The sequence below is a fragment of the Nocardia sp. SYP-A9097 genome (assembly GCF_009649815.1).
Lineage (GTDB): Bacteria > Actinomycetota > Actinomycetes > Mycobacteriales > Mycobacteriaceae > Nocardia.
Genome location: NZ_WJIC01000001.1, coordinates 519045 through 576502, shown reverse-complemented (window position 1 = coordinate 576502; position 57458 = coordinate 519045). Strand labels below are relative to the sequence as shown.

Genomic DNA, 57458 nt, shown 5'->3' with positions numbered 1-57458 from the left:
CGTAGGCGAGGATTTCGGCCACGTCGGCGACGGGGCGGACATCCAGGGCTGCCAGGACTTCGGCGGGGACTTCGTCGAGGTCGGGTTCGTTGCGGGCGGGAATGAAGACGGTCTTCAGGCCCGCTCGCTGGGCGGCGAGGAGTTTTTGCTTGACGCCACCGATCGGGAGGACTCGGCCGTTCAAAGTGACCTCGCCGGTCATACCGACATCCGCTCGGACCTGGCGGCCCAGGGCCAAGGACACCAGGGCGGTGACCATGGTGACGCCTGCCGACGGGCCGTCCTTGGGGACCGCGCCTGCCGGGAAGTGGATGTGGATATTGCGGTCCAGGACCTTCGGTTCGATACCGATTTCCTCCAGGTGGGAGCGGACGTAGGTGAGGGCGATCTGTGCCGACTCCTTCATCACGTCACCCAGTTGACCGGTGAGGGTCAGGGAGCGGTCGCCCTCGGCCGCGTTGGCCTCGATGTAGAGGACATCGCCACCGGCACCGGTCACGGCCAAACCCGTTGCCACACCGGGGACCGCGGTGCGTTCCACCCCGTCGGGGGTGAAGCGCGGACGGCCCAGGTAATCCTTCAGGTCGCCCAAGCCGATCACCAGACGGTCCGGGGCCGACACCTTCTCGTAGCCCAGCGCCTTTTCGTAGCCCGGCTCTGCCGGGGTGTCCGGCACGAACTCGCCCGAGGTGATGATGCTTTCGGCCGCGTTCACCACCGCCGACTCCGACAGTTTGGTGGCCGCCTTGCGCAGCGCCTTGGCGATCAGGCGCTCCATCTGGCGGACACCGGCCTCCCGGGTGTAGTTGGCGGCGACCTCGCGCAGCGCCTCGTCGGTGATCTGTACCTCGTCGGCGGTGAGCGCGTTGCGCTCGAGCTGCCGCGGGATCAGGAAGTCACGGGCGATGGCGACCTTGTCGTCCTCGGTGTAACCGTCGACGGTGATGATCTCCATGCGGTCCAGCAGCGGGCCGGGGATGGTGTCCATGACATTCGCGGTCGCGATGAACAGCACATCGGACAGGTCGAGGTCCAGGTCCAGGTAGTGGTCGCGGAAGGTGTGGTTCTGCGCGGGGTCCAGGACCTCGAGCAGCGCCGCCGCCGGATCACCACGGAAATCGGAGCCGACCTTGTCGATCTCGTCCAACAGGACAACGGGATTCATCGAACCCGCCTCCTTCATGGCGCGCACGATCCGACCGGGCAGTGCGCCCACGTAGGTGCGGCGGTGACCACGGATCTCGGCCTCGTCGCGCACACCACCCAGGGCGACGCGAACGAACTTGCGGCCCAGTGCCCGTGCCACGGACTCACCGAGCGAGGTCTTACCCACACCGGGCGGACCGACCAGCACCAGCACCGCGCCGGAGCCACGACCACCGACGACCTCCAGGCCACGCGCGGCCCGGCGGGCACGCACCGCGAGGTACTCGACCATGCGGTCCTTCACCTCGTCCAGGCCGTGGTGATCGGCGTCCAGCACCGCGCGAGCGGCCGAAACATCGCTGCTGTCAGCGGTTTTCACACTGAACGGCAACTCCAGGACGGTATCCAGCCAGGTGCGGATCCACCCCGACTCCGGGCTCTGATCGCTGGAACGCTCCAGGCGATCCACCTCGCGCAGCGCGGCCTCGCGAATATTGTCCGGCAGATCGGCGGTCTCGACGCGGGTGCGGTAATCGTCCGCACCGTCGGGTTCGCCCTCGCCCAGCTCCTTGCGAATCGCGTTGAGCTGCTGGCGCAGCAGGAATTCGCGCTGCGACTTCTCGACGCCCTCGCGAACCTCCTCGCTGATCTTCTCGTTGACCTCGGTCTCGGCGATGTGCTGCTTGGTCCACTCGATCAACTTGGTCAACCGGGTTGCGGCGTCCAGGGTTTCGAGCAGTTCCCGCTTCTGGTCATGGCTCAGGTAGGGAGCCCAACCGGCGGCATCCGCGATGGCGGACGGATCGTTCAGCTGATTGACGGCGTCGATGACCTGCCACGCCTCACGACGCTGCAGTACTGCCACGACGAGCTTCTTGTATTCGGCGGCAAGGTCTTTGGTGCGGCCGTCGGACTCGGGGACCTCGACCGGTTCGGCCTCGACCCAGAGCGCCGCGCCCGGACCGGTCACGCCGTGTCCGATCTTCGCTCGGCCCTCGGCCTTGAGCACCGCCGCGGGGGCGCCGCCGCGCATGCGTCCGACCTGCTCGATGGTAGCGACCACGCCGTAGGTGGCGTAGCCCTCGTCGAGGCGAGGCGCGACCAACACCTGGTTGACCTTGCCCGCCTGTGCGGCATCGATTGCGGCCTGTGCGGACTCGTCCAGCTCGATCGGCACGATCATGCCGGGCAGCACGATCGGATCGGTCAGGAATAGGACCGGCAGGTTCTGTGGGTTGGTCACGTCTACCTCTTCCAAGATTGAGCGTCTGCTACTCAACTCAGGTTGAGCGTTACCCAGTCAACTGCCCACCCCGCCGACTAATTCCGTATATGTTGTTCGCCCCCGGCGAACGGGCTTATTCGGCCGTATCAGTCCAGGTCACGAGCAATTCGTGGACGCCGTAGATGTTCATGTCGGTCCGCAGCGGAACCTCGGAAGCCGGGACGGCGAGCTCGAGCGTCGGGAACCGGCGCAGCAGTCCGGCGAACCCGGCCCGCATCTCCAGGCGACCCAATTGCTGCCCCAGGCAGAGGTGGACGCCGTGGCCGAAGGCCAGGTGACCGCGCGCCTGACGGAAGACATCCAGGGTGTCCGGATTCTCGAAGCGCTGCGGATCGCGATTGGCGGCCAGCAGCGAGACCACGACGGTCGCGCCCTTGGGAATGATCTCCCCGCCGAGCTCGATGTCCTCGGTGGCGTAGCGGTAGAAGATATCGGCCACCGACAGATAGCGCAGCAGCTCATCGACGGCATCGTGGAACAGGTCCGGGTCGGCGCGCAGTGCGGCCGCCTGGTCCGGATGCTCCAGCAGCGCGAAAGTGCCCAGTGACAGCATGTTCGCGGTGGTCTCGTGCCCCGCGAGCAGCAGCAGGAAGGCGATACCGGTCAGCTCTTCGATGCTCAGGTCGTCATCGCGGGCCAGGTCGGACAGGATGTCCTCATCGGGTGCCGCGCGCTTGTCGGTGACCAGATCACCCAGGTAGGTGGTGAGTGCGACGTACGCGCCGATCTTCTGCTCGAGGGGCTGCTCCTTGACCATGAACTGGGCCGAATTGGCTTGGAAGCTCGCGCGATCCGAGTAGGGGACGCCGAGCAGCTCGCAGATCACCAGCGAGGGCACCGGCAGCGCGAACTCCTTGACCAGATCGACCGGTGGGGTCAGCGCCGCCATCGCATCCAGCTGCCGCTCGACCACATCGGTGATGTGGTCCTGCAACTCCTTCATGCGCCGAACCGTGAACGCGCCGGTGAGCTTGCGGCGCAGCCGGGTGTGGTCCGGCGGGTCCATGGCGATGAACATGCCCGGAATCTGCGGGGACGGTTCGGTGGCGGCGGGCATGCCGGGGATCTCGTACGGCACGTGGATGACATCGAGATCCAGGCGCGAGCTGAACCTGTTGTCGGCCAGCAGCTTTCGGGCCGCGTCATAGCCGGTGACGAGCCAGCCCTCGTGACCATCGGGGAAGGCCATCGGACTGACCGGGCGAACCGAACGCAACTCGGTGATCTCGCGCGGCGGATCGAAGGGGCCCGCATTGCGCTCCATGGGCAGACCCTGCGGGATGGAAGCCGTTTCAGTGTTCATGAGAAGCACTGTCGCCGCCCCGGCTGATATCGACCTGACACCGACCTGACACGTCAATTCGTGCACGGCACAATGGGCCGGGTGCAGATCGGGATGCTTGGACCACTCGAAATCCGTGGAGCGAACGGCGGATCCATCGAGATACCCGGCGCGCGGCTGCGAGCGCTGCTGGTCGCCCTCGCCCTCGAACCCGGACGCGTGGTCCCGAAAACGGCACTGGTCGACTGGATTTGGGGTGAGCAGCTGCCCGCCGATGCGGCGAACTCCCTGCAGGCGCTGGTCTCCCGGTTGCGCAGGCTGCTGCCGGACGGGTCACTGGACGCGCAGGCGGGTGGCTACCGGCTGACGGTGGAACCGCGCGCCGTCGACGCCGTGCGCTTCGAACAGCTCCTCGACCAGGCCCGCGGCGGTGACGACGCCCACCAGGCCCCGCTGCTGCGCGAAGCGCTCGAGCTGTGGCGTGGTAACCCCATGCAGGACATCGGAATTCAGGACAGCGAGACCTTCGAAGCGGTCGTCACCCGCCTGGACGGACTACGCCTGGCTGCCCTGGAGGATCGCTACGAAGCCGAGGTCCGGCTCGGCCGGGGCACAGAACTGATCACCGAGCTGACCGAACTGGTATCCCGTAATCCCTTGCGGGAGCGGCTGGTCGCGGCGCTGATGCGCGCACTCGGCGGCGCCGGCCGCAGCAACGAGGCGCTGACCGTGTACCAGCAGGCCCGCGAGGCGCTCGCCGACGAACTGGGCGCGGATCCCTCGCCGGAGCTGTCCGCGGTGCACGTGGCACTGCTGCGCGGCGAATTCGGGGTACAGACGCAGGACCGCAAGACCAACCTGCGCGCCGAATTGACCAGCTACGTGGGCAAATACGGTGATATCGCGGTCGTGCGCGAACTCATCGCCGAGCATCGGCTCACCACCCTCACCGGTCCCGGCGGCTCCGGCAAAACCCGCCTCGCCCTGGAGACCGCGCGGACCCTCCTCGACGATCTGCCCGAAGGGGCCTGGCTGGTGGAGTTGGCGTCCGTCGGCGCGGACGGTGATATCGCCCGATCGGCGCTCGCCGCACTCGGACTACGCGACGCGCTGCTCGGCGGCGCGTCGGACGCGGAACCGATGGACCGGTTGATCGCGGCGCTCCGCGAACGCGAAACCCTGTTGATCCTGGACAACTGCGAACACGTCATCGAGGCCGCGGCGACCTTCGCCCACCGACTGCTCGGCGAATGCCGGAAACTGCGCATCCTGGCCACCAGCCGGGAACCGCTCGGCATTACGGGTGAGGCGCTCTGGCAGGTGGTGCCGCTGACCCTGCCCGCCGCGGACGCGACCCCCGACCGGATCGAATCCTCCCCGGCCGTGCGACTGCTGCGGGACCGGGCCGGTGCGGTGCGCAAGGATCTCGCGACCGACGCCGGCCTGCTGCCGACCATGGCGCGCGTCTGCCGGGCGCTCGACGGCATACCGCTGGCCATCGAATTGGCCGCGGCCCGATTGCGCACCATGTCCCTCGATCAGCTCGCCGATCGCCTCGACGATCGGTTCCGCCTGCTCACCGGCGGCAGCCGGACCGCGATACCGCAGCATCGGACCCTGCGCGCGGTGGTCGACTGGAGTTGGGAGCTGCTCACCGACGCCGAACGAACGGTATTGCGCAGGCTCGCGGTGTTCTCCGGCGGCGCGAGTCTGGAAGCGGCCGAACAGGTTTGCGTCGGCGAGGCGGTCGAACAGTGGGAGGTGCTCGAACTGCTGACCGCGCTGACCGAGAAGTCGCTGCTGCTCACCACCGGGGACAGCGGACCGCGCTACCGGATGCTGACCACCATCAAGCAGTACGCGGGGGACCGGCTCGCGGAATCGGGGGAATCGGATACCGCGCGCCGCGCGCATCTCGGGTACTTCACCGAACTCGCCGACACCGCCGAACCGCACCTGCGCCGAGCCGACCAATTGAAGTGGCTGGCCATCCTCGAGGCCGAGCACGACAATATCGCCGTCGCGATGCGTGGCGCGCTCACCTCCCAAGACGCAACGGGGGCAATGGAACTCGCCGCCGCCGCGGGCTGGTACTGGTGGCTCGGCGGGCACAAGGCCGAGGGCACGGAGCTGGTCATCGCGGCCGCCGATCTGCCCGGCGAGGTGGACGACGAGATCCGGGCCAGGGTGTACGCGATGGTCGTGCACTTCCTGTCCTCCGGGCGCAATGACGAACGCCAGATGGAGGATTGGATCCGCAAGGCGGCGCGATTCAGTCGCAGCAGTGGGGCCCACTACCCGCTGCTGGGATTCATCGGCGCGCTCGAACGCCTGCTGGAGGGGCCGGACGCCCTGCTGACCGCGTTCGAACCGCTACTCGCCGATGACGATCCCTGGGTGCGGGCGCTGGCCCGGCTACAACTGGGCAAGATGCGGATCATGCTCGGCCGGCCGGCGCGGGAGGCGGACGAATATCTCGAGACCGCGCTCGCCGAATTCCGGGCGATCGGGGAGCGGTGGGGCATATCGTTCGCGCTGACCGAACTGGCGGATCGAATCGCCATGCGCGGCGAATTCGCCAGTGCCTGTGCACATCTCGATCAGGCGATCGCGGTGGTCACCGAGGTCGGCGCGATCGAGGATCTGGTCCGGATGCGATCGCGGCAGGCGCAGCTGTATCGGCTGCTCGACGATGCGCGGGCAAGCGCGGCCGCCATGGCCGAGGCACAGCGGTACGCCGACCTGGCCGGGTGGCCGAGCGCACTGGCCGAACTGGCCCTGGCGAAGGCGGCGCTGGCCCGCTGGAACGGCGATACCGAACAGGCCCACCGCCAAATCGAGCTCGCTACAACGGCTTTGGGTAGCGACGCGGAACAGCCACAGATCGGCGCGATGGTGCACGATCTGCTCGGCTATCTCGCGGACGACCTCGACGCAGCCCGCGAACAGCACGCCGCGGCCTTCCAGGCGGCATCCGCCACCGGATACGCGCCGCTCATCGCCCAGATCCTGGTCGGGGTCGCGGACCTGGCATTGCGCGGGGACCAGCACGAACAGGCCGCGCGACTGCTCGCGGCGAGCGCCGCGGTGCGCGGACTGCCCGATCTCTCCCAACCGGACGCGATCAGAATCGAACTGGCGGTACGGGATCGCCTCGGCGAAGCGAACTTCACCGAGGCGACAAGGCAAGGGGCGGAAGCGAACTGGCATGAACTGGTGACCACTACGCTGACGCGCTGACCACCCCGGCACTGCGAACGATGATGTTGCCGCAGGTGTTTCGCGCGTAAACCTGCACGGTTTCCACCATGCCGTGCGGCCCGGCGACCGGAGGCAGCTGGTTCCGCACGACACCCTTCTGGGTATTGGACTCCACTCGGGCCGCGCTGCCCGGGTGGATACCGACCTCGAGCTCGCCCATGCAGGTCTCCAGGTCCAGTACGCCGCGGACGGCCGCGCCGATGCGGATATCGCCCTTGGCGGTTTTCGCGGTCACCGAATCGTTCACGTGCTCGACGGTGATATCGCCGCAGGAGATCTCCAGATCGCATCGTCCGAGTTCACCGAAGCCGAGCAGTCGGCCCACCCCGGAGGTGGCCTTCAACCGGGAACCGGTGGGGACCTCGATGGTCACCTCGATCGACGGGTTGCCGCCGAAGGGGGTGTAGGTCCGCCACTGCTTCGGCGTCTGCACCGTCAAAACGCCTGCGGTGAAATCGATCTGGGTCCGGTCGGCGGCGCGGACGTCGCCCTTCTTAGTGGCATCGGCCGGGCTGACCGTGACGACGGTGTCGGTGCGGTCGGAGGCGATGACCTTGATCTCGGCGCTGAGCACGTCGACGGTGATGGCGATCGGGGCGGGGGTCTGGAATGCGTTGTTCATGTGGAGTACTTTCACCAACCCCGCTGATACCGACCTGACGCGGAGCTGACATGCCCGCTGATGCGTTCGGGAATATAGTTTCCATGGACATAGTTTCCATGTACTGTACGTATTAGGACGCACAGTCGTCGCAGATCAGGAGTTCGCCATGACCACCGAACCGACACTCACCGGCCGCGATATCGCCGAGGCGGAAGGGGCGGCCACCGCCCTGCTCGAGGCCACCCTCATCGCACAGGGATTCACCACCACCGGCAATGAATACGCGGTCCTGCGGGCACTGACCGCGCGCGGACCGATCGCCGTGCCCACCGATTTCCATCGGTATCTGGCCGGACAGCGTCAGCTCGGGGTCGATGCGGCGGGCGCTGCCGCACTACTCGGCGGGATGGCGGACAAGGGGTTCATCACCGGGTCCGAGGTCGATGGGCCGGGACCACTGGCAATGACCGCCGCGGGGTCCGCCGAGTTGAAGCTGCTGATGGAGACCACCACACCGCTGACCCGGCCCATCTTCGACGGGTCCACTCCGGAGGAGTTGGCCATCGCGCATCGGGTGCTGGCCTCGGTCATCGAGCGTGCGGGGAAGCTCCGGACAGACCTTGTGAAAACGCCTTAGCGACAGCACTATTCGGCAATATCGGGCGCATCGAGGAGTTCGCGCAGCATGGCCGCCAACTCCGCGGTGCGCTCGCTGTCGTTTCCGCCCAGGGGAGCGGTGAGCTGATCGCGCATCTCGTGCACGAGTTGGATTGTGCGCCGGGCAGTTTCAACCCCCCGCGGAGTGAGCGAGAGCTCCACCGCGCGCGGGTCGGAGGTACTCGCGGCGCGAATCACCAAGCCCTGCTTCTCGAGTGCGCGCACCAGCTTGGAGATGTAGACGGCGTCGAGACCGGTGAGGTCGGCCAGTCGGCGCTGACTCGGGCGCGCGCCGTCGCGGGTCAGACCGTAGAGCGGGGCGAGCACCGAGTACTGGGCCTGCGTGAGCCCGTGCGCGGAGAGGGCGCGATCCAGCACGGCCCGCCAGCGGGTGGAGAGCCGCCAGACCAGGTAGCCGACGTTCGCGTTCACATCACTCTCGGCATCCGCCACCTGCATAGATTACATGGAAACTGTTTGGCGGGAATTCAGGGGTTGACGGGCTTGGCTAAAGAGATTAGCTTTATGGCTATCGCAGTTAGCTTTCCTGAGGGAGTGAACGACATGACCGATTACCTGGACATCGACGGTGGCCGGATCGCCTACGACTCGATCGGCGAAGGCCCCCTGGTAGTGCTCTCGCACGGCATCGGCGACCGTCGCCAGGCCTACCGCTTCCTGGCTCCGATGATCGCCGCCGCCGGCTACCGGGTCGTCAACGCCGACCTGCGCGGACACGGCGACTCCAGCATGAACTGGGTATCCGCGACCGGTAAGGAGGCCATCAGCCGCACCGATGTTGCCAATGACCTACTCGCCGTCATCGCCGAGCTGAACGCCGGACCCGCGATCATCGTGGGGCACTCCATCTCCGGTGGCGCGGCCACCATCGCCGCCGCCAAGTCGCCCGAACTGGTGCGCGGCATTGTGGAGATCAACCCCTTCACGCTCACCCAAACCCCTTCCGTCGGTGCAGTTTTCACCGTGTCCCGCTACCGGCGCGGCATGTTCGCGCTCATGGGCACCATGATGTTCAAGAGCCTGGGCCAGTGGCAGAAATACCTGAACATCGCCTACCCGACCAAGCCCGCCGACTACGACGAGTACATCGCCGCCAATACCGCCAAGCTGAGCGAACCCGGTCGCCTCGCCGAATTCATGAAGACCGGCAAGTCGACTCCCGCCGACGCGCAGGCCCAGCTGCCGAACGTCACCCAGCCCGCGCTCATCATCATGGGCACCGCCGATCCGGACTTCCCGAACCCCGAGGCCGAGGGCAAGGCCGTCATTGCCGCGCTCCCCGCCGGACTGGGCAGCCTGGGCCTGGTCGAGGGCGCCGGCCACTACCCGCACGCGCAGTCGCCGGAGCAGACCGCCGACCTCATCCTGCCGTTCCTGAAGGAGCACGCACATGCCTAGGGCCGGACTCAGCAAGACCGAGGTGGTCGCGGCGGGCGCACAACTCGCCGACGAGCTCGGTTACCCGAACCTGGCGATGAGCCCGCTCGCCCAAAGGCTCGGCGTGCGAACGCCTTCGCTGTACAAACACATCGCCAGCCTGGCCGATCTGCAGCACGGTATCGCCGCCCTCGCCATGGCCGAACTGGACCGAACCCTGCGCGACGCCATGCACGGCCGCTCCGGCAGTGCCGCGCTCGCGGCCTTCGCGAATGCCTTCCGGAAATATGTGGTCGAGCATCCCGGCCGCTACACCGCCACCGTCGGGGCGACCTTCGCCGGACCCGAAGATCCACTGCTGCAATCGAGTTCACGGGTGATGGACTCCATGCGGGCGGTGCTGCAGGGCTACGGCATCCCCGAAACCCAGATGGTGCATGCCATCCGCACCCTGCGCTGCACCTTCCACGGCTACGCGACGCTGCAGGCATCGGACGGATTCCAGTGGAGCGACGATGCCGAGGACAGCTTCGACTGGATGATCAGCTTCCTGGATCGCGGCCTCACCGAGATCGCACACACCTGACACGCCGAATCCAGGAAACGGGTTCAGCCCCCGGCCCTGCGGGAGGACCATGGGAGAACCACCGGCAATGAAGCCACCTGGAGCGCCATGCAAACCTTCGCGTACGACGGCACCCGCTTGACCTATATGCAGCGAGGAGACAGCGGTCCACCGGTGGTGATGCTGCACAATGCGGGCTCCTCACACGTGATCTGGACACCCCAGATCACCGCGCTCGCACGGCAATACCGGGTGTACGCGCTGGATCTGCCCGGTTACGGCTCCGCCGATCAACCCGAAAGTGGTTACACCCTCGACCGATACGCCGCACTGGTGCGGCGATTCCTGCTCGACCGGGAATTGACCGAGGTCGCGATGGTCGGCAATTGCCTCGGCTCGGCCATCAGCCTGACCCTGGCCCGCAGGTATCCGGAGCTGATCCGCGCGGTGGTGGCGATCAATCCACTCACCGAATCCACCGCCATGCACGGTGATCTGCGCGTTCCCGCCCGCATTACCCGTGGCCTACCGGATTCCGCCGCCCGTGCCGTATTCGACTGGCACACCCCGAAGTGGTTCGCGCGCGGCACTATTCGCTCCTGGTTCTCCAGCGGTCGCGCCTATCGCGAATGCCCCTACGTGCAGCCGCTTTCGGCGGGCTTCCCGGCGCGCGCGCTGGTCGGCCTGGTTCGCGATCTGTCTTCCTTTGCCGCCCTTGATGATTGGCCGGATCGCGAGCACCTGCCCCCGATCTGCACCATCTGGGGCACCGAGAACCGCGTCCTGTCCGCCGCCGCGGGGCGCACACTCAACGCGCAGTTGCGGCCGGACCGCGCCGAATGGCTCAACCGCTGCGGTCACGTCCCGATGTTGGAGCGCGCGCCCGAAGTGACCGCCATAATCACCGATTTCCTGGCAACAACCGGCGCGGTGGCCGGTGACTTCAGCCGCGAGATCCCGGCCAAAAGCACGCCGGGATGACGAGGGGGTTCGCCCGCCACACAGACAACGGGGCCGCTCTCCACCCAGACAAAGGAGCCGGCGTCCACGCAGACAAGGGTTCGCTGCCCACGCGGACAGAGGGTTCGCCGCCCACGCGGACAGAGGGGTCACCCTCAGCGCATCTGGGCATCGCGGTAGCGGGCGAATCGGGCATGGTTTCGGCGGGCTCGACCTAGCATGGCTGGCGGAGCCGATGCCGGACCTAACGCCATAGGAGTCGATGAACATGCTGGCTGCACGACTACACCTGGGACCGAATCGCAGGCTGGAGCTCGAAGAGGTGCCGGTGCCCGAACCCGGACCGGACCATGTGCTGGTGAAGGTCGAAGCCGCCGGGGTCTGCCTGTCGGATGTGCACCTCATCGACGGGACGCTGACGCCGCTGTTCCTGAAGGGCGATGTGGTGACCCTCGGGCACGAGGTCGCTGGAACCGTGCATGAACTCGGCCCCGGCGTCACCGCCGCCAAGGTCGGGGATCGGGTGCTGTTGCAGGCCGGGGAACTGCGCGGCGCGGCGACCTTCACGCGCGGCGTGGACTACGACGGCGGCTGGGCCGAGTACACCCTCGCCAGGATCGACACGCTCGTACCGATTCCCGATGAACTGCCGTTCGAGCAGGCGTGTTTCATTCCCGACGCCGTCTCCACGCCTTGGGCCGCGGTTACCGCCACCGGCGAGGTGAAAGCCGGTGAGGCGGTGGGGGTCTGGGGTGTCGGCGGGCTCGGCGCCCACGCGGTGCAATTGCTGCGCCTGGTCGGTGCCGCCCCGATTATCGCGGTGGATCCACTGCCCGCCGCGCGTGAGCGCGCCCTGGAATTCGGCGCGGATCTCGCCTTCGATCCGGCCGATCCGGACCTGCGGCAGAAGATCTTCCAGGCCACCGGCACCGGTCTGGCGGCGGCCTTCGACTTCGCGGGTGTGGCGGCGGTGCGGGAACAGGCCGTCGTCTGCCTGGCTCCGAAGGGCCGGCTGGTGCTGGTCGGGCTGACCAACAAGCCCATAACCATTACCGGCGGAACGGCTTTCAGCTTCTTCCAGCAGCAGTTGCGCGGGCACTACGGCTCCGAGCCCGAGCATGTGACCCAGCTGGTGAAGTTGCAGGGGTTGAATCGGGTCGACTTCTCCCGGTCCGTCAGCGCGGTGGTGCCGCTCGCCGATGCCGCCAAGGCCGTGCACGCCCTGGATGCCAAGGAAGGCAACCCGATTCGGATCGTGCTGAAGCCCTAACCCAGGCGGCGCTGGAAAGCGTTGGTGGACTGACCGTTCGAGGGATCGACGGTGTGAACGGTCAGGTCCGCGGTGGACGGGGTCAGCTCCAGCACCATGAAGCCGAGGTCGGTGTAGTTCTCGAACAGCACCGGATTGACGGTGCGGCCATCCTTGGCGTGCGCGCCCGAGCTGGTCTTGGCGGCCGCGCCGGAGACGATCTGCCGGGTGCCCTTGCAGGCGGTATTCGTCTCCAGCACCTGCAGGCAGTGGTCATGACCCGAGAGCAGGAACTGGGCGCGCCCCAGCACGTGCGCCTCGAAGAACTCCTTCACATGAATGCCGTTGATGGGCGCGATATTCAACCCCTCGTATTCACCGGCATTTCCGTGACCGCCATTGCTCAGATACGGGTGATGCGTGCACACGATCTTCCATTTGGCGGTGGAGGCGTCCAGCGCGCGGTCCAGCCAGGCGGCCTGCTCGGTCATGAATTGCCCGTCCGCCGCCCAGTACGGTGCGAACAGCGGCGGCAGATAGGCCGCGATGGGATTCAGGTCCAGTACGAAGAATTCGACCAGCGACCCGATCGGCACGGAGTAGTAGCGCGCCGGCATCCACCAGCGTTCGGATCGCGCGTGATACGCGACCTCGTGGTCACCGCGCAGCAGCCAGCCGCCGTCGCCGGGCATGACCGAACTGTTGTCGTGATTGCCCTGCACCATGATCCAGGGGAAGTCGAGCCCGCGATTGGGGTCCTCGAATTTGGCGGTGAACTGGGCGTCGTCATCGGCCCACGGACCCTGTTCGTACACATTGTCGCCGAGGCCGAGCGCGAAGGAGAAGGGCTGCCGGGCGTGCAGGGCGCGGGCGGCGTCGGCCACCGCCCACTGCGGCCGCGCACCGGTTCCGGCGTCACCGGTGACCAGGATGCGCAGCGAATCACTCTCGGGGAAAGGGAGTTTCGTGACGGTGGGCGCGGGTGCGGGCTGGGCTCCGGCGGTTCCGGCGGTCACCAGGCCCGCGGCGGTGGCGAGTCCGGCGGCGGTGGCCGCACCGGTCAGAAAGCCACGGCGGTCCACATTCATCGATCGCTCCTTTTTCGTTGTCGTCCCACCCTATTGTTCTGGTCGACCGACCAGTATTCCCGGTCCCGGGAATCCACGCACAATATGACACGTTCTCCGAGGCCATCGACCTTTTGACAGCACCCTTCACCGATGAGAGTGTTGGTTGTCCGTTTTCTCGGCAACGGCTCGGCCAACAGGGGGACGCAAGCATGACGACACTGGCCTCGGGCGCTTTCATCGACTGGGAGCAGCTGACCGGCCAGCCCAAACTCGTCGTCGACCTGATCAGTTTCCCGATCTTCAGCGCCATCGCCGGCTGGCTGACCAACTGGACCGGCGTACTGATGTTGTTCTGGCCGCTCTATTTTCGCGGTTTCCGCATTCCGGGCCTGGACATCCTCTACCCGTATCTGCCGCGCCGCGTCCAGGTGCTGCCCACCTTCTCCGGCGATGGAAGACAACTCGGCTTCCAGGGCTTCATTCCCGCCCGCGCCGAGAAAATGGCGAGCATCTGCGTGGACGTCGCCATTATGCGCATCGGCAGCCCCCGCGATTTCATCCACGAACTCGACCTGGACGGTATTGCCGACTACATCGCCGATGTGGGCCGCAAACAGGTGCCGTCCATGGTGAACGAGATTATGAAACGGGAGAACCCGGACCTGTGGGGCGCGGTGCCGCGAGCCGCCCGCAATGTGCTCTACCAGCGGGTGGAGCGCGAACTGCCGACCCTGGCCCGGACCGCCTTCGAACAACTCGGCGACAATGTCGATCAACTCATCGATGTGAAGAGCTTCGTCATCCGGTACCTGCGGGAGAATCCGCACATCCTGAAGGACCTCACCACCACCATCGCCGCGCCCGAACTCAAATTCATGGTGCGCATCGGCCTGCTCGGCGCGCCGTTCGGTCTGCTGCTGGCGCTGTATATGCATGTGCACCAGGACATTCCGATTATCGGCTGGATACCGAACTGGGCGGTCATCCTGACCGCGACCGCCGCCATCGGTGTGCTCGTCAATGTGATCGCCGTGAAAATGGTGTTCGAACCGGGCGATCCGCAACCCCGCTACAAGTACCTGTGGAAGCAGGCGCTGCTGGCCAAACGCCAGCCCGAGGCCGCCTCCGACCTCGCGCACATCCTGGCCTACCAGGTGCTCACCCTGCCCAACCTGGCCAAGGAACTCCTGGACGGCACCAATGGCGACAAGACTCGGCAAATCCTGGAACGCCTCATCGCCGTGGAGATCCACCGGCAACTCGGTCCCACACACACTTTCGTGCGCACCGTCTTCGGCGCACGGCAATTCGACAATCTGAAGGTGGGTGCGGCCGTCGCGGCGGCCGGACTCACGCCGAGTCTGGTGGAGGACGAGGAGTTCGCGGCCGCGCAGGCCAAGAAGATCGACGAATTCGCCGCGCGGAAATTACAACAGCTCACCCCCGGCGAGTTCATGGAGATGTTCTACGCCTCGGTCGAACAGGACGCCTGGCTGCTGTATCTGCACGGCGCGGCCCTCGGTCTGGCCGTCGGTGCCGTGCACCTGATCCTTTTCGGCTGGTAGCCGGCCCGTTCAGAAAAATACAAGCACGCGTGCTTGCATTCCCGCGCACGCGCTGCGATGCTGGCCGACGGAAGGCACGCACAATGACGTGCGTGCCGACCCTGTGTCCATCTCGGCGCAGCAGGGTTGAGCGACAAGGACTTTCGATGGCAGATCTCGAGGCGCTACTCGCCGACCTCACCGCCGAGTGCGAAGACCTGGACCGGCTCATCGCCGACCTCGACCCGGCCGAGTGGCGGCGCGAAACCCCCGCGCCCGGCTGGACCATCGCCCATCAGATCGGCCATCTGACCTGGACCGATCGCGTCGCCGTCCTGGCCGCGACCGATGCCGATGCCTTCAACGAGCAGGTACAGGCCGCGCTGCCGAAGATGCTCACCTTCGTGGACGAGGCCGCCGAGGAAGAATCCCGGACCCCCGCGCCGGAGCTGCTCGCCGCCTGGCGGAGTGATCGCGGCGCCCTGGTCGAGGCGCTGCGCAAGGTGCCCGCCGGCACCAAGCTGCCGTGGTTCGGCCCGCCCATGAGCGCGGCGTCCATGGTGACCGCGCGACTCATGGAGACCTGGGCGCACGGGCAGGATGTGGCGGACGCGCTGGGCGTGACCCGCGAACCGACCGCCCGGTTGAAGAATGTCGCGCACCTCGGCGTGCGCACGCGCAACTTCGCATACGTGACACACGGGCGCACCGCGCCCAGCGCGGAGTTCCGCATCGAATTGACCGCGCCCGACGGTGAACTCTGGACCTGGGGCCCCGCCGACGCACCGCAGCGAATCACCGGACCCGCCTTGGATTTCTGCCTCGCCGTCACCCAGCGCCGGCACCTCGGCGATCTCGCGCTGCGGGTCGAGGGTGCCGAGGCGCTCGAATGGCTGGGCCTGGCACAGGCTTTCGCCGGTCCGCCCGGAACAGGCCGGACGGCGGGTCAGTTCGACTGATCCGCCGGTCCGGCCGGATACCCCCAATTCCCAGGGAGTAGAGCGAACGAGCGCCACCGATGGGTGCGCCGTGCCTGGTGCCGACCGGACGACATTGGCCGGAAGTCCTCGATGGCAGTCGAGTTGGCGCTCGCCGCTCTCAGGTATTTACCCACCCTTCCGACATCGGAAACATGCGGATGGGTAATCCCCGTCGAACTGCGCATTCCGGGCCGTGCAATCTCATTTGCAGGTACAGTTCGCTGTGATCCTGGTCTCGTGAGACGCGGGTGCCGCCGTGCGCCGCCGTAACCTGGACGAGCGTACGACTTTCAATGGTGCGGGTCGTGGGCGTCGAAAGACGCAGGGGGACCAGGGGAGAGGGAAAGGACCGCACCAGTCATGTCGCATCAACTCGCGACGCAGGCCGCAGGATCATCGCGGCGTGCGGCACAGGTGCTCCGCTACAGCGCCATCGTCACCGCCGCAATGGCGAGCATCGGTCTCACCGTCGCCGCCGGCTCCTACATCGCGAATGAGATGGCCGGAACGCAGAAGTCCGGGACCATCATCGCCGCACCCGCCCGGTCGCACGACCCGGCCGCGGCATCGGGGATTACCGATCCGCTACCCGCGGACAGCACGGCGATCTCCGACAATATCGGGCTGGCAGCGTTTTTCACGCCGCACACCATCGAAACCGCGGGGCCACAATCGGTTCCGATCCCCGCGGCGGGATACAGCGGCGAGGTCACCGGCGCGGCCCGGCCCAGTGCGATAGCCGGACAGTTGCGACTCGGCAGTACCTATGTCGGCGCGGTAATCGTTCCGGCCCAGCGCAATTCGGTCTCGGTCACGGTCGACACCAATGTGTTCGCCACCGTGGCGGATCTGGTGCAGCACACACCACTCGGGGAGAACCTCGGCCTCGCCGCCGATCCCGCGACCAATACCCAGCTGCGCACCGATGTCGACACCCGCAGTGGCGAGGTCACCTTCACACTCTCCGATCCGACGCTCGGCCGCTACGGCGTACAGCTGGTCCGGCACAACACACCGGCCACCCAGGACATCTCGATCGGCCATGCGACCGAACTCGGTCGCGCGGGCGGCTCCGGACTCATCACTGTGTGAGACTTTCCGGTGTGTACGACTATTGCGTGATCGGCGGCGGCATCGTCGGAGTGGCCACCGCGCACCGCATTCTCGATCGGCATCCGGGCGCGAGCCTGCTGCTGGTCGAGAAGGCGGACGCGCTGGCCGTGCACCAGACCGGGCACAACAGCGGAGTCATCCACTCCGGCATCTACTACGAACCCGGCAGCCTCAAGGCGCGGCTGTGCCGGGCCGGGGCCGAACAGACCAAGGAATTCGCTGCCGCACACGGCATTCCGTTCCGGGTGTGCGGAAAACTGCTGGTGGCCACCGATTCCGCCGAACACGCGCGCATGCTGGCGCTGTACGAGCGGTCGGTGACCAATGGCGTCGAAGTGGAGTTGCTCGACGCCGCCGAACTGGTACGCCGCGAACCACGGGTCACGGGAGTGGGCGCGCTCTTCGTACCGAGCACCGGGATCATCGACTACACCCGGGTCACCACCGCGCTCGCCGATACGGTGCGCGCGGCCGGTGCCGAGATCGTGCTCGGCGCGGAGATCACCGCCATTGCCGAAACCTCGGACGCGGTAACGGTTTCCGGGCCCGCCGGGAGCTGGCGGGCGGCCCGGCTGGTGGTGTGCGGTGGTTTGCAGGCCGATCGGCTGGCCCGGCTCGCCGGAGTACGGTCCGACCTGCGCATAGTGCCGTTCCGCGGCGAGTACTACCAATTGCCGCCGCACCGCCGGGAGCTGGTGCGCACCCTCATCTACCCGATTCCGGATCCCGAATTGCCGTTCCTGGGCGTGCATTTGAGCCCGACCATCGACGGTGACCTGACCGTCGGCCCCAATGCGGTGCTCGGGCTGGCGCGCGAGGGCTATCGCAAGGGCAGCGTGAATCTGCGCGACGCCCGGGAGATCCTGGGATTCCGGGGTTTTCACCGGGTGGCGGCGGCCAATGTGCGGACCGGGCTGCGTGAGATGCGCAATTCGATATTCCGGCGCGGATATCTGGCCGAGTGCCGCCGATACTGCCCGGAGTTGACGGTCGCTGATCTGTTGCCACGGGAGGCGGGCATTCGCGCGCAGGCGGTGCGCGCCGACGGGACGCTGGTGCACGATTTCCTCATCGAGCGGACCCCGAGGTCGGTGCATGTCTTGAACGCGCCATCCCCGGCGGCCACCTCCGCGCTGCCGATCGCGGCACATATCGCGGCACAATTGGACGAGTGACCGGTTCAGCTTCCGGACAGCAAATCCCGGTTCCCATTCAATAAATAGGATTCCTGTAGTACTTTTGTGGCAGCCGTGGGACAGGGAGCAGCCTATGGGCCACATGAAATACGCGAGCGACGTCGGGGCACCGGTGGAGGTCGCGTTCACGTACACGGACAACCATCAGTTCGTACCCGACTGGGCCTTCGCGGTCGCCGCCTTCGAACCACTCGGAGACAGCGACCACGGCTCCGGAGCCATCTTCGGAGCGACCCTGCGGGTCGGTTTCTGGCACCCGACCATCGAGTGCGAGATCACCGACTACCGCCGCAACGCGGTCATCGAATACACCCTGCGCAGGCGGAGGACGGGGAAGTCATCGCCTGCGCAGGGTCACGGCGGCAACTCGCCGTGCACCGCGCCACTGGCCGTCCTCACGCTGCGCTTCGATCCGCTGGGCTACGGTCGAGCGGTGCTGACCTCGGAAACCGAGTACTGGGCCCCCGAAGGGCTCACCGGCCGCCTGCTCTCCCGAATGCTGGCAGCCGCCGTACAATCGGCCGTGCGACGCACCGAATCGCAATTGCGAAGGGAGATAGAGGAATTCCACGGAACGGATCTTGTCGGCCGGATTGCGTAGGGTTGCGAGCATGATCATCGTGAGCACCGACGGATCGTGCCTGCGTAACCCGGGCGGAGCCATCGGCTGGGCGTGGGTCAATCACGCCGGCGGATCGGCCAGCGGTGGTGCGCCTTCGGGCACCAATCAGATCGCGGAGCTACGCGCGCTATTGGAGGCCATACGCGCACATCCGAGCTCGGAACCGCTGTTCATCGAATCCGATTCGCTCTACGCCATCAAATGCGCCTCCGAATGGATCAACGGTTGGCGGCGGAACGGATGGAAGACCTCCACCGGGGGCCCGGTGAAGAACCTCGAACTCATCCAGCAGATCGACCAGGCCATCAACACCCGCCCCGGCCCCGTGCGCTTCCGCTGGGTGCGCGGCCACGTCGGCAACTACTTCAACGAGCAGGCCGACACCCTGTGCGGGCAGGCGGCACGCGCCATCGCCTCCGGTGCCCTCGACCCCGCACCCGACCTCACGCCGAGTGAGCCTGCCACCGAGCCCATCCCGCTCGAACCCACCACCGAACCGATTCCGGTGATCACCCCCGCGGAAAGCGTCGCGGCAACCACCGAAAAGGTAGTGGCGCAAGCCCACACCGCTGCTGCCACCCCGCGCCGTCGCGTGGCAGCAACGAAGACTCCAGCGCCGGACGCGCTGACGCTGTTCTGAGAACAGAAGATTGATATGGGGGCTCCGCCCCCAAACCCTCGTAGAAGAAGGGGACGCTGACGCTGGGTCTTGGGGGCTTCGCCCCCAAACCCCCTGGCACAGGCCGGACCCGGTCCGTCGACCCCTGACCCACGCGCGGCGGGCCGCTCGGCCGACCGTAGTCGCTGCTGCCGCTCGCCGCCGACTTCAGCCTCTGCCGCTCGGCGGTGGGATGCGGAAAGGCCGGGCCGATGAGTGTTCAGCGGGCCGGGCCTCTGTTGTTGTTGTCTCGGTTCGGTTCTCAGTTGCCGGGGGTGGGGGCTGGGGTGGTGGGGGCGGGCTGGGTGCTGTTGGGGGTGCCGCCGCTGGGGAAGAGGCCGTTATTGCCGTTGTCGGCGATGGGCTCGAATTTGGAGACCAGCCACTTGCCGTCCTTCTTGTCGAGTTCGGCGAAGGTGGGCAGGGTCAGGACCAGGGGCTGGGCGCGCATGGTGTTGCTGGAGGTCTGGGTGAGGCTGACCAGGACGGTGGCCTTGGAGTCGTCGCCGGATTCCCAGGCGCAGCGAACCGTATTCAGTTTGGACTGGGCGTGCACGCTGGTGAGCACGCTCTTGAGGTCGCCGGACATGGTGTCGAACATCTGGCGGAACTCACCGGTGGTCGATGCCTGCACGCGCTCGACGTAATCGCCGAGGCTCTTCTCGTCGTAGACCGAGACGGTCTTGACGAAATCGCAGGCGGCCTTGGTGGCGTCGTCGCGGTCGGCGAGCTCGTTCTCGCGGTTGTCGGACTGCAACCAGAAGAAGACGACCGCGCCGATGGCGGCGACCAGCAGTACGCCCGCCGCGAAGGCGGCGATCAGCGGCAGCGAGGCGGACTTCAGCGACGAGTTGCCGCCGGCGACAACGGGCTTCGGCTCAGCGGCGTGAGGCTGTGGCGCGGCCGGAGCGGGCTTCGGCTCGGGGGGCACGGGCACGGCGTCGGCGGCAGCCGGGGCCGGCGCGTCGGTTTCCTTTGCCAGATCCGGCTTCTCGATGGCGACCGTGGCATCGGCCTCCGGTTCGGCCGGCTCCGCCGCGGCGGGAGGCGTTATGTCGGCGCTGCCCTGTACATCGGCCTCGGCGATCGAGTCGTCTTCGGTTTTCTTGTCCTGGGCAGCGTCATCCGACATGTATCGATCACTTTCCCGGTGCGCCGCGGGCGCACCGTACTGGGGTCTTCGTCCGCGAGTATGCCTGCTTCACTTCACCGGTGGCAGGGTCCGCTCGTTCGGATCGGCGTCCGCGGGCGGGTACGCGCCGTTGTTCGGCACGTCCGGCCGGGGAGCATTGGCCGAACCGCGAATCTGCTGATCCGCCTGTCCGTTGGTGCAGTAGCTGCCCCACTTCGAGAGGGTGGCCTCGGTGGCGGCTTCGGGGCGGATCTTCTTCGTCACGTAGTCGCAGAAGGGCCGCGGCCAGATATCGACGATGGTGTAGAACTCGCCGTCGTGCGCGGGCACACCCATGGCCGAGGTGCCGACCACCAGCGCCGGGAACAGTGCGCGCAGAGCGGGTGCGCGCAGCTGTGCGGCCTTGGTGATGGCCGCGAAGTTGGTGGCCAGGCTGGTCATCGGGTCGGCGGTCTTGTCGAGCACCGCGCCGAGTGCCTGCAATTGTGCGGGCGCCTGTTCCAGGATCTTCTGGAGTTCGGCATTGGCATCGTTGAACTGCTGGAACAACACACTCGAATTACGTGTCAGGGTAGCCAGATCCGGCTGCGCCAACGAGGTGGTGGCATTGATCGTCTGCAGGTTCTTGATCAGATTCGTGGTCTGCGGCAGCAGATTGTCCAGGCCGGTGGTGGCCTCACTGATGCCGTTGATGAGCGATCGTAGCTGATCCGGTCCGCCGGACAGCGCGGTGTCGAGTTCGGTGAGAATGCTGGAGAATTTGTCCGGATCGATCTGCGAGATCAATTCACTGGAGTTGTCCAGCACCGACCATACGGGGGTCGGCGTCTTCACCTTGTCCTTGTCGAACTGCACGATCGAGCCATTGCCGAGGTACGGCGCCCGGTCGGTATTGGGCCGGAAATCCAGGAACTGCTCGCCGGCACCGGAGAGCGCGCCCACCGAAACGATTGTGTCGCTCGGGATCTGGTACTTCTTGTCGATTTCGACCGTCGCCGCGATGGCGGTGCCACCACTGGCGAGCTCGATCTCGGTGACCTTGCCGATGCGATACCCGCGCAGGGTGACGTCATTACCGGCCTGCAAACCGCCGGAGCGATCGAGATCGACCGTCACCTTGTAGGTTTCGCGCAGCGGATTGACCCGCATGACGCTGATGGCCAAATAGGCCGCGCCGACGAGCAGGATCAGCACCAGCGCCGAATTCGACACCAGGTTCTTGTGGTTCTTCACCCAGTTCATCGCTGGCCCCCCGTGACCCGGCCGTAGATGATCTGCAGCACCTGAATGAGGCTGCCGCCGAAGTCGTTGAGGTCGCGCAGATCCGGGAATTTGCTGTTCGCCGGATCGGTGAGCAGCCCGATATCGAGCATGCTCAGGGTGGCGGCGACCGCGAGGGTATTGCCCTTGAAGGAGGCGTCCACCTTCGGCCGGATGTCGTGCAGGGCGTCGAGCATGGGCCCGAAGTCAGGTTCGGTGCGGGCGAGCGCGTTCATCAGCTGCTGCACATTGTCGAGCAGGCTGGCCAGGTCCGCCGAGGTGGTGTTGGCGTAATCACCCAGGGCCGCACTGGTTGTGGAGATCTTGGTGAGCAGATCGCCGAGCGCCTGATTGTTCTCGGCGATGGCCCCGATCATGCCGGGCAGGCTGTCCGCGACCTGGCCGAGCTGATCGTGATTGGCCTGGATGGTGTCGGCCAGCGCGCTGAATCCGGCGAGCACGCTGTCCACCCGCTGGCTGTTGTTGTTGAGACTGCCTACGACACCGGTCATTTCGGTGATCAGGTGCGCGAGAGTCTGGCCCTTGCCTCCGACAATGGAGTCCATCTCGGCGGTGAGCTTGGACAGCGCCGCGATGCCGCCGCCGTTGAACAGCATGGAGATCGAGAGCAGCAACTCTTCGACGGTCGCGCCCGCCGAGGTGTTCTTCAGCGTGTCACCGTTTTTCAGCAGCTGCGCGCCCTGATCGGTCTTGGGCTTGGAGACCGCGACGAAGACGTCACCGAGCGGGGTGGCCTGGCGCAGTTCGGCCGTACTGTCCTTGGGCAATTCGATATCGGTGCGGATGGCCAGGTCGACATCGGCCTTGAAATCCTTGGTGCTGATCTTGGTGACGACGCCGACGTCGGAGCCGCCGATCTTGACCTTGGCCTGGTCGGGTAGGTTCAGCGCATTGTCGAAGACCGCGTGGATCGTATAGGTCTTTTCGCCCGCACCGGGTTTGGGCAGCGGCAGGCTTTCCACGGTCAGGCCGCAGCCGGAGACCGCGAGGGTCGAGGCCGCCACCGCCAGCGCGACGGCGCTGCGCCGGGTTCGCTTGGTCATTTCGTCATTCCCAACATCGCCGCCATCAGTCCGAGATCGGGGCCGAGGTCCTCCACCTTGCCGGTGCGGCAGCCGTCGGCCTTCATCTGGATGCGTTCGCAGAACAGGCTGATGATCTCGCCGGAGAGTGCGGAGCCGAGCACGGCGTGCAGGCGGATGAAATTGCCCTGCCGGTTGACCGAGCGATCCAGGTTCTGCATGAGCAGCGGTGCGGTGTCCACGACTTCGACCACGCCCGCGGCATTGGCGCGCAGCTGGTTGGTCACATTGGTGAGCCCGGTGAGCGTGCCGTTGAGCTGATCGGAGTACTGCGAGAACGCGCCGGAGGTGTTGGCCAGGAAGGCATTGAGCTGTTCGAGGGTGGCCTGCAGGCCGGGGGCCTGGTCGGCGAGCAGCCCGGACATCTGGGTCATCCGATTGCTGAAATCCCGGACCGACTGGTCGTTGTCGGCCAGCATGGTGGTCAACTCGTTCAGCTTGATGATGATGGTGGAGACGGCGTCCTTATTGTCCACACCGACTTTCAGCGCACCCGAGAGCGAGTTGAGCACATCGCGCATCTTCTCGCCATTGCCGTTCATCATCGGATACAGCACGCGCCCGGACAGCGGACCCAGACCCTCCGACCCGTCCGTCGGCTTGAGCGCCGCCGCGAAGGTGTCGATGGTCTTGATCATGGTGTCCAGTTCGACCGGGGTCTTGGTCTGCTGGGTGGTCAGGTGTGAGCCGTCCTTCAGCTTGTCCCCGCCGGTGTAGCGCGGGGTCAGCTCGATATGCCGGTCGGTCACGATGGACGGCGAAATCAGCGCAGCCTGCACGTTTTTCGGAATGTCCACGCCGGCGTCGACCGTCATGTGCACCTCGACGTACTGCCCCTTGGGCACGATCTTGTCGACCTTGCCGACATCGAGTCCGAGCACGGTGATCGGATTGCCCTCGAACATGCCCGCGATATTGAGGAAGTCGGCGGTGAAGTGCTGGGTCTGCCCGACCGCGTCCTTCACCCCGAGCGGCACCATGGAGCAGCTGCCGACGGCCAGCGCGACGGCTCCGATCATGGCCGCCTTGGCGATTCGCGTGTACTCGGCCGATTTCATCCGTGGCACCCCTCGATGACTTGGGCGAAGCACAACCAGTTGTCCGGGAACAGCCACGGCAGGGCGACCTCGCCGTAATTGCCATTACCGAAGGCGTTGTTGAACGTTCGCACGGACACCGGCATGATCGACAGCAGCCGGTCCAGGTTGTCCTTGTTCTTCTGCAGGCCCTCGGCCATGGTGTTGAGCTGGATCAGGGTGGGGCCGAACTGGTTGTCGTTCTGCGCGCCGATCTGCTGCAACTGACTGCTCAGGGTGGCGATATTGTCCAGCAGCGAACGCAGCAGGGTCTGCCGCTCCATCACCCGATTGGCGATGGCCTCGCCCTGGGTGATGACCAGCAGCACGCTGTTGCGATTGTCGCCGAGGATCCGGGTGACCCGGTCCATATCCTTGAGCAGCTGGTCGACCTCGTCCTTGCGGTCGTTCATGGTCTTGGCCAGCGCGCCGACCGAATCCAGCGCCTGCACGGTGAGCTGCGGGGTGTCACCCATCTGCTGATTGATCAGATTGAGCGAATCCGCGAGCTTCTTGGTGTCGAGCTCCTCGAACTTCGGCGTACCCTCCTGCACCACATCGGCCAGGTTGTAGGGAACGGCGGTGTTGGACTTGGGAATTCGATTGCTCTTCAGACCGGAGCCGTCGCCGGGAATCAGATCGACATAGCGGGCGCCGAGCAGCGTCGCCATCTTGATCGACGCCTTGGCGTCCGGACCGAGCTTGACGTCATTGCTCACCGAGAGCGAGACCATCACATGGTCGCCCTCGAGTTCGGCGCCGGAGACCCGGCCGACCGCGACACCCGACACCGAGACCTTGTCACCGGTCCTGATGCCCGCGGTCTGCACGAATTCGGCCTTGATGGTCTTCTCGCCGATACCGATCTGCCGGTACAGCGTGGACCCGGCCAGCAGGCCGACGATGAGCAGCACGCCGAGCACGCCGAGCCACAGATTGCGATTGGAACCGAAGCGGGACTTGAGTTTCGCCATCATGGCCGGCACACCGCCGAGTGGGAGTTGCCGCCGATCTGCGAGAACAGACCGCGCGGGAAGAGGATGCCGTACAGCGAGACGTCCAGGCTGCACACGTAGGCGTTGGCGTACGCGCCGTTCTGGGTGAACTTGCCGACATCGGAGAGGATGCCAGGCAGATCCACCGCGGCCTGATCGAGCTTGTCGCCATTGGCCAGCAGCAGCGCCAGCGCGTCATGCGTGGAGTTCTGTGCCAGTACGAGTTTCGGCTGAATCTGGCCGATCATATTCACCAGCGCCGAGGTGGCGTCGGCGATCTGCACGGTCGAGGACTGCAGCGACTGGCCCTGGGCGTAGAGCCCGCCGATGAGCGCGCGGGTCTGGGTCACCAGCGTCTCCAGCTCGTCGCCGCGCTTGGCCAGCCCGGACATGACACCGGAGAGATTGGTGATCACATCCGAGAGGATGGCGTCGCGGCGCTGGAAATCCGTGGCCAGGGTCGCGGCCTGAGTGATGAAGGCGCTCAACGAGACTCCGTCACCCTGCAGCGCCTGGATGAAGGTATTGGAGAGGTTGTTGACCTGCTCCGGCTGCAGCACTTGGAACAGCGGCTGGAAACCATTGAGCAGACCCGAGACGTCGAAGGACGGCTCGGTGCGCTCGACCGGAATACCCCCGTTGTTCTTCAGCACCGTGTGGGTGCCGGAGACCGGCTTGCCCGGAACCGGTTCCGCCAGAGCGATATAGCGCTGGCCGATCAGGTTCTGGTAGCGGACCAGCGCCTTGGTGTCGCCGTACAGCGTTTGATCGCGCTGCACGATGAAGGTCACCAGGGCCTTGTTGCCCTTGTCCAGTTCGATGGTCTCGACCTTGCCGACCCGCACGCCCGCCATCCGGACGTCATCGCCCTTGCGCAGGCCGAGTACATCGGTGAAGGTCGCGGTGTAGCGGTTGGTGGATCCATCCACGGTGCGCGCCAGCGTGTTCCAGATGACCGCGGTCACCAGGATGGACACGATCGCGAAGATGCCGAAGCCGATCAGCGGTTTGCGAATGCTCATCGACCGGCCCCGCTTTCGGTCACTTGCAAGGTTCCATCCCTCAGAATCGGGCTCAGCAGCAGGTATTCGGCGGCCGTCGGGCGGCGGCCCAGCAGCGCGGTAATGGCGGAGTCACCGGGGTAGGAGATCGTCCCACCCGAGGGCAGCGTCTGCTGTGCGGCCGGGGCGGCGGGCGGATTGCCCGGGGTCACCGGTGCCGGATTCGGGAAGAGTCCCTGCAGCGGGGTGCCAGCGAAGGGATTGGCCGGGGTGGTGCTGTCCGAAGGCGTCGGCTCCACGACGGTCAGGCCCGGAATCAGCGGGAAGCCCGCGGGCGGCGGCAGTTTCGGCAGTCCGGCGGCGGCGTCGAGTGCCTTGGGCCGCATCGACTCCGGCAGCGTGCCGGGATCGGAGATGAGCGGCGCGGTGGCGCAACTCGGCGCGGCCAGTTCGCCGTAGCGCGGGCAGTCGTCCCGGGTGTACGGCTTGTAGGGCGTGAAGGTCAGGCCCATATTCCAGATCATCTGGTGCTGCGGGCCCCAGTGGAAGGTGCCGGCCAGCTTGCGCACCGAGGCGTTCAGGTTGGCGATGGCCAGCGGAATGGCATTCGGATCATCCGAAATCGCGCCGAACATGGCGCTGGTGCCGGTCGTAACGTCCTTGCCCACATTGGGATTGCGGGCGAACAGGGCATTGACCTTGTCCACGGTGACCGCGGTGCCGGAGATCAGCGAGGTGAGTTCGGTGCGGCGATCGGCAATGGTCTGCGCGGTCTTCACCGATTCGCTGAGCACGCCCATCAACTCCGGCGCGGACTGATTCAGCGCACGGAAGGAGTTGGAGAAGTCGCCCAGCATGACCCCGAGATCCGGGATCGAATCGTCCACCGACTGCAACCAGCGATCCACTCGCTCGATGCTCGAACCGGGCATCCGACCGGAACCGTCGAGCGCGTACGACAGCGTCCCCAGTACTCGGCCGAACTGGATCGGGTCGATCTTGCCGAGGATATTGCGGACCGTGGTGAGCGTGTCCTGCAGTGCGATGGTGCCTTTGGAGCGATCCTCGGAAATCTGCGAACCCTCTTGCAGGTGCGCGACATCGGTGCCGTTGTAGACCAGCTCCACCGAGGTGACGGCGAACAGGTTCGAGGGCACCACGCGGGCAGTGACATTCGCGGGGATGCCGTCGGTGTACTCCGGCTTCATCTCGATATGTACCTGCTGCAGTTCACCTTTGGCGGCGACCGACACATCCTTGACCGCGCCGACCAGCACGCCGCGGAACTTCACATCGGCGTTATCGGGCAGCCCGTCACCGGTGGTGGTGAGATTCGCGGTGACATTGACCTTTTCGATGAAATAGCCCTTGTACCGCGCCATCAGGAAACCCAGGATGAGCGCGAAGACACAGAGCCCGGCGACACCCGCGATGAGCAGTTGGCGCATGGTCGGGCCGCGCCCGCTCGGATCGATGATCATGCTGTGCGCCCCCTATCCCGAGATCCGGATGCCGGGGTTGACACCCCAGATGGCCAAGGTGATGAACAGGTCCGCGAAAACCACGGCGATAATGCAGTACTTGATCGCCCGACCGGCCGCCACACCCACGCCCTCCGGGCCGCCGGAGGCGAAAAACCCGTAGTAGCACTGGATGAACGTGGTGATCGCGACGAAGATGATCGCCTTCAGCAGTGAGTACAGCACATCGTGCGGTATCAGGAACTGATAGAAGTAGTGCTGGAATGTCCCCGACGCGGTGCCGCCGATCAACTGCACGGTGAGCGCGCAGGAGATGTACGCGAACGGCAGGGCCAGGCAGTACAGCGGCACGATGGCGACCATGGCCGCGATCATGCGGGTACTCACCAGGTACGGAAGTGGCCGGATGGCAACCGATTCCAGTGCGTCGATCTCCTCGGAGATGCGCATGGCGCCGAGCTGCGCGGTGAAGCGGCAACCCGCCTGCGCCGCGAAAGCCAGTGTTGCCAGCATCGGCCCGAGCTCGCGAGTGGTCGCGAAGGCGGAGATCGCACCCGTCAATGGGCTGAGCCCCAACAGGTTCAGCGAGGTGTAGCCCTGAATGGCAACGGTCATACCGCCGAACGCGGACAGGATGAGTACCACGCCGATGGTCCCGCCACCGACAATGAGATTGCCGTTGCCCCAGGTGACGTCGGACAGCAGCCGCCACACCTCTTTGGGGTAGTGCTTGAACGCCATCGGCATGGAACCGAGCGAGCGCAGGAAGAAGAAGACCTGGTGGCCGATGCGCGCGACGAAGTCACGCGGCGAGGAAGCCACACCCTTGATTCGCTGGAGCGGCCGCAGCAGCGGCGGAACATACGTTGCTGACACGACTTCAGACCATCTGTGGTGGGAACAGGGAGTTGTAGACCTGAGTGAGAATCAGGTTCACACCGAAGAGCATCACCGCGGACATGACCACCGCGGTATTCACCGAGTTGGCGACACCGCCCGGGCCGCCGCGGGCATTCAGCCCGGAATCGCAGGCGATGATCGCCGCGAGCAGACCGAAGATGAGTGACTTCAGCAGCGCCACGAACAGATCGGTGGTGATGGCGAACGAAGCGAAAGTTCCTACGTAGGAGCCGGGGGTACCGCCCTGCGCGAAGATATTGAAGACGTAGCCGGTCAGGAAGCCGACGAAAACCACGAAGCCGCACAGTAATACGGAGACCAGCATGGCCGCGCCGAGCCGGGGGGCGACCAGGCGGCGCATGGGGTCAACGCCCATCACCCGCATGGCGTCGATCTCCTCGCGGATGGTGCGCGAGCCGAGATCGGCGGTGATGGCGGAGCCGACCGCGCCCGCGATCATCAGCGAGGTGACCAGTGGCGCGCCCTGCTGAATGATGCCGAGGCCGTTGGCGGCGCCGATGAACGAGGTCGCGCCGACCTGTCCGGCGACCGAGCCGACCTGAATGGAGACGATGACACCGATGGGGATGGCCACCAGCAGGGTGGGCGCCGCGGCGACATTCGCCATGAACGCGCACTGCCGGACGAACTCCGCGAAGGGGAAGCGCTTGCGGAAGATCGCGATGAACAGTTCGGCGACCGCCGACACGCCCATGGCCATCATCCGGCCGCCGGTCTCGAGCGACCGCTTGGGATGATCTCGCCAGTACCCCTTGGCCCAGTCCACGGCTGCGTTCATCCGTGACTCCGTCGGGCCCCCCTGCCCACCCAGACTTTTGGTCAACTGCACTGACTACCCCTCTCGACGCCGGGTTTACCCGCTCCCGGCGACTGTTTGCTTGACGCACCTTACTACGGAGTTAGAAAAAACACACCAGTCGTTGTGGTTCCGGTCATAGAGGCGGATCACGTTCTATGAACGGGGGTGAACAGGCAGATCAAGGCAGGTTTTCGAGCTGAAGAACCAGGCAGACATCTAGAACTTGTTCTACTTTCCAACTTAAGTTGAAGTCATTTCATTAGAAGTGACGCCCTAACAGGTAAGAATTAATCGGAGAGAATTTATCGGAAATCGAAGTGAGTTATGCATTAAGCCCATAACTCGCATCCAACTCGGTATCGCGCCCGAAGACGAGCAGGACACGGCTCGGCAACATGTGGCAGTACAAGCAGCCTCCGGGCGCGAATACTGACAGGATGAGTTCCGCAGCTTGATTCGAGCGGCTTCCGACATCTGGAGGGACATGTTCAGGAAACTCGCCGGTGTGGCCGGCGCCTTCGCTGTAGCCCTGAGCACCGCGCTGCTCGGCGCCGGGGCCGCGAATGCCGACCCCGCACCGGCAGTCATCGGTGGTGGCTCCGGCATCATCATCGACGACATGTTCGAGTGCACCGTCACCACCATCGGACACGACAGTGCCGGGCGACTGGTCGGCCTCACCGCGGGACACTGCGGCGACCCCGGTGCGAAGGTCTGGGCCGAGAAGGACAGGGGCGCAGGACAGATCGGCAAGTTCGTCTACTCGAACCACGATCTGGACTACGCGGTCATCGAGTTCTACGGCGACCGTGTCATACCGGTCAACCGGATCGGCAATGTCACCATCACCGGGCTCGGCGGACCGCCGAACTTCCCGATGATCGTCTGCAAGGAAGGCCGCACCACCGGCAATACCTGCGGACTCTCCTGGGGTGACGTGTTCTCCAGCAATATCGAGACCTGGAGCCAGATGTGCGTGGTGGAGGGCGATTCCGGCGCTCCCGTCGTCGTCGGCACCACGCTGGTCGGCATGGTCAACGCGTACCTGGCCATCGCCTGCTTCGGGCCCGAGGTCGGGACGAATATGTCCTCGATCATGGCGGACCTGAACGCGCGCGGCGGAACCGGTGCGGGGTACTACCCGATCTGAGCACCAAAAGTATCGAGCGGGGCGGTGATCCGATGGATCACCGCCCCGCTCTGTATTACCCCGCGCCGAATCGCCCTGCGCTACAGCGTATTGACGCAGATGACGATCTTGCGCTCGTCGTAGACATAGCCCGAGTCGCCGTCGGCGCACTCGTCGACGCTGGTGCTGTTCTTCATGATCGCGAGCACCTTCACGCCATTGGCCGCGCCGCGGGTGGAGCAGTCGATGCGCTTGGGATCGCTGCCGCTGCCCTTGGTCCCCAGATCCAGGCAATCGTTGACGACCCAGTCGATATCGAGGCAGATGGCGCCGGTCTCGATGCCCGCCATGGTCTCGTAGTAGGCCTGATCCACATCGGTGGGGCACTGGGAGTTGGTGCGCGCCTTGGCGACTACCTTGTAATTGGAGTCCTTGCTCCCGCAGGTGGCCTTGTGGATGCTGGCGTTGTCGGTGGTGCCGCCGAGCTTCACGCAATCGCCGATGCTGGCCTGGAAGTCGGTATCGCCACCCTTGTCGGCGGGAGTGGTGGTCGTTGTCGGGCGACCGGGGCTCGGCTTACCCGAGGGCTTGGCACTCGTGGTGGAGACCGCGGAGTCCAGGCCGGGCGGGGCGGCCACCGGGTTACCGGAGATGGTGGAGCCACAGCCCGCGAGCAGCAGGGCGGCGGCGGAGACGGCCGGGGCGGCAATCCGGGCGGAGATCTGCTGACGCAACACGCAACTATCCTAAATTTGAGAAACATCAAGCTTTGAGTTCAATGCCCATGCATACACGACATATACGACAACAGTCGACTCATGGGGCCACTCACCAACCCGAGCTCGAACCGGAGGCGGTAGTGAACACGTATAGGAAGGCATGAGTACCGCGGCGCGATCGGACGGCCCCGGGACGCCACTGCGCGAACCCCGGCTGGTACCGCTGCACGCGCTCGCCGCCGGAGCCGACCTGGAGCGCTACTTCGGCTGGCGGCGCGAACGGGACGGCGATCCCTTCCTCATGCGCTTCCCGGCCTTCGGCTCGGCGGTCTTCACCGGGACACCGGCGGGCGCACGCGAGATATTCCGGGCGCCGGTGGAATTACTGGAACCACCGCTGCCGAATCCCATCGAGCCGATGGTCGGTCCGGCCTCGCTGATCCTCGCGCGCGGGGAGCGACACAGGAAGGAGCGCGCGGTCATGGCTCCGGCCTTGCACCGGAGTCGAATCAGCGCCTACGGCAAGATCATTCGCGATGCGGCGCGGGACGAGCTCGATGGCGGCCGCACCGGGCGGGCCTGGCGACCCGGAACCCGGGTCGACGCACGAGAAGCGGCGCGCGCCATGACATTACGGGTGATCCTGGCGGCGGTGTTCGGAATCGAGGAACCCCGGCTGCTGGCCGAATACACCTCCGCCACAACGGAATTCCTCACCTCCTTCGGCGGTCCGCTGTTCCTGGTTCCGGCCTTGCGGCGCAATATGTTCGGCTTGTCGGGCTGGGAGCGATTCACGGCGGCGCGAGATCGACTGGACGCGCTCATCGATACCGAGATCGACCGGCGGCGCACCGGCGGCGGTCATGACGGCGCGGACATGCTCGCCATGCTGTTGGAGACCAGATACGCGGACGGCAGCGCCATGAACGATGTCGACCTGCGCGAACAATTGCGCACCCTGCTGGTCGCGGGACACGAGACCACCGCGACGGTCCTGGTGTGGGCGCTGTACCGGCTGCACCGCGAGCCTTCGGCGCTCGCCCGGTTGCGACACGAACTCGCCTCCGCCGGAACGGATCTCGATCCCATCGAACTCGCCGAACTGCCCTACCTGGACGCGGTCTGCCAGGAGACGCTGCGGCTGCATCCGCCGGTGCCGATCGTATTGCGCAGGCTCACCGGTGATTTCGAGCTCCGCGGTACACCCATGGTGGCGGGGGACACCATGGGGCTCTCGGTTCACCTGTTGCACTCGGACCCCGAAGTGTGGACCGAGCCACACCGCTTCCGGCCCGAGCGGTTTCTCGAACGCCGGTACAGCCCATTCGAATTCGCGCCGTTCGGTGGTGGGCACCGGCGCTGTATAGGTGCGGCGCTTGCCGACTACGAGTTGCGAATCGTGCTTGCCACCCTGCTGGGCGCGGTGCGTTTACGGTTGTCACCGCGGTTCGCGCGCGGGCGCACGCCATGGACGGTGCCACACAATATTGCGACCGGTCCGCATGCCGCCATCACCTTCGATATCCTCGAAGCCTGACGCGACTCGAGTGACTTCCCTCACAACCAGGTTTGACAGCACCCGTACAGTGGTTAAGACGGAGCATCTGGTCCGATTCGGGAATCGCCGACGCGAACGGCGATAACACCCGACAATTCGGCATCTCACGCATATGTGACCTGAACCACACTTACTGGGTCGTATGCATAACTCCCACAAGCCGATTGGCAGGCCCGCGATCGCAGGGTAGGAATGAACCTGGGGTTGGGGCCTAACGCGGGTGAAGTCTGCCCGCGATCTGCGTATGAACAAGGATCGGAAGGACACCTAGCTGTGCGCATCACCCGGTATGGACTGATTTCCCTCGCCGTCATCGCGGCGACCGGAGCCGTGGTGGCCGCGCCCGCCTCAGCAGCCCCGCTATGGCCGGGCGGCCCGGAAGTGCCGAGTGTGCCCTCCGCCGTCATGCCGCAGCCCAAGCCCGGCGACCTGCCGACCGCGGCGGGCGCGAACTCGCCGCTGCCGCCTGCCAGCTTCACCGCCCCGAACGTCACCCCCGGTGACGGCGACGTGGTGGGTGTGGCGCAGCCGATCATCATCAACTTCAAGGAGCCGGTGGGCGATCACGCCGCCGCCGAGAAGTCCATTCGCATCACCTCCACCAACAAGGTGGACGGCCACTTCTACTGGCGCGGTGACAGCCAGGTGCGCTGGCGGCCCGAGGAGTTCTGGCCGTCCGGCTCCAAGGTCACCGTCGAGGCGGGCGGCACCAAGTCCGCCTACGAGATCGGCGACGAGTTCGTCGCCACCGCCGACGACACCACCCACGAGATCGTGGTCACCCGCAATGGTGAGGTGGTGCGGACCATGCCCACCTCCATGGGCAAGACCGGGCACGAGACCCCGAACGGCACGTACATCGTCAGCGAGCGCAATCGCAAGATGATCATGGACTCCTCCACCTACGGCGTGCCCACCACCGCGCCCGAGGGGTACAAGCTCGAGGTCGAGTACGCCACCCGCATGTCCAACAGCGGCATCTTCGTGCACGCCGCGCCGTGGAGCGTCGCGCAGCAGGGCAAGTCGAACAGCTCGCACGGTTGCTTGAACGTCTCGACCGAAGACGCCAAGTGGTACATGGACAATGTGAAGAAGGGTGACCCGGTGGTTGTGAAGAACACCGCCGGCGGCACCCTCAGCACCAGCGACGGCTGGGGCGACTGGAACTAGCGGTTCCGCCTCAGGCAGACAAGAATTTTCGTACGCCCCGCCCGATACGGGCGGGGCGTACGTGCGTTCCGGGGAGGGATGAGCGCGCGGGCTCGTTCACTTTGTTGGAAATTGGAGATTCGGTATTCGGTCTTGAAAGAGACTGGCCGCCCGTACTATTCGCGGCATGTCCGCGCCACCAGCGGGTGCGTCCGGTGAACGTTCGGTTGCGCCAGCACGCCGACTATTCAACCAGGCGGCATCCAGTCGTTACCGGCTAGTCGCAAGCAACCGTCACGCTGCGCGGGTGAGATCGAGTCCCGAACGAGTACTTCCGCAACCTCCGGGACGTGGTTGGCGTGGTAGACCTTGGCAGGACTATGCGCTGTTCGTGGTGCTCGTCGCACCAAACCTGGTGCTGCTCTCGGTCTTTGTGTACCGGCCGCTGATCGACAATATTCGGCTGTCGTTCTTCGACTTCAATATCTCGGACACCTCCGCCACCTTCATCGGCGTCGAGAACTACCGGGAGTGGTGGGGCCGCCACGACTCGTGGCAAATCGTAAGCAACACAGTCGTATTCACCATCGCGGCGGTTGTGGGCAGTATGGTGCTGGGTTTGGCCCTCGCCCTGCTGCTGGATCGGAAACTGTTCGGGCGCAATGTGGTCCGCTCCGCGATCTTCGCGCCATTCGTCATCTCCGGCGCGGCCATCGGCGTGGCCTTCCAGTTCATCTTCGATCCGGGCTTCGGCCTGGTGCAGGATGTGCTGCACAAACTCGGCGTCGACAAGGCACCCGACTTCTATCAGAACCCGCACTGGGCGCTGTTCATGATCACGGTGACCTACATCTGGAAGAACCTCGGCTACACCTTCGTCATCTATCTCGCTGCGCTGCAGGGCACTCGGGCCGATCTGATGGAGGCCGCCGAGATCGACGGCGCGAGCAGCTGGACCACCTTCACCCGGGTATTGCTGCCGCAGCTGCGGCCCACCACGTTCTTCCTGTCCATCACCGTGCTGCTGAATTCGCTGCAGGTCTTCGACATCATCAATGTGATGACGCGCGGCGGACCGCTCGGCACCGGCACCACCACCATGGTGTTCCAGGTCTACGAGGAGTCCTTCCGGAACTTCCGGGCGGGCTACGGCGCGACGGTCGCCACCATCATGTTCCTGGTGCTGCTGACCGTGACCCTCGTGCAGGTGCGCATCATGGATCGGAATGAACAGTGAGCCTGTTGAAGCGTCTCGACAATGCCCGCTGGGCAACGATTTTCGGCTACCTGGCCATGGTGTGCGTCCTGATCATCGTCGGTGTGCCGCTGTTCTGGATCGTCATCACCTCGTTCAAGGAACGCGGTGACATCTACACCCAGCCCGCCGTGTACTGGCCGCACTCCTGGCATCCGGAGAACTACAGCGAGGCCACCACCGCGCTGCCGTTCTGGAGCTTCCTGCGGAACTCGATCATCATCACCGGGATCATCTCGGCGGTGAAGTTCGTGCTCGGCGTGCTCAGCGCGTACGGCCTTGTCTTCCTGCGGTTTCCGGGTAAGACGGTGCTGTTCCTGGTGATCATCGCCGCGCTCATGGTGCCGAATCAGATCACCGTCATCTCCAATTACGCGCTGGTCGCGCAGTTGGGTTGGCGAAATACGTTCCAGGGCATCATCGTTCCGCTGTGCGGGGTCGCCTTCGGCACGTTCCTGATGCGCAATCACTTCCTGTCGCTGCCCGCCGAGGTCATCGAGGCGGCGCGGATGGACGGTGCGGGCTGGTGGCGGCTGCTCACCCGGGTGGTGCTGCCCATGTCGGGGCCGACCATGGTGGCGTTCGCGGTGGTCACGCTCGTCAACGAATGGAACGAATACCTGTGGCCGTTCTTGATGGCCGATGACGCGCGCGTCGCCACGCTGCCGGTCGGTCTGACCCTGCTGCAGAACACCGAGAACCCGAGCGTCACCAACTGGGGTCCGGTCATGGCCGGAACCCTGCTCACCATGCTGCCCATTCTCATCGTCTTCCTCGCATTACAGCGTCACATGATCAAGGGCCTCACCTCCGGTGCGGTCAAGGGTTAAGTCCCAGAAGGAGATTCCTGTGTCCGAAGCACGTTTCCCCGCACTGTCTCGACGCGGGTTCATCGGGCTGGCCGGAGCCACCGCGGCCGGGCTGGCGCTGACCGCCTGCGCCGGATCCGGTGGCGGCAGCAAGCAGGGTGGTGACTCGAACACCATCACCTTCTGGTCCAACCACCCCGGCACCTCCAAGGACCTGGAGAACGAGCTCATCAACCGGTTCCAGGCCAAGTACCCGGATCTGAAGGTCAACCTGGTCGACGCGGGCAAGAACTACGAGGAGGTGTCGCAGAAGTTCAACGCGGCGCTCTCCGGCGGCGAACTGCCCGATGTCGTTGTGCTGTCCGATGTCTGGTGGTTCAACTACGCGCTGAACGGCACCATCGAACCCCTCGACTCGCACTTCGGCTCCGCCGGAGTGAAACTCGACGACTACGTGGACTCGCTGGCCAACGACTACAAGTTCAACAACAAGCATTACGCGCTGCCGTACGCGCGCTCGACGCAGGTCTTCTACTACAACAAGGATGTCTGGTCCAAGGCCGGACTCCCGGACCGCGGCCCCAGCACCTGGCAGGAATTCGACGAGTGGGGCCCCAAGATCCAGGGCGTCATGGGCGGCGACAAGTGGGCGCACGGCTGGGGCGACGCCAAGAACTACCTGGGCTGGACCTTCCAGGGGCCGATGTGGACCTTCGGCGGCGGCTACTCCGACGACTGGAAGCTGAAGTTCAGCGACCCGAAATCCATTGCGGCGGGCCAGTTCTTCAGCGACATGATCAATGTGAAGAAGTACGCGGCCATCCGCCCGCAGATCGCCACCGAATTCGGCACCGGCATTCTGGGCTCCACCATCGCCTCCACCGGCGACCTCAAGGGCATCATGAAGAACGCCGAGGGCAAGCTGACCGTCGGCACCGCCTTCCTGCCGCATCCGTCCGGCGCGGGCGCCACCACCGGTGGTGCGGGCCTGGCGATTCCGTCACGCATCTCGGACGGGCGTAAGGCGAACGCGCTCAAATTCATCGAGTTCATCACCAATGCGGCCAATACCGCGTACTTCTCGCAGGGCACCGGATACATGCCGGTCCGCAAGTCGGCGCTGAGCGATCCGAGCGAGCAGGACTTCCTGGCCAAGAACCCGAACTCCAAGACCGCCATCGATCAGCTCGCGGTCACCAAGTCGCAGGACTTCGCACGCGTCTTCGTGCCCGGCGGCGACCAGATCATCGGCACCGGTATGGAGCAGATCGGCCTGCAAAACCGCGATGTGACAGGCGCTTTCGCCGATATCAGCAGCCAGCTGCAGACGATCATCGACCGGCAGATCACCCCCAAGCTGCCCAAGTAATCACAAGCCCTCGCGCCGGCGTCAGGGGCCGGAGGCGGCAGCCCGCGTAACCACGTAGGCCCCCGCCGGCGCGAAAATCAGACAGGGAGACCCGCCGGCATGGCGACTGTGCAGTTCGAGGGTGTTTCCCTCAGTTACCCGGGTGCGCCCCGCCCCGCGGTCGAAGACCTGAGCCTGGATATCGCCGACGGCGAATTCCTGGTCCTGGTCGGACCGTCCGGCTGCGGCAAATCCACCAGTCTGCGCATGCTGGCGGGCCTGGAAGCGGTGTCCGCCGGGCGAATTCGCATCGGCGGCCTCGATGTCACGGGCCTGCCGCCGCGCTCCCGCGACGTGGCCATGGTCTTCCAGAGCTACGCCCTCTACCCGAATATGACCGTCGCCGAGAACATGGGCTTCGCGTTGCGCAATGCGGGAATGAGCAAGGCCGACACCCTGATTCAGGTCAAGGAAGCCGCCGCCATGCTCGAGTTGGAAGACCTGCTGGACCGCAAACCCGCCAAACTCTCCGGCGGCCAGCGCCAGCGCGTAGCCATGGGCCGAGCCATCGTTCGCCGCCCCCAGGTCTTCTGCATGGACGAGCCGCTGTCGAATCTCGATGCGAAACTGCGGGTTTCGACCCGTTCGCAGATCGCGGCCCTGCAGAAACGTCTCGGCACAACGACCGTCTACGTCACCCACGACCAGGTCGAGGCCATGACCATGGGCCACCGGGTAGCGGTCATGAAAGACGGCCAACTCCAGCAGATCGCCGCGCCCCGCGAGCTCTACGACAACCCGGTGAACACGTTCGTCGCCGGTTTCATCGGCTCACCCGGCATGAACCTGCTGACCGCACCCGTCCGCGACGGCGCCGCAATCCTCAACGACCTCCGAATCCCACTGCTACACAAGTTCTCCGGCGACAAGGTAGTGGTCGGCATCCGCCCCGAATCCTGGGAAGTAACCACCGACCCGGAGAACTCCCTGGCGGTAGAGGTCGAACTCCTCGAAGAACTCGGCTCCGAATCCTTCCTCTACTCTCACGGCGTCACCGACGAATGGTCCAGCCGCTCCGGCCGAGTAGTAGCCCGCGTAGACCGCCGCTTCCGAGTAGCCCTGGGCGACAAGCTCTACCTCACCCCGAAGCAGGACGAACTCTTCTTCTTCGACGCGGAGACCGAACTGCGGATTTCGTAGCGGGGCACGCCGGGCTGTACCCGGGGCCTTCGTAGCCGAATACCCTGCGGGACATTACGTTCCAGCGAGGTTCGGAGGTGATCGCGGGGGGCCGCTACGAAGGCCCCGGGACCATCACCAGATCTTCACGCGCTCCACCGGATCCAGGTAGAGCTCGTCGCCCGGTTTCACGTTGAACGCGTCGTGGAAGCTGTCGAGGTTGCGGACTACGCCGTTGCAGCGGAATTCGGGTGGGGAGTGCGGGTCTACGGCGAGGCGGCGGATGGCTTCCTCTTGGCGGGCCTTGGTGCGCCAGACCTGGGCCCAGCCGAAGAAGACGCGCTGGAGGCCGGTCAGGCCGTCCAGGACGGGAATTGCCTTGTCTTCCATGGCGATTTCGTAGGCTGCCAGGGCGATGGTGAGGCCGCCCAGGTCGCCGATGTTCTCGCCGATGGTGAATTCGCCGTTGACCTTGTGGTCGTCGGTGAGGTCCTTGGGGGAGAAGGCGTTGTACTGGTCGATCAAAGCCTTGGTGCGCTTACCGAATTCGGTGCGATCGGACTCGGTCCACCAGTCGATCATATTGCCGTCGCCGTCGTACTTCGAACCCTGATCGTCGAAGCCGTGGCCGATCTCGTGGCCGATGACCGCGCCGATACCACCGTAATTGGCGGCGTCGTCGGCGTTCATATCGAAGAACGGGGGCTGCAGAATCGCCGCGGGGAAGACGATCTCGTTCATGCCCGGGTTGTAGTAGGCGTTCACGGTCTGCGGGGTCATGAACCATTCGCCGCGATCCACCGCGCCACCCAGCTTGTCCAGGTCCCGATCGTGTTCTGCCGCATAGCCACTGCGGTAGTTGCCGACCACATCGGCCGGATCGACGGTGACCGCGGCATAGTCGCGCCACTCGTCCGGGTAGCCGATCTTCGGGGTGAACTTCTCCAGCTTGGCCAGCGCCGCCTGCCGGGTGTCCGGGCCCATCCACTCCAGGTCGGCGATATTGCGGCGGTACGCCTCCTGCAGGTTCTCCACCAACTCGACCATGCGGGCCTTGGCGGCGGGCGGGAAGTGCCGGGCCACATACAGTTTGCCGACGGCCTCGCCCAGCAGATCCTGCACCAGCGAGACGCCGCGCTTCCAGCGTTCGCGGTTCTCCGGCGCACCGGTCAGGGTGCGACCGTAGAAGTCGAAGCTCTCCTCGACCAGATCATCGGTGAGGTAGGAGGCGCGGGCCTTGACCACTCGCCAAGCCGCCCAAGCCTTCCAATCGTCCTGCGACTCCGACGCCCACAGTTGGGCGAAGGTGCGCACGTAATCAGGCTGGCGCACCACGAGTTCCGCGAAAAGCTCCGGGCCGGAGCGATCCAAACCCTCGGCGAGCGCGGAAGTCCAGGCATCCCAGTCGAATTCGGGATTCTCGGCTGCCAGTGCATCGAAAGTGGTGAGGTTGTAACTCTTTTCGGCATCGCGGCGGCGCACCACATCCCAATGCCCCTGCGCCAGTTTCTTTTCCAGCTCGAATACCCGCTGCGCGTCGTAATCCAAACCGGCCAGCGCGAACATACGGCCGATATGCGCGACGTACTTGTCGCGGATCTCGGCGTGCTCGTCCTTGTGGTAATACGACTCGTCGGGCAGGCCGATACCGGACTGCGAGGTGTGCACCAGGTAGCGCTCGGAGTTCTTGTCATCGGTATCGACATAGAACGCCATCGCGCCGCCCACACCGGTCCGCTGATGCCGGCCGATCAGCGCGGCGAACTCGGTCGGATCGCGCACCGCGGCAATGGCGGACAGTTCACCGGCAATGGGGGACAGGCCCGCGGCCGTAATGGCCGCGGTGTCCATGAAGCTGTTGTACAGGTCGCCGATCTTGCGCTCTTCGCTACCGGACACGGCATCGGAGGCGGCCGCCTCCTGGATGATCTGCTGCACATCCCGCTCGGCCTGGTCGTAGAGCGTGCGGAAGGCACCATCCACCGCCCGGTCCGACGGTATGTCGTATTTATCCAGCCATTCGCCGTTGACGTGCGCGAACAGGTCGTCCTGCACCCGCACACCCTCATTGCGGAAGGACAGATCGATACCGGAGGGAGGCGTCAGCTGCGAAGTCACGCCCTCCAGTATGCCGATCGCGGCGCGGCTGCGGCGGGATCACGCGGAGAGCGAAAACAAGATCAGGCGGCGAGTGGCAGCCGGTCGAACTCACCATCGCGAACGCCGGCCAGGAAGGCATCCCATTCGCCAGGGGTGTAGACGAGACCGATCTCCCCGGACCGGAGGGTGGTGTATCCGTCCGAGGCGGTGGTCGAGGTGAGCGCTGCGGCAGCGCCGGGACGGTCCCGCAGGATTGTCAGGAAGGACATCCATTCGACTGCGCTGACAGTGATGATGGGCTCATCGAGTGCGCTGTTGGCCGGATTCCGCCGGTACTTGCTGTCACGGATGAACACCGCCGCACCGTCGAATCGGACCTCAACACACTGATTTCCATTATTCGTGCGGGTCGACGTGAACCAACCGGTAGATTCCGGATGATACTTCGCGGTTTCTAGCATGGGCAGCATATTACCGTCTCGCATGTGTCTCCCACCCTTGCGAATAACTCTTGATCATGTCCAAAGACTCTGCACGACTGAGTGATTGGTCTTTTGCACGCACAAATGCGAAATCCAGATCGCGAATCATCTCCGGATCATCCACGGCCCCACCGAAAACCGCGCTCTCCACCCAGCCGAAGGTATGCAGCGCGGTCGAAGTGAAGTCCAGCAGATGGAAACTGGAGGCGCCGAGAATCGCACCGCGGGTGGCGGCGAACGGAATCACCCGCACCGTCACCGAATCCAGGTCATCCAAGAGTGTTGCCAAGTGTTCCAGTTGTCCCCGAAGGACTTTCGGGCCGCCGATCTGCTGCATGAGCGTGGCCTCGCCGACGACGGCGGTCAACTCCAGCCGATCGGCATCGCGTAATCGTTCCTGTCTGCGCATCCGGATCGCCACCAGCTGCTCCACCTGCACCGGGCGGATCATGACGTCGGCGCTGATGAGCGCCCGGGTGTACTCCTCGGTCTGCAGCAGGCCGGGGACCACCAGCGAGTCATAACTGCGAATGCTCTCGGCACCGAATTCCATGCCGTAGTAGCGCTGTAACTCCGGCCCGATCAGGGCCGAGGACTTGGCCCACCACCCGCGATCCTTACTGGCGGTGAGCAATTCGAGGAGTTCGTCCCGCTCCTCGCCATCCACCTCCAGCAGCTCCAGCACCGGGCCGATGGTGGTGGCGGTGAGAACCCGGCGACCCTTCTCCACGTGGGACCAGTTGGCCGGGGTGAAGCCGACCCGCTTGGCGAAGGTCGCCGAATCGAAGCCACGCTGCTCGCGCAGCTCCCGCAATCGGAGTACCAGCTCCCACCGGGCCACGGTGGGTGAAACGGGCGCCATGACTGCCGATGCTACGCCCGAACTCACCGGCGTGTGACTATTGTCATACCGATTGCGGGCGAATACTGTCGGTAGCAGGAGGTTCGCCATGAGCGCGCTGGACCCGTCCTCGTACACCGCCACCCAGGAGGCACTGGCCCGCTGCCGGCGCTACCGCAAGGAGCATGGCCTCTACGGGATAGTCGACTCCGCGCTGGGCCGAATCATGTTGGAGGTCGGCTCCGTCGGCGCCGTCACCATGCCCGCCGACCTGGGTCGCCGCGTCCGCGACCACCTGCTGGCGCGAAAGCGCTGCGGACCCGTAATCAGCCATCCGCGCTCCGGCCGCTGGACCTTCCTGACCGGCCCCACCGACGACTCCTACCTCGACAACTCCCTGTTCTCCGACCTGTTCCGGGACTGCGCGGCGGTGGCGCTGCCCGGTAGCCACATTGTGCTGCCCTCCCCGGCCGATGAGTACAGCGGCTACCGATCCTGGATCTGCCCACCGGACAACGACTTTCGGCCCGAGCTCGCCGAAGTCGTCGGCGCCACCCGCGAATGCCGTCCGGTACAGCCCTTGCCGCAAATCAGCGGGTGGGGACCGGAGTCGGTGTGACGCTGAACTTGTCCTCGATGCGCTGCTGAAAATCGTTCTGGCACTGCTGCTGCGCGGCCTTGTCATTACCGGCCTTGTTCAGGCAATCCACCAGATCGGTGCCGCCATTGTCCTTGAACACCACCCAGACCAGAATCCCGACCACAATGCCGCCGATCAGGCCCAACAGGCCCAGGATCAGACCGGCCACCGCCATACCGAAACCACCGGAGGTGCCGCGGCGCGCCTTCATCATGGCGATGAGCCCGAAAATGGCCGCGAGCAAACCGAAGAAGACACCCACCACGGTGAGGATGACGGTCCAGAAGGTCACCACCGCGATGATGCCGAGCACCAGGGCCGTGACCGCGAGGCCCTTACCCTTCGGCGACTCCTGCCAATACTGTTGCGGCGGTTGACCACCGGGCGGCGGATAGCCGCCGGGCGGGGGCGGCGGGGGGTACTCACCGAAATTACCAGGAGGCGGGTACTGCGACATGGGCGTCGTCCTTCCGTCGGGTGCTGCTCCCGGTATCGCCGGCGCTGTGATCAGGCGTTAACGCATGCTATTGCCCACCCAGGCGAGCATGCATCTCCCACACCAGAATCTCCGACGGCAGGTTCGCGATCACCCGCTGCCCACCACTGCGCGCCATCCGCACCGCATCACCCTCGTAGAGCGTGCCGACCCCCTCCAACTCCACCTCACCGCGCGCGACGAACACATGCAGGTAGGGGGACTCGGGTAGTCGAACCTCCCGTGCCTCCGAAATGCCGGGCATCCGCGCCACGTGCAGCGCCGAATGACTACTGCCGATGACGATGGCCGTGCGATCGCGGTATCTGGGCAGGCCCGAGGCGACCGTCACCAGCCCGCCGCGCGCCAACTCGTCGTCGACCTCCAGCTGCTGATAACCCGGATCGCTACCCGGCTCGTCCGGAACCACCCACATCTGGACGAAATGCACCGGTTCATCGTGTTCGGGCGCGGTACTCAGCCGCCACGAATCGTTCTTCTCCGAATGCAGGATCCCCGAGCCCGCGCTCATCCGCTGCGCCAGCCCCGGATAGATCACGCCGTTGTGGCCGAGTGAATCCTGATGCACCAGGCTGCCACTGAGCACCCAGGTGATGATCTCCATATCGCGATGGGGATGAGTTTCGAACCCCTCACCCGGCAACACGATGTCCTCGTTGTTCACCAGCAAAAGCCCATGATGGGTGTTCTCGGGATCGTAATGTTCACCGAACGAGAACGAATGCTTCGAATCCAGCCACGCCACACGGGTTTTCATGCGGTCGCCGCCACGATGGACATCGATGTGTGGTGTCGTGAGCGTGGACACCGCCCTACTCCTCTCACCGGCGTGCACCGATCAGAATCCAGGATAAGGGGCACATTCGGCGACCCAGCTGAATTCCGGGTTAAATTCTAACGTGCGAGCAGCGCCGCCCGTACGCCGCCTACCAGGCAGGACACCGGGGCGCTATTGTTCACACCCTGCCGGCGGGGTGCGGTCGGCGACCGTATCATGATGTGCCGCAAGTGAAACCGGAGGGAGAGCAAGGGGATGCGACCCGACGTACTCGCGGGCATCGAACGCGAACTCCGGCAGCAGGCCAACAGCGAGGGGATCACCCACTTCGTCGTGGGCGTGGCCGTTTTCCGTGGGGGAAAACTCCTGGTCGTACGGCGTGTTGCCGATGATTATCACGGGGGCATGTACGAACTCCCGGGCGGCGGAGTGGAATCCGGGGAGAGCTTCGCGCAATGCGTCGAACGCGAACTCTTCGAAGAGACCGGACTGCGCGTACTGCGAATCACCGACGTACTCGGCGGATTCGACTACGCCACCCGCACCAAATCCCGGGTGCGCAAATACAGCTTCGTAGTCGAAGCCGAAGCGGGCGAGGTACTGCTCGCACCCGGCGAACACGATCAATTCCAATGGATCGACGCCGACGGCGTGGACAACCTACCCATGGCGGACGATATGCGCGCCGCCGTATTCGCACTCGTCACCACCCATCCCGCCAGGTGAGCGAACCCGGGACCGAACCGAACTCCGCGCCGCCGCACCACACACCGGACCACGCACGGCACCACCTGGATCGAATGCGGCACGGGCTGAGCACATTGCGCACCGCGCTGCACGAGAGTCCCGGCGCGCTGCGGCTCGCGAGCGTGCGACTGGCGGGGCAATTCGGCGACGGCATGTTCCAGGCCGCGCTGTCCGGGGCGATCCTGTTCAATCCGGAGCGCGAAACCGATCCGCTCGCCATTGCCGGCGGCTTCGCGGCGCTGCTGCTGCCGTACTCGATCATCGGGCCGTACGCGGGCGCGCTGCTGGACCGGTGGGACCGCCGCACGGTGCTGCTCATCGCGAATATCCTGCGCGGATTGCTGATCGCGGTGACCGCGGTCAGCCTGCTGGGTGGGGTGCGCGAGACGCCGCTGCTCTTACTCGCACTCTCCGTCGTGGGCGTGTCGCGGTTTGTCGGTGCGGGCGTGTCGGCTTCGCTGCCGCGCGTGCTCGCCCAGCAACGCCTGGTGGCCACCAACTCGATGCTGGCGACCGTGGCCGCGGGCTGCGCGATCCTCGGCGCGGGCATCGCCTTCGGGCTCATCGCCACCATCGGCGCGGGTGATGCCGCCTCGGCGGCAGCGGTCGCGGTCAGCGCCCTCGGATCCGTCGTCGGAGCCATCGCGGCGGCGGGATTCCGCAGGCACGCACTCGGACCCGATCCAGGCGAGCCCGGGGCAGCGGCACAGCCCGAAAGCTCACTGCGCGCCATCGCGGCCGGATTGCGGTCCGGGGCCACGGCCGCCTGGCATTCACGCGAAGTCACCACCGCCATGATCGGAATCGCCGCGCACCGAGCCGTATTCGGTGCCGACACGCTACTCATGGTGCTGGTACTGCGGCGCGGCTCCGAAACCAGCGGGACCGGCGGGGGCGGGCATCACATCGCCAAATTCAGCGCCGCCATCTCCGCGACCGGGGCGGGCATGCTCACCGCCGCGGTGGTCGCGCCCATTCTCATTCCGCGCCTGGGCCGTTCACGCACCGTGGTCGCCGGACTGCTCACCGCCATCGTGGTGCAGTTGACGCTCGTCACGCCCATCACCATCGCCGACGGCACCGGGGAGCGCCGCGCCGAACTATGCCTGCTGGCGGCGGCGTTCCTGCTCGGACTGGCCGGGCAGACCATCAAACTCACCGGTGACGCGGCCATGCAGATCGATATCGACGACCTGCATCGCGGACAGGTATTCGCCCTGCAGGACACCATCTTCAACATCACCTACGTGGGCGCACTCGCAGGCACCGCACTGTGGATTCCGGCCGACGGGCGGTCACCGGCAGTGGTGATCGCGGCCGCCGGTGTGTACTGCGTGGGCATTGCCGCCATCGCGCTAATATCGCCTCGATCAAAACCGGGAGACAAATGGGATTCCGAACCACCGACGGCCTGATCCTGTCCGGCGTGCTCACCATCGGCGCGATACTGCTACCCGCAGCGCCCGCGGTAGCCGTCCCGGCCTGGCAGGCACCGCCGGTGAACAGCTGCGGCGAAACGGGATTCGACCCACTGAAGCGGCAGCCCAACCCGGATGCCGCCGCGCCCCAACCCGATCCGACGATTCGCATCCAGGTGCCGGTACCGCAGCTCACCACCGTGCAGGTGCCCGGGCCCAAGCCCGACAACACCCGGATCGACGCCGCGGCGATGCCCGCCGATCCGTGCGCCGCGCCCTGCCCGGATGTCCGGGACAATACCGAGCCGACGCTGGAAGCCGCACCGCCGGAAGGCAATCCGACCGGTGCGCCCACCACCACCGCACCCGGCGGCAACACCTCCGGCAACGGCCCACTGCCGCTGCCCAAGATCGAACTGCAGCCCGAGACCGAACCCATTCCGATCCCGGTCCCCGGCGGCGAACCACCCGAACCGCAGCCGCTACCCGCCGCCGCTGTGCAGCCGCCCGCCGCCGCACCCAGCGTGCCGCCGATCGCGGTGCCCGCGGTCGACTCCGTCGAACTGGTCAACCAGGTCACCGGGCACGGCTCACCCAATCGCACCGACACCCGCTGGTCCGTCGACGGCACCGACCTCGGCCTGATGTGGGAGAACCAGCCCGGTCAGATCGCCGTCGTCTTCGGCGACACCTTCGGCAAGGGCTGGGAACCCGTCGGCGCGGGCACCGACCAACAGGACTGGCGCAGCAACACCATCGCCTACAGCAGCAATCGCGACCTGTCCCAGGGGCTGCTGCTGGACAGCTTCGTCCAGGACACCCGCTGCCACGCCACCGAGATCCTGAACAGCCGCAAGATCCGCAACTACGAGATCACCACCATCCCGACCTCCGGCTTCGCCGTCGGCGATCGGCAGTACCTCAGCTATATGTCCATCAACCGGTGGAGCAAGATCCCGGGCATGTGGTGGACCAACCACGGCGGCATCGCCTGGTCCGACGACAACGGCCGCACCTGGACCAAATCCCAATGGGCACGCTGGGACAACCTGTTCGGACTGGGCCGCTTCCAGGTCGCGACCATGGTGCCGCAGGGCGACTACGTCTACATGTACGGCACCCCCAACGGGCGCATGGGCGTCATCGGGCTCGCCCGCGTGCCCAAGGACCAGGTCCTCAACAAAACCGCCTACCAGTACTGGATCAACGGCGGCTGGGCCGCCGCCGACGGGGCCGACCAATTACTCGCCACCCCACTGGTTTCCGGCACCGCCAGCGAACTCTCCATCCACTACGACCGGGACAGTCAACGGTGGCAGATGGTGTACCTGGACCTGCAACGGCATGCCATCGTGCTGCGCACCGCCGCCGAACCGCAGGGCAGCTGGACCGAACCCGTCGCGCTGGTCGACACCGACGACTACCCGACCGCGTACGGCGGGTTCATCCATCCCTGGTCGACCGCGAAGGACCTGTACTTCACGGTGTCGACATGGAACAGCTACAACGTGTATCTCATGCACGCGAAGCTCGATCAGCAGAACTGAGAACAGGTTTCGGCTCAGCGACGGCGGAAGCGGATGGCCTGACCCGGCCGCGCCTGCGCCACCAGATCCACCTCGGCATCGACCACCACCCCGATCACCGGATAGCCGCCGGTGATCGGGTGATCCGCCAGGAAGACCACCGGCTGACCGCTCGGCGGGACCTGGATGGAGCCCAGAGCCATTCCCTCCGTGGGTAATTCGGCATCGGCGCAACGCTCCAGAGCCGGCCCGTACCGCCGATCCAGGCGTGCGCCGATACGGTCGGTCTCCGAGGACACCTGCCATTCACCCTCGAATAGTGCTGCGGCACTGGTGAACCAGTCATCCCGGGGACCCGGTATGACATGCACGGTGAGCAGACCGGACTCCGGCGGCGGCACCGGGGCCACATCCACAATCGGGTATTCGCGCGGCGGCGCACCGACCGGCAGCAGATCACCGGGGCGCAACGGATCCGGGCCGATGCCCGAAAGCGTGTCGCGGCTCCGGGATCCGAGCACCGGCGACACCGCGATACCGCCGCGCACCGCCACATAACTACGCAAACCCGTCGTCGCGAAGCCCAGCCGAAGCCGTTGCCCCTCTTCGACTTCCAGCACACTCGCCGCACCCACCGGACGACCGTCCACCGAGGCGGGAGCGGCGGCACCGGTGACAGCAAGGGTGAGACGACTTTCCGCGAGCACCTCCAGACCACCCAGCAGCACCTCGATCGCGGCCGCACCCTCCGGATTCCCGACCAGGCGATTGGCCAGACGCAGCGAAGCACGATCGGCCGCACCCGCGATACCGACACCGGAATCGAACCAACCGGGACGACCCAGATCCTGGATCGTAGCCAGCGGGCCGACCCGCTCCACGCGAATCATCGGCGACCCGGGCTTGCCGTGCCGATCACAACGCGGACTCCGGTGCGCATCCTGCGAAACCTGCTTCCACGTCGACGAATTGGACCCGGGTGGCGGCGCGAATCAGGGCCGGCGGGTCGCGGTCGACATCCCATAGCGGCGCGTCGGTGGTGCCGATCAACTGCCAGCCACCCGGGCTGCGACGGGGGTAGACGGCGGAATAGCCACCCGCCAAGGCCACCGCGCCAGGAGGAATCGCGGTGCGGGACTGCGGGCGGCGAGGGACGGTGAGGCGGCCGTCCGGGGATTCCAGATAGCCGAAGCCGGGGGCGAAACCCACGAAGGCACAACGCCATTCGGTCGCGGTGTGCTGGAGAACTACCTCGGCCGGGGTCAGACCGAGCAGTCGCGCCACATCGATCAGATCCGCACCGTCATAGCGGACCGGAATGCGGATCGGTTCATCACGGAAACCATTGCCGCGCACCGGCTGCTCCGCACGGTCAGCACGCGCGGGACGCCAACCGGGCACGGTACGGCCGCCGGCCGCGACCGAGGCATCCGACTCCAGTTGTGCTAGCAGCGTATTCAGCTGCTTGCGCACCGATTCGGCAGCCGTCGGCGCGGACAATGTGACCATTACCGTCTCCGCCGCGGGCAGCACATCCACCACACCCTCGGGCCGTACCCGCAGCGCCGCCACCAGATCCATCACCATCGCCCGCGATGACGGAATCACCAGCAGCGCACGATCTCCCGCCGCGCGGATATCAGCCGTCACGGCGAATTCCACTCGTGCACCGACGCAGTAGTGCGGGCTTCCCATCGCATAGCGACGTCAGCGGAGCCACAACCGCCCGCGGTAGACGCGGCCCGGCCCACGGCCGCGCGAGCTCGGACGGAATACGTTTCGGCGCTCATGATGTGGCCATCAGGTGAAGGGGCGGACCGGGATTGCGGCCTCGTCCAAGGCGGCGCGGATGCGGCGGGCCATTTCCACGGCGGCGGGGGAATCGCCGTGGACGCAGATGCTGGCGGCGGAGACCGCTACGGTGCCGCCGTCGACCGTCGTGGCCTTGCCGGAGCGGGCTATCGAAAGGGCTTGGGCCACCGCCTCATCCGGAGCGAGCACCGCGCCCGGGAGGCCACGGGGAGCCAGCAGGCCCTCGGGGGTGTAGGCGCGGTCGGCGAAACCCTCACCCAGGAAAGGGGTTCCGGCGGCGCGGGCGGCGGACTCCATTTCGGTTCCTGCCGGACCGAGAAGCGCCAGGGCCGAATCGAATTCGCGCATGGCGGTGACTATGGCATTCGCCAAGGCCGGATCGGCCGCTGCGGCGTGGTAGAGCGCGCCATGGGGTTTGACATAGCGGACCCGATCACCGGCGGCTCGGGCGAAGGCGTCCAGGCTGCCGAGTTGGTAGAGGGTTTCGTCGCGCAGGTCGGCGGGGGTCACCGCCATGGCGCGGCGACCGAAGCCCGGCAGGTCGCGATAGCCGACATGCGCGCCGATACGGACACCCTTCTCGACCGCGAGGGCGCAGGTGCGGCGCATGATCGACGGGTCCCCGGCGTGGAAACCGCAGGCGATATTCGCGCTGGTGACCACGTCCAGCATGGCGGCGTCATCGCCCATGCGGTACGCGCCGAAGCCCTCGCCCAGGTCGCTGTTCAGGTCCACGGTCATGCCCCGATTGTGGTCGCGCGAGCCGCCGCCTACAACAACCGGACCGGATTGTTCGTGGCGCGAGCCATCACCGGGCGCTGCCACCGCCGGCCCGGACCCGGTCAGTAGGCGTAGACCTCTACCTCGGTGGCCTTCACCGCGAAATACACATCCAGCCCGGGGGTCAGGCTCAGCTGGGCCACCGCCGCCGGGGTCAGATCCGCCGCCAGACCGGCCGCCGCACCCGGACCGTCCGCGCCACGCACCCGGATGATGCCGCCCCGATCCTCCATCTCGGCTATCCGCACCCGGAACACATTGCGCGGACTGCCCTCCGGATGCTCCCGATGCACCGCCACCGCGACCGGGGAGAACACGGCCGCCGCCCGGCCGGACACCACCGAATCGGCGGGTAGCCCGGTCTCCCCGGTCCGGCCGTACACCTCGATACCACCGTCGGTGACCGCGCTCAGCCCCGCACTGCCACCACCGGCCGCCCGCCCCAGGATCAGGTTCACCCCCGCGATCCGGGCCGCGAAACGACTGCGCGGGCGCGCCAAAACCTCTGTCACCGGACCGGATTCGACCACCCGGCCCGCCTCGATCACCGCCACCCGATCGGCCAGGGTCACCGCGTCGATAATGTCGTGCGTCACCAGAATCGTGCAGTCCGGGCGCGTATTCGACCGCGCCGCATCGGGATTGTCACGAAGCACCCGGCGCAGCAATGCGCGCATGGCCGGCGCGGCCGTGACATCGAGGGCCGCCATCGGTTCGTCGAGCAACAGCACGCGGGGACGCACCGCGAGCGCCCGGGCCAGGGCAACCCGCTGCGCCTGCCCGCCCGAGAGGGAATCCGGTGTGCGACCGGACAATTCCTCCGCGTCCACCGCGCGCAACCACTCCAGGGCCACCGCCGCGGCCGCGCGCGCCCGGGTGCCACGGCTGCGCGGGCCGAAGGCCACATTGGCCGCCACCGACAGGTGCGGGAACAGCAGCGGATCCTGAGCGAGCAGCGCCACCTCGCGTTTATGCGGCGGCACCGCAATACCTTTCGCGGTATCCGTCAGCACCCGCTCGTGCAAGCGCACTGATCCGATATCGGGGGTCAGCAGACCCGCCACCACATCGAGCAGCGTCGACTTACCCGCACCATTGGGGCCCAGCACCGCCAGCACCTCACCGGGCGCGACATTCAGCTCCAGCTCGAAGTCACGCACTGCCAGCCGTGCCGACATCCGCAGTCCCGCAGCCTCGTTCATATCCCTTGCTCCACATCGCGCGACCGCCGAGTTCGCACCGGGCCACGGCGATATGCGATCAGGACCACGACGGCCGCCACCAGCACCAATAGCAGGGACAACGCCACGGCGGCATCCGGATCGGATTCGCGCTGTAGATAGATCTCCAGGGGAAGTGTTCGGGTGCGGCCCTGCAAGCTGCCCGCGAAGGTCAGGGTCGCACCGAATTCGCCGAGCGCGCGAGCGAAAGCCAGTACGGTGCCGGAGATTACGGCCGGGCGCAGCAGCGGGACGGTCACCCGCCACCAGATGTGGCCGGGACGCGCGCCGAGAGTGGCGGCAATGCGCTCATAGCGATCTCCCGCAGTGCGCATGGCGGATTCGAGGGTGATGACAAGGAAGGGCAAGGCCACGAAAGTCTGAGCCAGCACCACCGCCGTTGTGCTGAAAGCGATCTGGATACCCATGGTCTCCAGCTCACGACCCAGCAGGCCGCGGCGACCGAACAGGGAGAGCAGTGCCAGACCACCGACCACCGGCGGAAGCACCAAGGGCAACAACACCATTGCGCGCAACAGCGGCAGAATGCGCCACCGCGTGCGCGCCAGCACCGCCGCCATCGGCACACCGAACAGCAGACACAGGGCGGCCGCCGCCAGGGACGTGCGCAGGCTCAACTCCAGCGCGTCCCGGGAGGCCGGCGAGGTGATGAGTTCGAAGAAATGCGACCAATCCACCGCACCGGTCAAAGCCACCAAAGGCCCTGCCACCAACGCGAATCCGATCGCGGCGGGCAGCAACAGCCAGGGCGGAATGCCGGTGCGGGATGTCACGGAGTACCGAAACCGGCCTGGGTCAGCACTTTCCGGCCCTCGTCACCCTTGACCAGATCGACGAAACCACGCGCCGCGTCGGCGGACTTCGAATCCGACAGCACCGCGATCGGATAGGTATTCACCGCCGACGACGACTCCGGGAACGCCACCGCCGTCACCTTATTACCCGCCGACGCGGCATCGGTGACATAGACCAGACCCGCATCCGCCTGACCCGAGGTCACCTTGCCGAGCACATCGGTCACCGAGGACTCCTCGCTCACCGGCGCGACAGCCACATTCGCCGCGGTGGTCACCCTCTTCGCGGCCGCACCACACGGCACCTGCGGCGCACACACCACCAGCTTCACACCCGGCTTCGCCAGATCCGCCAGCGTCGCGATATGCGCCGGATTACCGGGCGGAGTGACGATGGTCAGGGTGTTGGTCGCGAACGGCTGCGCCGTACCGATCCGGCCGCCCTTCACCACCTTGTCCATATTCGCGGTATCCGCCGAGGCGAAGACATCGGCGGGCGCGCCCTGATTCAACTGCGCCGCCAGATCCGACGAACCGGCGAAGGAGAACACCACCTTCGTACCCGGATGCGCCGACTCGTACCGGGTGCCCAACTGGGTGAAGACCTGTTTGAGCGAGGCCGCCGCGAAAACGGTCACCGTAGTGGTGCCCGTGCCGGAATCCGAAGAGCCACAACCGGACAGCGCACCCGAGCCGAGCACGGCCAGGGCGGCCGACGCCGCGGCTAGACGCCGGATTCGCGAACGGTCTCCACCACCACCGTGGTGGCCTTGACGCTCGCCACCGCCACGCTGCCCGGCTGCAAGCCCAGCTCGCGCACCGCCTCGCTGCTCATCAGGGAAACCACCGTGAACGGTCCGCATTGCATCTCCACCTGTGCCATCACCGTATCGGCCACCACCTTGGTGACCAGGCCGGGAAATCGATTTCGTGCCGAACTGGCACTACCCATCCGGGTCTGCGGGGTCCGGGCCTGCTCGACCGCCAAGGCCGCAAGCTCCGCACCGTCCACCACCAGGCGACCGGACTCGTCCTTGCGCGCGGACAGCGTTCCGGTGTCGATCCACCGGCGCACGGTGTCATCGCTGACGCCCAGCAACTGAGCGGCATCACGAATCCGAATATCGGGCATGAGGAGGAGAATAGATCCGCAGATACGGTTACAGCAATGGGAAGCATCCGCACATGCGGATTCGAATCTCACGTAGTGGTCCGTGTCACCTCCGACACGCTGGCCTTGTCACCGGCCGCAAGTACGCTCGAACCAATCATGGCCACGAATTTCGATCCGAAGGCCTGGTTACCGCTGCGGGCGGTGGACCTGGGTGTGGATCTGGGGAAACGCCTGTTCGACCAGAGCTGGGTCGACCAGTGGACCGGCTTCACCACCGCATGGCTGGATCCCGTCGCCGATTTCGGGGTCGGAACCGTCACCGCGCTCATGCCCGATGTGCTCATGACACTGCTCTCCGAGGGGATACTCAGCCGATTCGGCGGGCAGGAGGCCAATGCCACCTTCCTCGGACACGATGTGACGGCTACGCTGCACACACTCAAAGTGCGCCGCCGAGGGGCGCACTTTCAGACCAAAACCGTTGTCACCGAGCTGCATTGGGATGAGCATCGGGTCGAAGAACTGACCGTGATCGCACACGGGGTACGGCTGGTGCCCGGCATGCCGACCAAACTGCGCGCCGCACAACTCGATATCACTGGGGTGATATCCCGTGCGGCACTGCTGGAATGGGTCAATACCTGGCAACCGGACTGGGAACTCGAACCCGCCGAGGACGGGCTCATTCGCGCACGGCACAAGCGAAGACGAATCAAGGCGCTGGTTGACGGGGACATCACCAACAATGTCCTCACCATCACCGTGCACAGTGCGCACTGGCGCAAAATGCGCGCACCGAAACGGATGACGGCGCTGCAGCCGATTCCCCTGTCGGACTTGCCGAATGATGCGCGGATCATCAGCACCCATCGCGTGGGCGAGTACGTCTGCTTCGCCGCCGACCTGCCTGGACTGACCGGATCCTTCGATCTGGCGCAGATCCGTTCGGCGATCGTCGCCGGGACGACGCTGATCATCTTCTGAGAGAAGAGTTTTCATGGGGGCTGCGCCCCCATGACCCCGGAAGGAGAAGGGGGCGCTGACACTAGGTCTTGGGGGCTGCGCCCCTGAACCCCCGGGGAGAGGCGAGCCGCTGCCCTATCCCCGCCACCATTCGAGGCGGGCGCCCGTCATGCGCCCGCCGGCATTCGAGGCGGGGCAAGCCTTGCGGCTACTTGGTGCTCTTCCACCATTCGAGGAGGGCTGTCTCGGCTTCTTCGCGAGGGAGGGGGCCGCGGTCGAGGCGGAGTTCTTTGAGGAACTTCCAGGCTTTGCCTACGTCCGGGCCGGGCTTGATGTCCAGGAGTTCCATGATGGCGTTGCCGTCGAGGTCCGGGCGGACGCGGGCCAGATCCTCTTGCTCGGCGAGCTTTTCGATCCGGACTTCCAGATCGTCGTAGGTGGAGCGGAGTAGGGCGGCGCGGCGCTTGTTGCGGGTGGTGCAGTCGGCGCGGACCAGTTTGTGCAGGCGCGGCAGGAGTTCCGCGCCGTCGGTGACGTAGCGACGCACGGCGGAGTCGGTCCACTGGCCCTTGCCGTAGCCGTGGAAGCGCAGGTGCAGGTAGACCAGGCGCGCCACCTCCTCGGTGAACTGCTTGGGATACTTCAAGGCGCGCATACGCTTTCGCACCAACTTCGCGCCCACGACCTCGTGATGGTGGAAGCTGACGCCGCCGCCCGGCTCGTTCTTCTTGGTCGGCGGCTTGCCGATATCGTGCAGCAGCGCGGCCCAGCGCAGCACCAGATCCGGATCGCCCTCTTCCTGATCGATGGCCTGGCGCAGCACGGTCAGCGAATGCTCGTAGACATCTTTGTGCTGGTGATGCTCGTCGATCTCCAGCTTCATGGCGGGCACCTCGGGCAGTATGCGCTCGGCCAGCCCGGTCTCCACCATGATGTCGATGCCCTCGGTGGGATGCTCACCGCCGATCAGCTTGTCGAGTTCGGCATGCACCCGCTCGGCCGTGATGCGGTCGATCTCCGGAGCCATCTCGACAATGGCGGCATGCACGCGCGGCGCCAGCCGGAAACCCAGCTGCGAGACGAAACGCGCACCGCGCAGCATGCGCAGCGGATCGTCATTGAACGAATCCTGCGGCAGCGCAGGTGTATCCAGCACACCTTCGAGCAGATCCGCCAAACCGTCCAACGGGTCCACGAACTTGAGCTCGCCCAGTTCGCCGATGCGCACCGCCATGGCGTTCACCCGGAAATCGCGGCGCACCAGATCGGCTTCCAAGGTGTCGCCGAAGGTGACCTCGGGATTGCGCGACACCCGGTCATAGGAGTCGGCGCGGAAAGTGGTGATCTCCAACTGCTGTCCGGCCTTGGACGCGCTCACCGTGCCGAACGCCAGCCCACCGGTATCCCACAGATTGTCGGCCCAGCCGCGCATCATCTCCTGCACGACCTCGGGCCGGGCATCGGTGGTGAAATCCAGATCGGTACCCAGCCGGCCGAGCACCGCATCGCGCACCGTGCCACCCACCAGATACAGCTCATGCCCATGTTGAGCGAACAATTCACCCAGCGGGGTCAGGACATCGGAGAGCCGTCCCACGGTGATCGCCGCCGAGGCCAGCAATCGGGTACGGCGATCCACGTTTGCTTCCTCGGACTGCTGCGAAACCACGAATACGCAGCTTAATGGAGTGCGTAAAACCCCGGCCACCGCATTACCCGCGACCGGCCCGCACCGCGGATTCCGCGTGATTCCGGCGGCACCCCTGCGGTGCACCGGTCTGAGCCACGCTCACCTATAGACTGTGGCCGTGTCTCCGGCCGATCGCGCGAACAGTCGACGCCGCCAGCCCCGGCGCCGTGGTTCGGCCGGTAGTGCGGCGAAACCTCGCATGCGTACCGTGCGGGAGACCTCCGCGGGCGGACTCGTTGTGGACGGCCTCGACGGCCCCCGCGAGAAGCGCTGTGCCGCACTGATCGGTCGCACCGATCGGCGCGGCAGACTGCTGTGGTCACTGCCCAAGGGACATATCGAAGAAGGCGAAACCGCCGAGCAAACCGCCATTCGCGAAGTCGCCGAGGAGACCGGCATCAATGGCAGCGTGGTCGCCGAACTCGGCAGCATCGACTACTGGTTCGTCACCGAGGGCAGACGCGTGCACAAAACCGTGCACCACTATCTGATGCGCTTCCTCGACGGCGAACTCTCCGACGCCGACGTCGAAGTCACCAAGGTGGCCTGGGTTCCGTTGAGCGAACTCGATTCCCGGCTCGCCTACGCTGACGAACGGAGGCTGGCCGAGGTCGCGAACCGGCTGATCGACCGGATGGAGAACGGCAGACAATGACGCGTGCGGGGTCTGGGCGTCCCGGGCAAGACACCGCGGGGACGCCGCACCGCTGGATCCTGTCGTTCGTCGCAGTGATACTGGCCGTGCTCACCGCGTGCCCGCCACTGGCGGGCGCCGAGCCGACCGGTAGCGGCAACGGCGAATCCACGGGGCCGAAATTCCTGAAACTGTCACTGGATTCGGTGACACCCACCGCCATCGCCAGCACCAGCGATCCGTACTTTGTGGTGTCCGGCACCGTCACCAATATCGGTGACCGGCAGGTGGACGATGTCAGCGTGCGCATCCAGCGCGCCGCCGCCGTCGGCAATCCCAGCGGATTGCGCTCGGCACTGCGCCTGGACCAGATCAACTACGACGTCACCGGCGAATTCCAGGATGTCGCAGACCGATTGACGCCCGGACAGCGAAAACAGTTCAGCCTCACCATCGCCCTGCACTCGGCGACCGAACTGCCCAGCGGCATATCGGCTCTCGATATCACCGCGCCCGGCATCTACCCGCTGCTGCTGAATGTGAACGGCGAACCCGCGTACGGCGGTCAGGCCCGGCTCGACGACGCCCGGTTCCTGCTGCCGGTGCTCGGCATCCCCGCCACCGCCGCCGATCCGAAACATCCCGCGCCGCCGCCGGTTCCGGCCACCCCGGACGCACCACCGGTCGCCACCACCATGCTGTGGCCGCTCGCCGATCGCCCGCGCCTGGTCGCCGGTAAACCCGGCACCGTCGAGGGCGAAGCCCTGCTCACCGATGACGACCTGGCCGCCTCACTCACCCAGGGCGGGCGACTCGACCAACTGCTCTCCGCACTCGAGACCGCGCTCGAACCCGACGGCGGCGGCGACAAGAACCTGAACACCTCACTGTGCCTGGC

At 65.9% G+C, this 57458-nt stretch carries 54 protein-coding genes (2 of these 54 cut by a window edge); 26 read left to right on the top strand and 28 right to left on the bottom strand.

Features of this window, described 5'->3' with window-relative positions; translation table 11 throughout:
• Together lon and GFY24_RS02600 are read right to left on the bottom strand one after the other, a co-directional pair.
• Window positions 1-2329 carry the 5' portion of an endopeptidase La gene (gene lon / locus GFY24_RS02605; protein WP_153803532.1) on the bottom strand. Its footprint begins 59 nt before the window's first position, so 2329 of the gene's 2388 nt are visible here — the first part of the coding sequence; the start codon lies at window positions 2327-2329; its stop codon lies beyond the left edge, outside the window.
• 175 nt (window positions 2330-2504) lie between these two features.
• The gene (locus GFY24_RS02600) at window positions 2505-3734 is read right to left on the bottom strand and encodes a cytochrome P450 (RefSeq protein ID WP_153803280.1); all 1230 of its coding nucleotides are present in this window, start codon (window positions 3732-3734) and stop codon (window positions 2505-2507) included.
• Window positions 3735-3806: 72 nt separating this feature from the next.
• Here GFY24_RS02600 and GFY24_RS02595 point away from each other — a divergent pair, with 72 nt between their 5' ends.
• Window positions 3807-6953, top strand: coding sequence for a BTAD domain-containing putative transcriptional regulator (locus GFY24_RS02595; protein ID WP_153803531.1), 3147 nt, complete (start codon window positions 3807-3809; stop codon window positions 6951-6953).
• Here the strand turns inward: GFY24_RS02595 and GFY24_RS02590 are convergent.
• Entirely contained in the window at window positions 6937-7596 is a 660-nt protein-coding gene (locus tag GFY24_RS02590; protein ID WP_153803279.1) for a DUF4097 family beta strand repeat-containing protein, read from the bottom strand. The genes GFY24_RS02595 and GFY24_RS02590 overlap by 17 nt on opposite strands.
• Before the next feature lie 148 nt (window positions 7597-7744).
• Between GFY24_RS02590 and GFY24_RS02585 the strand changes: the two genes are divergently transcribed.
• Window positions 7745-8215, top strand: a complete 471-nt coding sequence (locus tag GFY24_RS02585) for a hypothetical protein (protein ID WP_153803278.1) — start codon at window positions 7745-7747, stop codon at window positions 8213-8215.
• Between the two features lie 8 nt (window positions 8216-8223).
• Here the strand turns inward: GFY24_RS02585 and GFY24_RS02580 are convergent, their stop codons facing one another.
• Window positions 8224-8688, bottom strand: coding sequence for a MarR family transcriptional regulator (locus GFY24_RS02580; RefSeq protein ID WP_309230355.1), 465 nt, complete (start codon window positions 8686-8688; stop codon window positions 8224-8226).
• Between the two features lie 111 nt (window positions 8689-8799).
• On the opposite strand from GFY24_RS02580, the gene GFY24_RS02575 reads away from it, so the two are divergent.
• From GFY24_RS02575 to GFY24_RS02560, 4 genes are all read left to right on the top strand, one after another.
• Window positions 8800-9654 (top strand): alpha/beta fold hydrolase, encoded by an 855-nt coding sequence (locus tag GFY24_RS02575; RefSeq protein WP_153803276.1) that lies wholly within the window; start codon window positions 8800-8802, stop codon window positions 9652-9654.
• Window positions 9647-10219, top strand: coding sequence for a TetR/AcrR family transcriptional regulator (locus GFY24_RS02570; RefSeq protein ID WP_153803275.1), 573 nt, complete (start codon window positions 9647-9649; stop codon window positions 10217-10219). The genes GFY24_RS02575 and GFY24_RS02570 overlap by 8 nt, the downstream gene beginning before the upstream one ends.
• Window positions 10220-10306: 87 nt before the next feature.
• Window positions 10307-11179 (top strand): alpha/beta fold hydrolase, encoded by an 873-nt coding sequence (locus GFY24_RS02565; RefSeq protein WP_153803274.1) that lies wholly within the window; start codon window positions 10307-10309, stop codon window positions 11177-11179.
• Window positions 11180-11420: 241 nt separating this feature from the next.
• Window positions 11421-12428 (top strand): zinc-binding dehydrogenase, encoded by a 1008-nt coding sequence (locus GFY24_RS02560; protein WP_153803273.1) that lies wholly within the window; start codon window positions 11421-11423, stop codon window positions 12426-12428.
• Here the strand turns inward: GFY24_RS02560 and GFY24_RS02555 are convergent.
• Entirely contained in the window at window positions 12425-13495 is a 1071-nt protein-coding gene (locus GFY24_RS02555; RefSeq protein ID WP_153803272.1) for a metallophosphoesterase, read from the bottom strand. The two genes, GFY24_RS02560 and GFY24_RS02555, sit on opposite strands and share 4 nt — an antisense overlap.
• A gap of 191 nt (window positions 13496-13686) precedes the next feature.
• On the opposite strand from GFY24_RS02555, the gene GFY24_RS02550 reads away from it, so the two are divergent.
• From GFY24_RS02550 to GFY24_RS02525, 6 genes are all read left to right on the top strand, one after another.
• The gene (locus GFY24_RS02550) at window positions 13687-15042 is read left to right on the top strand and encodes a hypothetical protein (protein WP_153803271.1); all 1356 of its coding nucleotides are present in this window, start codon (window positions 13687-13689) and stop codon (window positions 15040-15042) included.
• Window positions 15043-15188: 146 nt separating this feature from the next.
• Window positions 15189-15980 carry a TIGR03084 family metal-binding protein gene (locus GFY24_RS02545; protein WP_153803270.1) on the top strand — a complete coding sequence of 264 codons (792 nt, stop codon included), beginning with the start codon at window positions 15189-15191 and terminating at the stop codon, window positions 15978-15980.
• Between the two features lie 381 nt (window positions 15981-16361).
• Window positions 16362-17093, top strand: coding sequence for a hypothetical protein (locus GFY24_RS02540; protein ID WP_153803269.1), 732 nt, complete (start codon window positions 16362-16364; stop codon window positions 17091-17093).
• Window positions 17094-17104: 11 nt separating this feature from the next.
• Window positions 17105-18289, top strand: coding sequence for an L-2-hydroxyglutarate oxidase (lhgO, locus tag GFY24_RS02535; RefSeq protein ID WP_309230353.1), 1185 nt, complete (start codon window positions 17105-17107; stop codon window positions 18287-18289).
• A 94-nt stretch (window positions 18290-18383) separates the two neighbouring features.
• Window positions 18384-18911 (top strand): SRPBCC family protein, encoded by a 528-nt coding sequence (locus tag GFY24_RS02530; protein WP_153803268.1) that lies wholly within the window; start codon window positions 18384-18386, stop codon window positions 18909-18911.
• Window positions 18912-18921: 10 nt separating this feature from the next.
• Window positions 18922-19572, top strand: a complete 651-nt coding sequence (locus tag GFY24_RS02525) for a ribonuclease H (protein WP_153803267.1) — start codon at window positions 18922-18924, stop codon at window positions 19570-19572.
• 280 nt (window positions 19573-19852) lie between these two features.
• On the opposite strand, the gene GFY24_RS02520 is transcribed toward GFY24_RS02525, so the two are convergent.
• From GFY24_RS02520 to GFY24_RS02480, 9 genes are all read right to left on the bottom strand, one after another.
• Window positions 19853-20722, bottom strand: a complete 870-nt coding sequence (locus GFY24_RS02520; RefSeq protein WP_153803266.1) for a hypothetical protein — start codon at window positions 20720-20722, stop codon at window positions 19853-19855.
• Window positions 20723-20791: 69 nt separating this feature from the next.
• On the bottom strand, window positions 20792-21964 hold the full coding sequence (locus tag GFY24_RS02515) for an MlaD family protein (protein WP_153803265.1): 1173 nt from the start codon (window positions 21962-21964) through the stop codon (window positions 20792-20794).
• Window positions 21961-23046, bottom strand: coding sequence for an MCE family protein (locus GFY24_RS02510; RefSeq protein ID WP_153803264.1), 1086 nt, complete (start codon window positions 23044-23046; stop codon window positions 21961-21963). The genes GFY24_RS02515 and GFY24_RS02510 overlap by 4 nt, the downstream gene beginning before the upstream one ends.
• Window positions 23043-24143 carry an MCE family protein gene (locus GFY24_RS02505; protein WP_153803263.1) on the bottom strand — a complete coding sequence of 367 codons (1101 nt, stop codon included), beginning with the start codon at window positions 24141-24143 and terminating at the stop codon, window positions 23043-23045. Before GFY24_RS02505 ends, GFY24_RS02510 begins: the two co-directional genes overlap by 4 nt.
• The gene (locus tag GFY24_RS02500; RefSeq protein WP_153803530.1) at window positions 24140-25135 is read right to left on the bottom strand and encodes an MCE family protein; all 996 of its coding nucleotides are present in this window, start codon (window positions 25133-25135) and stop codon (window positions 24140-24142) included. Before GFY24_RS02500 ends, GFY24_RS02505 begins: the two co-directional genes overlap by 4 nt.
• The gene (locus GFY24_RS02495) at window positions 25135-26178 is read right to left on the bottom strand and encodes an MCE family protein (protein WP_153803262.1); all 1044 of its coding nucleotides are present in this window, start codon (window positions 26176-26178) and stop codon (window positions 25135-25137) included. Before GFY24_RS02495 ends, GFY24_RS02500 begins: the two co-directional genes overlap by 1 nt.
• Window positions 26175-27638: an MlaD family protein gene (locus tag GFY24_RS02490; RefSeq protein ID WP_153803261.1), complete on the bottom strand. Its 1464-nt coding sequence runs from the start codon at window positions 27636-27638 to the stop codon at window positions 26175-26177. The genes GFY24_RS02495 and GFY24_RS02490 overlap by 4 nt, the downstream gene beginning before the upstream one ends.
• A 12-nt stretch (window positions 27639-27650) precedes the next feature.
• A complete protein-coding gene (locus GFY24_RS02485) occupies window positions 27651-28514 on the bottom strand; it encodes an ABC transporter permease (protein WP_309230352.1) in 864 nt (287 codons plus the stop codon).
• A gap of 4 nt (window positions 28515-28518) precedes the next feature.
• Window positions 28519-29337 carry an ABC transporter permease gene (locus GFY24_RS02480; protein WP_153803260.1) on the bottom strand — a complete coding sequence of 273 codons (819 nt, stop codon included), beginning with the start codon at window positions 29335-29337 and terminating at the stop codon, window positions 28519-28521.
• 505 nt (window positions 29338-29842) lie between these two features.
• Here GFY24_RS02480 and GFY24_RS02475 point away from each other — a divergent pair.
• Complete coding sequence (locus GFY24_RS02475) at window positions 29843-30508, top strand: serine protease (RefSeq protein ID WP_153803259.1); 666 nt, start codon at window positions 29843-29845, stop codon at window positions 30506-30508.
• 80 nt (window positions 30509-30588) lie between these two features.
• Here GFY24_RS02475 and GFY24_RS02470 read toward each other — a convergent pair whose 3' ends face one another.
• A complete protein-coding gene (locus GFY24_RS02470) occupies window positions 30589-31224 on the bottom strand; it encodes a hypothetical protein (RefSeq protein ID WP_309230351.1) in 636 nt (211 codons plus the stop codon).
• A gap of 142 nt (window positions 31225-31366) precedes the next feature.
• Here GFY24_RS02470 and GFY24_RS02465 point away from each other — a divergent pair, with 142 nt between their 5' ends.
• The 6 genes from GFY24_RS02465 (at window position 31367) to GFY24_RS02440 (ending at window position 38525) form a co-directional block, all read left to right on the top strand.
• Complete coding sequence (locus GFY24_RS02465; protein WP_153803258.1) at window positions 31367-32743, top strand: cytochrome P450; 1377 nt, start codon at window positions 31367-31369, stop codon at window positions 32741-32743.
• 294 nt (window positions 32744-33037) lie between these two features.
• On the top strand, window positions 33038-33934 hold the full coding sequence (locus tag GFY24_RS02460) for an Ig-like domain-containing protein (protein WP_375335986.1): 897 nt from the start codon (window positions 33038-33040) through the stop codon (window positions 33932-33934).
• 286 nt (window positions 33935-34220) lie between these two features.
• Window positions 34221-35150, top strand: coding sequence for a carbohydrate ABC transporter permease (locus tag GFY24_RS02455; protein ID WP_375335985.1), 930 nt, complete (start codon window positions 34221-34223; stop codon window positions 35148-35150).
• A gap of 56 nt (window positions 35151-35206) precedes the next feature.
• Complete coding sequence (locus tag GFY24_RS02450; RefSeq protein WP_228565954.1) at window positions 35207-35998, top strand: carbohydrate ABC transporter permease; 792 nt, start codon at window positions 35207-35209, stop codon at window positions 35996-35998.
• Window positions 35999-36017: 19 nt separating this feature from the next.
• The gene (locus GFY24_RS02445) at window positions 36018-37346 is read left to right on the top strand and encodes an ABC transporter substrate-binding protein (protein ID WP_309230350.1); all 1329 of its coding nucleotides are present in this window, start codon (window positions 36018-36020) and stop codon (window positions 37344-37346) included.
• Between the two features lie 99 nt (window positions 37347-37445).
• A complete protein-coding gene (locus GFY24_RS02440; protein WP_153803256.1) occupies window positions 37446-38525 on the top strand; it encodes an ABC transporter ATP-binding protein in 1080 nt (359 codons plus the stop codon).
• A gap of 114 nt (window positions 38526-38639) precedes the next feature.
• On the opposite strand, the gene GFY24_RS02435 is transcribed toward GFY24_RS02440, so the two are convergent.
• The 3 genes from GFY24_RS02435 to GFY24_RS02425 form a co-directional block, all read right to left on the bottom strand.
• A complete protein-coding gene (locus tag GFY24_RS02435; protein WP_309230349.1) occupies window positions 38640-40622 on the bottom strand; it encodes a M13-type metalloendopeptidase in 1983 nt (660 codons plus the stop codon).
• Between the two features lie 62 nt (window positions 40623-40684).
• Window positions 40685-41065 (bottom strand): DUF397 domain-containing protein, encoded by a 381-nt coding sequence (locus GFY24_RS02430; RefSeq protein WP_153803255.1) that lies wholly within the window; start codon window positions 41063-41065, stop codon window positions 40685-40687.
• A 10-nt stretch (window positions 41066-41075) separates the two neighbouring features.
• Window positions 41076-41948, bottom strand: coding sequence for a Scr1 family TA system antitoxin-like transcriptional regulator (locus GFY24_RS02425; RefSeq protein WP_153803254.1), 873 nt, complete (start codon window positions 41946-41948; stop codon window positions 41076-41078).
• 88 nt (window positions 41949-42036) lie between these two features.
• On the opposite strand from GFY24_RS02425, the gene GFY24_RS02420 reads away from it, so the two are divergent.
• Window positions 42037-42546 (top strand): hypothetical protein, encoded by a 510-nt coding sequence (locus GFY24_RS02420; protein WP_153803253.1) that lies wholly within the window; start codon window positions 42037-42039, stop codon window positions 42544-42546.
• Here the strand turns inward: GFY24_RS02420 and GFY24_RS02415 are convergent.
• Both GFY24_RS02415 and GFY24_RS02410 read right to left on the bottom strand, forming a co-directional pair.
• Complete coding sequence (locus GFY24_RS02415; protein WP_153803252.1) at window positions 42518-43024, bottom strand: DUF4190 domain-containing protein; 507 nt, start codon at window positions 43022-43024, stop codon at window positions 42518-42520. The two genes, GFY24_RS02420 and GFY24_RS02415, sit on opposite strands and share 29 nt — an antisense overlap.
• Window positions 43025-43091: 67 nt before the next feature.
• Window positions 43092-43871 (bottom strand): pirin family protein, encoded by a 780-nt coding sequence (locus GFY24_RS02410; RefSeq protein WP_309230348.1) that lies wholly within the window; start codon window positions 43869-43871, stop codon window positions 43092-43094.
• 225 nt (window positions 43872-44096) lie between these two features.
• On the opposite strand from GFY24_RS02410, the gene GFY24_RS02405 reads away from it, so the two are divergent.
• The 3 genes from GFY24_RS02405 (at window position 44097) to GFY24_RS02395 (ending at window position 47553) form a co-directional block, all read left to right on the top strand.
• A complete protein-coding gene (locus GFY24_RS02405; protein WP_153803251.1) occupies window positions 44097-44567 on the top strand; it encodes an NUDIX hydrolase in 471 nt (156 codons plus the stop codon).
• A 74-nt stretch (window positions 44568-44641) separates the two neighbouring features.
• Entirely contained in the window at window positions 44642-46003 is a 1362-nt protein-coding gene (locus tag GFY24_RS02400; protein ID WP_153803522.1) for an MFS transporter, read from the top strand.
• Complete coding sequence (locus GFY24_RS02395; protein WP_153803250.1) at window positions 45976-47553, top strand: DUF4185 domain-containing protein; 1578 nt, start codon at window positions 45976-45978, stop codon at window positions 47551-47553. The genes GFY24_RS02400 and GFY24_RS02395 overlap by 28 nt, the downstream gene beginning before the upstream one ends.
• Window positions 47554-47567: 14 nt before the next feature.
• Here the strand turns inward: GFY24_RS02395 and GFY24_RS02390 are convergent, their stop codons facing one another.
• From GFY24_RS02390 to GFY24_RS02360, 7 genes are all read right to left on the bottom strand, one after another.
• Window positions 47568-48422, bottom strand: coding sequence for a biotin-dependent carboxyltransferase family protein (locus tag GFY24_RS02390; protein WP_153803249.1), 855 nt, complete (start codon window positions 48420-48422; stop codon window positions 47568-47570).
• Between the two features lie 25 nt (window positions 48423-48447).
• Entirely contained in the window at window positions 48448-49227 is a 780-nt protein-coding gene (locus GFY24_RS02385) for an allophanate hydrolase subunit 1 (protein ID WP_153803248.1), read from the bottom strand.
• A gap of 105 nt (window positions 49228-49332) precedes the next feature.
• Entirely contained in the window at window positions 49333-50085 is a 753-nt protein-coding gene (locus GFY24_RS02380) for a LamB/YcsF family protein (RefSeq protein ID WP_153803247.1), read from the bottom strand.
• A gap of 101 nt (window positions 50086-50186) precedes the next feature.
• Window positions 50187-51326: a sulfate/molybdate ABC transporter ATP-binding protein gene (locus GFY24_RS02375; RefSeq protein WP_153803246.1), complete on the bottom strand. Its 1140-nt coding sequence runs from the start codon at window positions 51324-51326 to the stop codon at window positions 50187-50189.
• Window positions 51323-52138, bottom strand: coding sequence for an ABC transporter permease (locus tag GFY24_RS02370; protein WP_309230345.1), 816 nt, complete (start codon window positions 52136-52138; stop codon window positions 51323-51325). The genes GFY24_RS02375 and GFY24_RS02370 overlap by 4 nt, the downstream gene beginning before the upstream one ends.
• The gene (gene modA / locus GFY24_RS02365; protein WP_375335994.1) at window positions 52135-52896 is read right to left on the bottom strand and encodes a molybdate ABC transporter substrate-binding protein; all 762 of its coding nucleotides are present in this window, start codon (window positions 52894-52896) and stop codon (window positions 52135-52137) included. Before modA ends, GFY24_RS02370 begins: the two co-directional genes overlap by 4 nt.
• Window positions 52884-53291 (bottom strand): molybdopterin-binding protein, encoded by a 408-nt coding sequence (locus tag GFY24_RS02360; RefSeq protein WP_153803245.1) that lies wholly within the window; start codon window positions 53289-53291, stop codon window positions 52884-52886. Before GFY24_RS02360 ends, modA begins: the two co-directional genes overlap by 13 nt.
• Before the next feature lie 138 nt (window positions 53292-53429).
• Between GFY24_RS02360 and GFY24_RS02355 the strand changes: the two genes are divergently transcribed.
• Entirely contained in the window at window positions 53430-54257 is an 828-nt protein-coding gene (locus GFY24_RS02355) for a hypothetical protein (protein ID WP_153803244.1), read from the top strand.
• A 187-nt stretch (window positions 54258-54444) separates the two neighbouring features.
• Here GFY24_RS02355 and GFY24_RS02350 read toward each other — a convergent pair whose 3' ends face one another.
• Complete coding sequence (locus GFY24_RS02350; RefSeq protein ID WP_309230344.1) at window positions 54445-55875, bottom strand: CCA tRNA nucleotidyltransferase; 1431 nt, start codon at window positions 55873-55875, stop codon at window positions 54445-54447.
• A 169-nt stretch (window positions 55876-56044) separates the two neighbouring features.
• Between GFY24_RS02350 and GFY24_RS02345 the strand changes: the two genes are divergently transcribed.
• Together GFY24_RS02345 and GFY24_RS02340 are read left to right on the top strand one after the other, a co-directional pair.
• Window positions 56045-56581, top strand: a complete 537-nt coding sequence (locus GFY24_RS02345) for an NUDIX hydrolase (RefSeq protein WP_309230343.1) — start codon at window positions 56045-56047, stop codon at window positions 56579-56581.
• Window positions 56578-57458 carry the start of a DUF6049 family protein gene (locus tag GFY24_RS02340; RefSeq protein WP_153803242.1) on the top strand. Its footprint extends 1651 nt past the window's final position, so 881 of the gene's 2532 nt are visible here — the first part of the coding sequence; the start codon lies at window positions 56578-56580; the stop codon falls past the right edge of the window. Before GFY24_RS02345 ends, GFY24_RS02340 begins: the two co-directional genes overlap by 4 nt.

Excerpts from the sequence above, each read along its gene's own strand:
- GFY24_RS02415 (WP_153803252.1), bottom strand. The coding sequence starts at position 43,024 with ATGTCGCAGTACCCGCCTCCTGGTAATTTCGGTGAGTACCCCCCGCCG.
- GFY24_RS02555 (WP_153803272.1), bottom strand. The coding sequence starts at position 13,495 with ATGAATGTGGACCGCCGTGGCTTTCTGACCGGTGCGGCCACCGCCGCC.
- GFY24_RS02450 (WP_228565954.1), top strand. The coding sequence starts at position 35,207 with ATGGTGTGCGTCCTGATCATCGTCGGTGTGCCGCTGTTCTGGATCGTC.
- GFY24_RS02570 (WP_153803275.1), top strand. The coding sequence starts at position 9,647 with ATGCCTAGGGCCGGACTCAGCAAGACCGAGGTGGTCGCGGCGGGCGCA.
- GFY24_RS02475 (WP_153803259.1), top strand. The coding sequence starts at position 29,843 with ATGTTCAGGAAACTCGCCGGTGTGGCCGGCGCCTTCGCTGTAGCCCTG.
- GFY24_RS02430 (WP_153803255.1), bottom strand. The coding sequence starts at position 41,065 with ATGCTAGAAACCGCGAAGTATCATCCGGAATCTACCGGTTGGTTCACG.
- GFY24_RS02510 (WP_153803264.1), bottom strand. The coding sequence starts at position 23,046 with ATGACCAAGCGAACCCGGCGCAGCGCCGTCGCGCTGGCGGTGGCGGCC.
- GFY24_RS02380 (WP_153803247.1), bottom strand. The coding sequence starts at position 50,085 with ATGACCGTGGACCTGAACAGCGACCTGGGCGAGGGCTTCGGCGCGTAC.
- GFY24_RS02400 (WP_153803522.1), top strand. The coding sequence starts at position 44,642 with ATGCGGCACGGGCTGAGCACATTGCGCACCGCGCTGCACGAGAGTCCC.
- GFY24_RS02565 (WP_153803274.1), top strand. The coding sequence starts at position 10,307 with ATGCAAACCTTCGCGTACGACGGCACCCGCTTGACCTATATGCAGCGA.
- GFY24_RS02595 (WP_153803531.1), top strand. The coding sequence starts at position 3,807 with ATGGGCCGGGTGCAGATCGGGATGCTTGGACCACTCGAAATCCGTGGA.
- GFY24_RS02515 (WP_153803265.1), bottom strand. The coding sequence starts at position 21,964 with ATGAACTGGGTGAAGAACCACAAGAACCTGGTGTCGAATTCGGCGCTG.
- GFY24_RS02500 (WP_153803530.1), bottom strand. The coding sequence starts at position 25,135 with ATGGCGAAACTCAAGTCCCGCTTCGGTTCCAATCGCAATCTGTGGCTC.
- GFY24_RS02355 (WP_153803244.1), top strand. The coding sequence starts at position 53,430 with ATGGCCACGAATTTCGATCCGAAGGCCTGGTTACCGCTGCGGGCGGTG.
- GFY24_RS02405 (WP_153803251.1), top strand. The coding sequence starts at position 44,097 with ATGCGACCCGACGTACTCGCGGGCATCGAACGCGAACTCCGGCAGCAG.
- GFY24_RS02550 (WP_153803271.1), top strand. The coding sequence starts at position 13,687 with ATGACGACACTGGCCTCGGGCGCTTTCATCGACTGGGAGCAGCTGACC.
- GFY24_RS02490 (WP_153803261.1), bottom strand. The coding sequence starts at position 27,638 with ATGATCATCGATCCGAGCGGGCGCGGCCCGACCATGCGCCAACTGCTC.
- GFY24_RS02385 (WP_153803248.1), bottom strand. The coding sequence starts at position 49,227 with ATGGGAAGCCCGCACTACTGCGTCGGTGCACGAGTGGAATTCGCCGTG.
- GFY24_RS02390 (WP_153803249.1), bottom strand. The coding sequence starts at position 48,422 with ATGATTCGCGTGGAGCGGGTCGGCCCGCTGGCTACGATCCAGGATCTG.
- GFY24_RS02530 (WP_153803268.1), top strand. The coding sequence starts at position 18,384 with ATGGGCCACATGAAATACGCGAGCGACGTCGGGGCACCGGTGGAGGTC.
- GFY24_RS02425 (WP_153803254.1), bottom strand. The coding sequence starts at position 41,948 with ATGGCGCCCGTTTCACCCACCGTGGCCCGGTGGGAGCTGGTACTCCGA.
- GFY24_RS02575 (WP_153803276.1), top strand. The coding sequence starts at position 8,800 with ATGACCGATTACCTGGACATCGACGGTGGCCGGATCGCCTACGACTCG.
- GFY24_RS02440 (WP_153803256.1), top strand. The coding sequence starts at position 37,446 with ATGGCGACTGTGCAGTTCGAGGGTGTTTCCCTCAGTTACCCGGGTGCG.
- GFY24_RS02465 (WP_153803258.1), top strand. The coding sequence starts at position 31,367 with ATGAGTACCGCGGCGCGATCGGACGGCCCCGGGACGCCACTGCGCGAA.
- GFY24_RS02585 (WP_153803278.1), top strand. The coding sequence starts at position 7,745 with ATGACCACCGAACCGACACTCACCGGCCGCGATATCGCCGAGGCGGAA.
- GFY24_RS02560 (WP_153803273.1), top strand. The coding sequence starts at position 11,421 with ATGAACATGCTGGCTGCACGACTACACCTGGGACCGAATCGCAGGCTG.
- GFY24_RS02520 (WP_153803266.1), bottom strand. The coding sequence starts at position 20,722 with ATGTCGGATGACGCTGCCCAGGACAAGAAAACCGAAGACGACTCGATC.
- GFY24_RS02420 (WP_153803253.1), top strand. The coding sequence starts at position 42,037 with ATGAGCGCGCTGGACCCGTCCTCGTACACCGCCACCCAGGAGGCACTG.
- GFY24_RS02525 (WP_153803267.1), top strand. The coding sequence starts at position 18,922 with ATGATCATCGTGAGCACCGACGGATCGTGCCTGCGTAACCCGGGCGGA.
- GFY24_RS02395 (WP_153803250.1), top strand. The coding sequence starts at position 45,976 with ATGGGATTCCGAACCACCGACGGCCTGATCCTGTCCGGCGTGCTCACC.
- GFY24_RS02360 (WP_153803245.1), bottom strand. The coding sequence starts at position 53,291 with ATGCCCGATATTCGGATTCGTGATGCCGCTCAGTTGCTGGGCGTCAGC.
- GFY24_RS02480 (WP_153803260.1), bottom strand. The coding sequence starts at position 29,337 with ATGAACGCAGCCGTGGACTGGGCCAAGGGGTACTGGCGAGATCATCCC.
- GFY24_RS02495 (WP_153803262.1), bottom strand. The coding sequence starts at position 26,178 with ATGAGCATTCGCAAACCGCTGATCGGCTTCGGCATCTTCGCGATCGTG.
- GFY24_RS02505 (WP_153803263.1), bottom strand. The coding sequence starts at position 24,143 with ATGAAATCGGCCGAGTACACGCGAATCGCCAAGGCGGCCATGATCGGA.
- GFY24_RS02540 (WP_153803269.1), top strand. The coding sequence starts at position 16,362 with ATGTCGCATCAACTCGCGACGCAGGCCGCAGGATCATCGCGGCGTGCG.
- GFY24_RS02590 (WP_153803279.1), bottom strand. The coding sequence starts at position 7,596 with ATGAACAACGCATTCCAGACCCCCGCCCCGATCGCCATCACCGTCGAC.
- GFY24_RS02545 (WP_153803270.1), top strand. The coding sequence starts at position 15,189 with ATGGCAGATCTCGAGGCGCTACTCGCCGACCTCACCGCCGAGTGCGAA.
- GFY24_RS02600 (WP_153803280.1), bottom strand. The coding sequence starts at position 3,734 with ATGAACACTGAAACGGCTTCCATCCCGCAGGGTCTGCCCATGGAGCGC.
- GFY24_RS02375 (WP_153803246.1), bottom strand. The coding sequence starts at position 51,326 with ATGAACGAGGCTGCGGGACTGCGGATGTCGGCACGGCTGGCAGTGCGT.